55 protein-coding genes and 2 pseudogenes (1 of these 57 running past the window's edge) are annotated in these 54,947 nt (G+C 72.9%); 35 read left to right on the plus strand and 22 right to left on the minus strand.

The features are described 5' to 3' along the window. The 3 genes from R2S09_RS28625 to R2S09_RS28635 all read left to right on the plus strand — a co-directional run. The coding region (locus R2S09_RS28625; protein ID WP_316744172.1) for a tetratricopeptide repeat protein at positions 1–1,205 on the plus strand (1,205 nt) is incomplete at its 5' end. 92 nt (positions 1,206–1,297) lie between these two features. Continuing rightward, positions 1,298–2,875, plus strand: coding sequence for an NAD(P)/FAD-dependent oxidoreductase (locus R2S09_RS28630; protein WP_316744173.1), 1,578 nt, complete (start codon positions 1,298–1,300; stop codon positions 2,873–2,875). 99 nt (positions 2,876–2,974) lie between these two features. Then, entirely contained in the window at positions 2,975–3,166 is a 192-nt protein-coding gene (locus R2S09_RS28635) for a DUF2795 domain-containing protein (protein ID WP_306187630.1), read from the plus strand. Between the two features lie 110 nt (positions 3,167–3,276). On the opposite strand, the gene R2S09_RS28640 is transcribed toward R2S09_RS28635, so the two are convergent. Then, positions 3,277–5,073: a serine hydrolase gene (locus R2S09_RS28640; protein ID WP_316744174.1), complete on the minus strand. Its 1,797-nt coding sequence runs from the start codon at positions 5,071–5,073 to the stop codon at positions 3,277–3,279. Between the two features lie 207 nt (positions 5,074–5,280). Between R2S09_RS28640 and R2S09_RS28645 the strand changes: the two genes are divergently transcribed. After that, positions 5,281–6,795 carry an acyl-CoA synthetase gene (locus R2S09_RS28645; RefSeq protein WP_316744175.1) on the plus strand — a complete coding sequence of 505 codons (1,515 nt, stop codon included), beginning with the start codon at positions 5,281–5,283 and terminating at the stop codon, positions 6,793–6,795. Here R2S09_RS28645 and paaK read toward each other — a convergent pair. Further along, entirely contained in the window at positions 6,767–8,059 is a 1,293-nt protein-coding gene (paaK, locus tag R2S09_RS28650; RefSeq protein ID WP_316744177.1) for a phenylacetate--CoA ligase PaaK, read from the minus strand. The two genes, R2S09_RS28645 and paaK, sit on opposite strands and share 29 nt — an antisense overlap. Before the next feature lie 150 nt (positions 8,060–8,209). On the opposite strand from paaK, the gene R2S09_RS28655 reads away from it, so the two are divergent. The 4 genes from R2S09_RS28655 to R2S09_RS28670 all read left to right on the plus strand — a co-directional run bounded on the left by R2S09_RS28655 (position 8,210) and on the right by R2S09_RS28670 (position 11,161). Then, positions 8,210–9,067 (plus strand): alpha/beta hydrolase, encoded by an 858-nt coding sequence (locus tag R2S09_RS28655; RefSeq protein WP_316744178.1) that lies wholly within the window; start codon positions 8,210–8,212, stop codon positions 9,065–9,067. Positions 9,068–9,257: 190 nt separating this feature from the next. Next, positions 9,258–9,500 carry a DUF397 domain-containing protein gene (locus R2S09_RS28660; RefSeq protein ID WP_306187622.1) on the plus strand — a complete coding sequence of 81 codons (243 nt, stop codon included), beginning with the start codon at positions 9,258–9,260 and terminating at the stop codon, positions 9,498–9,500. 137 nt (positions 9,501–9,637) lie between these two features. Further along, entirely contained in the window at positions 9,638–10,549 is a 912-nt protein-coding gene (locus tag R2S09_RS28665; protein ID WP_306187620.1) for a universal stress protein, read from the plus strand. A 114-nt stretch (positions 10,550–10,663) separates the two neighbouring features. Next, a complete protein-coding gene (locus R2S09_RS28670; protein WP_306187618.1) occupies positions 10,664–11,161 on the plus strand; it encodes a hypothetical protein in 498 nt (165 codons plus the stop codon). 88 nt (positions 11,162–11,249) lie between these two features. Here R2S09_RS28670 and R2S09_RS28675 read toward each other — a convergent pair whose 3' ends face one another. Further along, the gene (locus R2S09_RS28675; RefSeq protein WP_399144881.1) at positions 11,250–13,250 is read right to left on the minus strand and encodes an N-acetylmuramoyl-L-alanine amidase; all 2,001 of its coding nucleotides are present in this window, start codon (positions 13,248–13,250) and stop codon (positions 11,250–11,252) included. Between the two features lie 352 nt (positions 13,251–13,602). Further along, positions 13,603–14,742 carry an aminoglycoside phosphotransferase family protein gene (locus R2S09_RS28680; protein ID WP_316744179.1) on the minus strand — a complete coding sequence of 380 codons (1,140 nt, stop codon included), beginning with the start codon at positions 14,740–14,742 and terminating at the stop codon, positions 13,603–13,605. A gap of 246 nt (positions 14,743–14,988) precedes the next feature. On the opposite strand from R2S09_RS28680, the gene R2S09_RS28685 reads away from it, so the two are divergent. Beyond that, on the plus strand, positions 14,989–16,482 hold the full coding sequence (locus R2S09_RS28685; protein ID WP_316744180.1) for a hypothetical protein: 1,494 nt from the start codon (positions 14,989–14,991) through the stop codon (positions 16,480–16,482). Positions 16,483–16,544: 62 nt separating this feature from the next. On the opposite strand, the gene R2S09_RS28690 is transcribed toward R2S09_RS28685, so the two are convergent. Beyond that, entirely contained in the window at positions 16,545–17,975 is a 1,431-nt protein-coding gene (locus R2S09_RS28690) for a SpoIIE family protein phosphatase (protein ID WP_316744182.1), read from the minus strand. Positions 17,976–18,411: 436 nt separating this feature from the next. Between R2S09_RS28690 and R2S09_RS28695 the strand changes: the two genes are divergently transcribed. Next, on the plus strand, positions 18,412–18,825 hold the full coding sequence (locus tag R2S09_RS28695; protein WP_316744183.1) for an SsgA family sporulation/cell division regulator: 414 nt from the start codon (positions 18,412–18,414) through the stop codon (positions 18,823–18,825). A gap of 71 nt (positions 18,826–18,896) precedes the next feature. Here the strand turns inward: R2S09_RS28695 and R2S09_RS28700 are convergent, their stop codons facing one another. Together R2S09_RS28700 and R2S09_RS28705 are read right to left on the minus strand one after the other, a co-directional pair. Next, positions 18,897–19,922, minus strand: coding sequence for a Gfo/Idh/MocA family protein (locus R2S09_RS28700; RefSeq protein ID WP_306187609.1), 1,026 nt, complete (start codon positions 19,920–19,922; stop codon positions 18,897–18,899). A 108-nt stretch (positions 19,923–20,030) separates the two neighbouring features. Then, positions 20,031–21,131 (minus strand): chemotaxis protein, encoded by a 1,101-nt coding sequence (locus R2S09_RS28705; protein WP_316744184.1) that lies wholly within the window; start codon positions 21,129–21,131, stop codon positions 20,031–20,033. 359 nt (positions 21,132–21,490) lie between these two features. Here R2S09_RS28705 and asnB point away from each other — a divergent pair, with 359 nt between their 5' ends. Further along, positions 21,491–23,332, plus strand: a complete 1,842-nt coding sequence (gene asnB, locus R2S09_RS28710; RefSeq protein WP_306187605.1) for an asparagine synthase (glutamine-hydrolyzing) — start codon at positions 21,491–21,493, stop codon at positions 23,330–23,332. 73 nt (positions 23,333–23,405) lie between these two features. Here asnB and R2S09_RS28715 read toward each other — a convergent pair whose 3' ends face one another. Continuing rightward, the gene (locus tag R2S09_RS28715) at positions 23,406–25,067 is read right to left on the minus strand and encodes an alpha/beta hydrolase (protein ID WP_316744185.1); all 1,662 of its coding nucleotides are present in this window, start codon (positions 25,065–25,067) and stop codon (positions 23,406–23,408) included. Between the two features lie 273 nt (positions 25,068–25,340). On the opposite strand from R2S09_RS28715, the gene R2S09_RS28720 reads away from it, so the two are divergent. Further along, positions 25,341–25,997, plus strand: coding sequence for a chaplin (locus R2S09_RS28720; RefSeq protein ID WP_306187602.1), 657 nt, complete (start codon positions 25,341–25,343; stop codon positions 25,995–25,997). Between the two features lie 235 nt (positions 25,998–26,232). Here R2S09_RS28720 and R2S09_RS28725 read toward each other — a convergent pair whose 3' ends face one another. Further along, a complete protein-coding gene (locus R2S09_RS28725; protein ID WP_306187600.1) occupies positions 26,233–26,751 on the minus strand; it encodes a GNAT family N-acetyltransferase in 519 nt (172 codons plus the stop codon). Positions 26,752–26,906: 155 nt separating this feature from the next. Between R2S09_RS28725 and R2S09_RS28730 the strand changes: the two genes are divergently transcribed. Next, positions 26,907–27,761 (plus strand): GNAT family N-acetyltransferase, encoded by an 855-nt coding sequence (locus R2S09_RS28730; RefSeq protein WP_316744187.1) that lies wholly within the window; start codon positions 26,907–26,909, stop codon positions 27,759–27,761. Between the two features lie 386 nt (positions 27,762–28,147). Beyond that, positions 28,148–28,498, plus strand: a pseudogene (locus R2S09_RS28735) (epimerase); the annotation flags it as partial. Between the two features lie 45 nt (positions 28,499–28,543). Here the strand turns inward: R2S09_RS28735 and R2S09_RS28740 are convergent. Beyond that, complete coding sequence (locus R2S09_RS28740) at positions 28,544–28,810, minus strand: GlsB/YeaQ/YmgE family stress response membrane protein (protein ID WP_306187597.1); 267 nt, start codon at positions 28,808–28,810, stop codon at positions 28,544–28,546. A gap of 260 nt (positions 28,811–29,070) precedes the next feature. Here R2S09_RS28740 and R2S09_RS28745 point away from each other — a divergent pair, with 260 nt between their 5' ends. From R2S09_RS28745 to R2S09_RS28770, 7 genes are all read left to right on the plus strand, one after another. Continuing rightward, on the plus strand, positions 29,071–30,522 hold the full coding sequence (locus R2S09_RS28745) for a hydrolase (RefSeq protein ID WP_316744188.1): 1,452 nt from the start codon (positions 29,071–29,073) through the stop codon (positions 30,520–30,522). Between the two features lie 138 nt (positions 30,523–30,660). Beyond that, entirely contained in the window at positions 30,661–31,449 is a 789-nt protein-coding gene (locus tag R2S09_RS28750) for a metalloregulator ArsR/SmtB family transcription factor (protein ID WP_316744190.1), read from the plus strand. A 150-nt stretch (positions 31,450–31,599) separates the two neighbouring features. Then, on the plus strand, positions 31,600–31,674 hold the full coding sequence (locus R2S09_RS40655) for a putative leader peptide (RefSeq protein WP_362040793.1): 75 nt from the start codon (positions 31,600–31,602) through the stop codon (positions 31,672–31,674). A 61-nt stretch (positions 31,675–31,735) separates the two neighbouring features. After that, positions 31,736–32,290 (plus strand): NADPH-dependent FMN reductase, encoded by a 555-nt coding sequence (ssuE, locus tag R2S09_RS28755; RefSeq protein ID WP_316744192.1) that lies wholly within the window; start codon positions 31,736–31,738, stop codon positions 32,288–32,290. A gap of 102 nt (positions 32,291–32,392) precedes the next feature. After that, entirely contained in the window at positions 32,393–32,752 is a 360-nt protein-coding gene (locus tag R2S09_RS28760) for a YciI family protein (protein ID WP_306187592.1), read from the plus strand. Positions 32,753–32,852: 100 nt separating this feature from the next. After that, positions 32,853–33,218: a helix-turn-helix transcriptional regulator gene (locus R2S09_RS28765; RefSeq protein WP_306187591.1), complete on the plus strand. Its 366-nt coding sequence runs from the start codon at positions 32,853–32,855 to the stop codon at positions 33,216–33,218. Next, on the plus strand, positions 33,215–33,877 hold the full coding sequence (locus tag R2S09_RS28770) for an SRPBCC family protein (RefSeq protein WP_306187590.1): 663 nt from the start codon (positions 33,215–33,217) through the stop codon (positions 33,875–33,877). The genes R2S09_RS28765 and R2S09_RS28770 overlap by 4 nt, the downstream gene beginning before the upstream one ends. A 117-nt stretch (positions 33,878–33,994) precedes the next feature. Here R2S09_RS28770 and R2S09_RS28775 read toward each other — a convergent pair whose 3' ends face one another. Continuing rightward, positions 33,995–34,702, minus strand: a complete 708-nt coding sequence (locus R2S09_RS28775) for a dienelactone hydrolase family protein (protein ID WP_306187588.1) — start codon at positions 34,700–34,702, stop codon at positions 33,995–33,997. Between the two features lie 232 nt (positions 34,703–34,934). On the opposite strand from R2S09_RS28775, the gene R2S09_RS28780 reads away from it, so the two are divergent. The 4 genes from R2S09_RS28780 (at position 34,935) to R2S09_RS28795 (ending at position 37,895) form a co-directional block, all read left to right on the plus strand. Then, a complete protein-coding gene (locus tag R2S09_RS28780) occupies positions 34,935–35,306 on the plus strand; it encodes a BlaI/MecI/CopY family transcriptional regulator (RefSeq protein WP_306187586.1) in 372 nt (123 codons plus the stop codon). Beyond that, entirely contained in the window at positions 35,303–36,232 is a 930-nt protein-coding gene (locus tag R2S09_RS28785) for a M48 family metalloprotease (RefSeq protein WP_306187584.1), read from the plus strand. The genes R2S09_RS28780 and R2S09_RS28785 overlap by 4 nt, the downstream gene beginning before the upstream one ends. A gap of 153 nt (positions 36,233–36,385) precedes the next feature. After that, on the plus strand, positions 36,386–36,778 hold the full coding sequence (locus R2S09_RS28790; protein WP_306187582.1) for a VOC family protein: 393 nt from the start codon (positions 36,386–36,388) through the stop codon (positions 36,776–36,778). 46 nt (positions 36,779–36,824) lie between these two features. Then, positions 36,825–37,895: an adenosine deaminase gene (locus R2S09_RS28795; protein ID WP_306187581.1), complete on the plus strand. Its 1,071-nt coding sequence runs from the start codon at positions 36,825–36,827 to the stop codon at positions 37,893–37,895. Here the strand turns inward: R2S09_RS28795 and R2S09_RS28800 are convergent. Together R2S09_RS28800 and R2S09_RS28805 are read right to left on the minus strand one after the other, a co-directional pair. Then, the gene (locus R2S09_RS28800; protein ID WP_306187580.1) at positions 37,877–38,392 is read right to left on the minus strand and encodes a mycothiol transferase; all 516 of its coding nucleotides are present in this window, start codon (positions 38,390–38,392) and stop codon (positions 37,877–37,879) included. The two genes, R2S09_RS28795 and R2S09_RS28800, sit on opposite strands and share 19 nt — an antisense overlap. Before the next feature lie 79 nt (positions 38,393–38,471). Next, positions 38,472–39,413, minus strand: coding sequence for a LysR substrate-binding domain-containing protein (locus tag R2S09_RS28805; protein WP_306187578.1), 942 nt, complete (start codon positions 39,411–39,413; stop codon positions 38,472–38,474). Between the two features lie 138 nt (positions 39,414–39,551). Between R2S09_RS28805 and mgrA the strand changes: the two genes are divergently transcribed. Next, the gene (gene mgrA, locus R2S09_RS28810; RefSeq protein ID WP_306187576.1) at positions 39,552–40,544 is read left to right on the plus strand and encodes an L-glyceraldehyde 3-phosphate reductase; all 993 of its coding nucleotides are present in this window, start codon (positions 39,552–39,554) and stop codon (positions 40,542–40,544) included. A 154-nt stretch (positions 40,545–40,698) separates the two neighbouring features. On the opposite strand, the gene R2S09_RS28815 is transcribed toward mgrA, so the two are convergent. Next, the gene (locus R2S09_RS28815) at positions 40,699–41,085 is read right to left on the minus strand and encodes a nuclear transport factor 2 family protein (RefSeq protein WP_306187574.1); all 387 of its coding nucleotides are present in this window, start codon (positions 41,083–41,085) and stop codon (positions 40,699–40,701) included. A 374-nt stretch (positions 41,086–41,459) separates the two neighbouring features. On the opposite strand from R2S09_RS28815, the gene R2S09_RS28820 reads away from it, so the two are divergent. Beyond that, positions 41,460–41,870 (plus strand): hypothetical protein, encoded by a 411-nt coding sequence (locus R2S09_RS28820; RefSeq protein ID WP_306187572.1) that lies wholly within the window; start codon positions 41,460–41,462, stop codon positions 41,868–41,870. Here R2S09_RS28820 and R2S09_RS28825 read toward each other — a convergent pair whose 3' ends face one another. Then, positions 41,871–43,253 (minus strand): streptophobe family protein, encoded by a 1,383-nt coding sequence (locus tag R2S09_RS28825; RefSeq protein WP_399144894.1) that lies wholly within the window; start codon positions 43,251–43,253, stop codon positions 41,871–41,873. It lies immediately after the preceding gene. Between the two features lie 167 nt (positions 43,254–43,420). Between R2S09_RS28825 and R2S09_RS28830 the strand changes: the two genes are divergently transcribed. Further along, complete coding sequence (locus R2S09_RS28830; protein ID WP_306187569.1) at positions 43,421–43,876, plus strand: ATP-binding protein; 456 nt, start codon at positions 43,421–43,423, stop codon at positions 43,874–43,876. A gap of 16 nt (positions 43,877–43,892) precedes the next feature. On the opposite strand, the gene R2S09_RS28835 is transcribed toward R2S09_RS28830, so the two are convergent. Then, positions 43,893–44,771 carry an RNA polymerase sigma factor SigF gene (locus tag R2S09_RS28835; protein WP_316744199.1) on the minus strand — a complete coding sequence of 293 codons (879 nt, stop codon included), beginning with the start codon at positions 44,769–44,771 and terminating at the stop codon, positions 43,893–43,895. 166 nt (positions 44,772–44,937) lie between these two features. Here R2S09_RS28835 and R2S09_RS28840 point away from each other — a divergent pair, with 166 nt between their 5' ends. Next, the gene (locus R2S09_RS28840; RefSeq protein WP_306187566.1) at positions 44,938–45,333 is read left to right on the plus strand and encodes a RodZ family helix-turn-helix domain-containing protein; all 396 of its coding nucleotides are present in this window, start codon (positions 44,938–44,940) and stop codon (positions 45,331–45,333) included. 201 nt (positions 45,334–45,534) lie between these two features. Continuing rightward, a complete protein-coding gene (locus R2S09_RS28845) occupies positions 45,535–45,885 on the plus strand; it encodes a hypothetical protein (protein ID WP_316744200.1) in 351 nt (116 codons plus the stop codon). A gap of 48 nt (positions 45,886–45,933) precedes the next feature. Here R2S09_RS28845 and R2S09_RS28850 read toward each other — a convergent pair whose 3' ends face one another. From R2S09_RS28850 to R2S09_RS28860, 3 genes are all read right to left on the minus strand, one after another. Next, the gene (locus R2S09_RS28850) at positions 45,934–46,539 is read right to left on the minus strand and encodes an ATP-dependent Clp protease proteolytic subunit (RefSeq protein ID WP_316744202.1); all 606 of its coding nucleotides are present in this window, start codon (positions 46,537–46,539) and stop codon (positions 45,934–45,936) included. Between the two features lies 1 nt (position 46,540). Beyond that, the gene (locus R2S09_RS28855; RefSeq protein WP_306187564.1) at positions 46,541–47,182 is read right to left on the minus strand and encodes a ClpP family protease; all 642 of its coding nucleotides are present in this window, start codon (positions 47,180–47,182) and stop codon (positions 46,541–46,543) included. A gap of 144 nt (positions 47,183–47,326) precedes the next feature. Continuing rightward, the gene (locus tag R2S09_RS28860; RefSeq protein ID WP_316744204.1) at positions 47,327–48,535 is read right to left on the minus strand and encodes an epoxide hydrolase; all 1,209 of its coding nucleotides are present in this window, start codon (positions 48,533–48,535) and stop codon (positions 47,327–47,329) included. A 143-nt stretch (positions 48,536–48,678) separates the two neighbouring features. On the opposite strand from R2S09_RS28860, the gene R2S09_RS28865 reads away from it, so the two are divergent. From R2S09_RS28865 to R2S09_RS28885, 5 genes and pseudogenes are all read left to right on the plus strand, one after another. Beyond that, positions 48,679–49,161 (plus strand): VOC family protein, encoded by a 483-nt coding sequence (locus R2S09_RS28865; RefSeq protein WP_316744205.1) that lies wholly within the window; start codon positions 48,679–48,681, stop codon positions 49,159–49,161. A 100-nt stretch (positions 49,162–49,261) separates the two neighbouring features. After that, positions 49,262–49,390, plus strand: a pseudogene (locus R2S09_RS28870) (VOC family protein); the annotation flags it as partial. A 78-nt stretch (positions 49,391–49,468) separates the two neighbouring features. Next, the gene (locus R2S09_RS28875) at positions 49,469–50,203 is read left to right on the plus strand and encodes a ribonuclease H (protein WP_316744206.1); all 735 of its coding nucleotides are present in this window, start codon (positions 49,469–49,471) and stop codon (positions 50,201–50,203) included. Positions 50,204–50,301: 98 nt separating this feature from the next. Further along, a complete protein-coding gene (locus R2S09_RS28880) occupies positions 50,302–51,285 on the plus strand; it encodes an aldo/keto reductase (protein ID WP_316744207.1) in 984 nt (327 codons plus the stop codon). Between the two features lie 106 nt (positions 51,286–51,391). Beyond that, a complete protein-coding gene (locus R2S09_RS28885) occupies positions 51,392–51,889 on the plus strand; it encodes a DUF6328 family protein (protein WP_372337697.1) in 498 nt (165 codons plus the stop codon). A 19-nt stretch (positions 51,890–51,908) separates the two neighbouring features. Here R2S09_RS28885 and R2S09_RS28890 read toward each other — a convergent pair whose 3' ends face one another. The 3 genes from R2S09_RS28890 to R2S09_RS28900 all read right to left on the minus strand — a co-directional run. Next, on the minus strand, positions 51,909–52,880 hold the full coding sequence (locus R2S09_RS28890) for an LLM class F420-dependent oxidoreductase (RefSeq protein ID WP_316744209.1): 972 nt from the start codon (positions 52,878–52,880) through the stop codon (positions 51,909–51,911). Positions 52,881–52,944: 64 nt separating this feature from the next. Beyond that, entirely contained in the window at positions 52,945–54,534 is a 1,590-nt protein-coding gene (locus R2S09_RS28895) for a serine/threonine-protein kinase (RefSeq protein ID WP_316744210.1), read from the minus strand. Positions 54,535–54,660: 126 nt separating this feature from the next. Beyond that, positions 54,661–54,947: the 3' end of a threonine/serine dehydratase gene (locus R2S09_RS28900; RefSeq protein ID WP_306187551.1), read on the minus strand. 673 nt of this gene lie beyond the right edge of the window; the window shows 287 of its 960 coding nt (coding positions 674–960); its start codon lies beyond the right edge, outside the window — the gene reads right to left on this strand; it ends in the stop codon at positions 54,661–54,663.

Consider the following 54,947-nt stretch of genomic DNA (forward strand, 5'->3'; position numbering starts at 1 on the left):
CGGCCTCCGGGCCGGGTGCCGGGCCCGCCGCCGTGCCCGACCGGCGGCGCACCCCGCCCCCGGCGGCCGTCGAGGCCCTCGACGGCCGCCACCACGAGGCCCTCGGCCTGGGGCGGCTCGGCCGCTGGACGGAGGCGGGCGAGATACACCGGGAGGTCGCCGCCGCGCGCGCCCGGCTCCTCGGTGCCGACCACCCCGACACCCTCGCCAGCCGCTACGAGGTCGCCTTCACCCTCAGCCGCACCGGCCGCGCCGCCGACGCGCTGAGCGAGTACAAGCACGTGGCCGAGGCCCGCATCCGTGCGCTCGGCCCCGACCACCCGGAGACGCTCGCCGCCCGGCAGGAGATGGCGTACGTCCTCGGGCAGCTGGGCCGCCACTTCGACGCCCACCAGGTGTACACGGCCGTGCTCGCCGCACGCGAGCGCACCATGGGCGCCGACCACCCCGACAGCCTGCGCTGCCGGCACAACCTGGCCTTCAACCTCAGCAGACTGGGCCGCCTCGAGGACTCGTACCGCATGGCCTGCCAGGTGGCCGCCGCCCGCGCCCGGGTGCTCGGCCCGCAGCACCCCGACACCCTGGTCACCCGGTACGAGGTGGCCTACGCGCTCGGGCAGCTGGGCCGCTGGGCCGAGGCGCTGGGGACCTACCGGGAGGTCGCCGAGGCCCGCGCCCGGGTGCTGGGCGCCGACCACTCCGACACCCTCGCCGCCCGCTACGAGATCGGCATCAGCCTGGGCCGCCTCGGCCGCAGCGCCGAGGCGCTCCGGCTCTACCGCGCCCTGATCGAGGACCGCAGCCGGGTGCACGGCCCCCACCACCCCGAGACCCTGCGGGCCCGCCATGGACTCGGGGTCAATCTCGGGCGTCTCGGCCGCTGGGAGGAGGCACTCGCCGAGTCCCGCGACGTGTGCGCCCTGCGCGAGCGGGTCCTGGGCACCGGCCACCCGGACACCCTCGTCAGCCGCCGCGAGGTCGCCGTCGGCCTGGGCTGGCTCGGCCGCTGGGCCGACGCGCTCACCGAGTACCGCCGGGTGGCCGCCGCCCGCGAGCAGGTCCTGGGCGCCGACCACCCCGACACCCTGGCCAGCCGCAACGACGAGGCGCACTGCCTGGAACAGCTGGGCCGCGCCGCCGAGGCCGGCGAGCTGTACCGCAGGGTGGCCGTGCTGCGCCAGCAGCGGGCGGCGGGCGGCCACTGAGAGGGCGGTCGCCTAGCGGGGCCCACCGAGCCGGGTGCGCAGCGCGCCGCGCACCCCTGGCCGAAGTGGATCACCGCGTGTTACCAAGAGCCATGAGCGCACATGAGGCACAGGGCACGTACGACGCCGTGATCGTCGGCGGCGGGCACAACGGGCTGGTCGCCGCCGCCTACCTGGCCCGGGCCGGCCGGTCGGTGCTGGTGCTGGAACGGCTGGACCACACGGGCGGAGCGGCCGTCTCCACCCGTCCGTTCGCCGGGGTCGACGCCCGGTTGTCCCGCTACTCCTACCTGGTCAGCCTGCTGCCCAGGAAGATCCTCGACGACCTGGGCCTGGACGTGCGGCTGCGCCCCCGCACCGTCTCCTCGTACACACCGGCCGAGCGGAACGGGCGGCCCACCGGGCTGTTCGTCGGCGGCGGCGAGGAGCGCACCCGGGCGGCCTTCGCCCGGCTCACCGGCTCCGACCGGGAGTACGAGTCCTGGCAGTCGTTCTACGGCATGACCGGCCGCGTCGCCCGGCGGGTCTTCCCCACGCTCACCGAGCCGCTGCCCACCCGCGAGGAGCTGCGCCGCCGCGTCGACGACGAGGACGCCTGGCGGATGCTGTTCGAGGAGCCGATCGGCGCCGCCGTGGAGGACCGCTTCGCCGACGACCTGGTGCGCGGCGTGGTCCTCACCGACGCCCTCATCGGCACCTTCGCCGACGCCCACGATCCGTCCCTCGCGCAGAACCGCTGCTTCCTGTACCACGTGATCGGCGGTGGCACCGGCGCCTGGGACGTCCCGGTCGGCGGCATGGGTGCGCTGACCGACGCCCTCGCCGACGCCGCCCGCGCGGCGGGCGCCCGCATCGCCACCGGTCACGAGGTGATCCGGGTGGCCTCCGACGGCCGCAGCGCCGAGGTCACCTACCGGACCCCGGACGGCGCGGGCACGGTCGGTGCCCGGCACGTCCTGGTGAACGCCTCCCCGCAGGCCCTGGCCGAGCTGACCGGGGACGAGCCGCCGCCGCCCGCCGAAGGAGCCCAGCTGAAGGTGAACATGCTGCTCAAGCGGCTGCCGAGGCTGCGCGACACCTCCGTGGATCCGCGCGAGGCCTTCGCCGGCACCTTCCACATCGCCGAGGGCTACGGCCAGCTGGCCACCGCGCACGCCCAGGCGGCCGCCGGCGAGCTGCCCGCGGCCCCGCCCTCCGAGATCTACTGCCACTCCCTGACCGACCCCACCATCCTGGGCCCCGGCCTTGTGGAACGGGGTTATCAGACGCTCACCCTGTTCGGCCTGCACACGCCCGCGCGGCTCTTCGCCCGGGACAACGACGCCGTGCGCGACGAACTGCTGAGGGCGACCCTCGGCCGGCTCGACGCCCACCTCGCCGAACCGCTCGCCGACTGCCTGGCCACGGACGCCGACGGCCGGCCCTGCATCGAGGCGAAGACCCCGCTGGACCTGGAGCGCGATCTGCGCCTGCCCGGCGGGAACATCTTCCACCGGGCGCTGAGCTGGCCGTACGCCCAGGAGGGGACCGGCCGCTGGGGCGTGGAGACGCGCCACGCCAACGTGCTGCTGTGCGGCGCGGGCGCGGTGCGCGGCGGCGGGGTCAGCGGGGTGCCGGGGCACAACGCGGCCATGGCGGTACTGGAGGGGCGGCCGGGACAGGGCGGCTGAATGCCTCCGCCGCCGTGGGGCACTCCGACAGTGCGAAGTTTTCGTCAGCAGGACCGGGCCGCCCCGCGGCGGCCGTACCACCCCCCACGGGAGGCTCCCATGGCCGACCTCAGCCCCATCGACCTGCAGAAGGCCCTCAGCGGCATGGACTACCCGACGGACAAGCAGCACCTGGTCGAGCGAGCCAAGAAGAACCAGGCGAACGAGAAGATCGTCAGTCGGCTCGGCGGTCTCAAGCAGGACCACTTCGACGGACCGAACGAGGTGCAGAAGGCCGTCTTCAACGAGTGAGGCCGTCCTCGGCAGTCCGTCCCAGGTGAGTGGGGCCGTCTCCCAGGGGTGACGGCCCCACTCCCGTCCGCGAAGCCGTTCGCCGGACAGACCCTGGTCCTTCGAGGCCGTCAGTCTTCCGAGGCCGTCCAGCCCGTGGCCGTCACCCGTGCCGCGTCCGCCGGGCGGGCCTCGTCGAACAGGACGCGGTCGCCCACGTCGACCCGCTGGGCGCCGACGTAGGCGCCGCGTCCCACGTACAGCCGGTCCGTCGCGTACCGCCAGCGCAGCGTCAGCTGCCGGGCCGCCGGGAGGCCGGCGGTGAGCCGGTGCCAGACGCGGCCGGAGAAGCCGGTGGCGGTGCCCGCCGGGTGCTGCTGTGGCGGCTCGCCCCGGCGCGTCGTCGTGAAGGGGACCGGCTGCCAGGTGGCGCCGCCGTCGGCCGTGGACTCCAGGAAGAGCAGGTCCCACCGCGGCTCGGTGTCCCACCACAGGGAGCAGCGCAGCCGCGCACCGCCGGCTGAGGTGTCCAGCGCGGGCAGGACCAGGGTCGCCGTGGTCGCGCTCGCCATGCCGGAGAACCAGGCCCTGCGCCCCCGGTCCGGGCGGACGGCCACGGCCCGCGCCAGGTTGTTGCCGGCCGCGACCCGGGGAGCCGAGCCGGACCGCCAGGTGCGCACCGGGTGCACGGAGTTGCCGAGGACGACCAGGAAGGAGTCGGTCGTCGGGTCCAGCACCAGACAGGTGCCGGTGAAGCCGGTGTGTCCGGCGGTGTGCGGGGTGGCCATCGCCCCCATGTACCAGTGCTGGTACAGCTCGAAGCCCAGGCCGTGGTTCTCACCGGGGAAGGCGGTGTTGAAGTCGGTGAGCATCAGCTCCACCGACTCCGGCTCCAGGATGCGCGCGCGCCCGTAGGCGCCGCCGTTGAGCAGTGTCCGGCCGAGCACCGCCAGGTCCCAGGCGCTGGAGAACACCCCCGCGTGCCCGGCCACGCCGCCGAGACTGAACGCGTTCTCGTCGTGCACCTCGCCCCACACCAGGCCCCGGTCGAGACCGGACCACGGCAGGCGGGCGTCCTCGGTGGCCGCGATGTCCGGCTTCCAGGACGCTGGCGGGTTGTACCGGGTGCGGTGCAGGCCGAGCGGGCCGGTGATCTCCTCGGCCAGCAGCACGTCCAGGGCGCGGCCCGTGATCTTCTCCAGGACCAGTTGGAGGGAGATCATGTTCAGGTCGGAGTACAGGTACGCCGTGCCGGGCGGGTTGAGCGGCGCCTCGTTCCAGATCAGCTCCAGCTTCTGCTCGTACGTCGGCGCGCCGTACAGCGGGATCCAGGCGCGGAAACCCGAGGTGTGCGTGAGGAGCTGGCGGAGCGTCACCTCCTGTTTGCCCGCACGACCGAAGTCCGGGAGGTAGGAGGCGACCTTGCCCTCCAGCTCCAGCGTGCCCCGCTCGATCTGCTGCACGGCCAGGACCGAGGTGAACAGCTTGGAGACGGAGGCCAGGTCGTAGACGGTGTCCCGGGTCGCCGGACGCTGCTGCTCGGGCGGGAACTCCACGCCGGTGTCGGTCTTCTCGTCGTACGACGCGTAGCGCACCGCCATGCCGATCGGCTCGTGCAGCGCCACGGTGCCGCCACGGCCCGCGAGCAGCACGGCGCCCGCGTACCAGGGGTGTTCGGGGGAGGGGCCGAGGAACGCCTCGGCGTCGGTGACGAGTTGGCGCAGCGGCGCGGGGAGCAGCCCGGCCCGCTCGGGCGAGCCGTACCGCAACGTGGGCCGGCCGGCCGGGGAGGCGGGCGGCCCGGCCGCCGCGGCCGGGCCCGCGGGCAGGGCGGCCAGGCCCAGCGCACCTCCCAGGAGCAGGGAGACCCGGCCCAGTTGACGGCGGGTCAGCCCGCGTCCGTCTCTGTCCGCCGCGCCGTCGGTCATGGTGAGGCCTCCCGTCGTACTGGCTGAAAGTATCTTTCGGGACTTGCCGTGCGGGGTGAAACTTTCCTGTCAGAAGTGGCCCTTGTCAACGGGGCATGCGGAGACCGGCGGGGACGCAACGGAGGAGGACGAGCTTCGGCCGCGGTCGCGCACCCACGTGCTCCCGGCGCTTGACCTCGCTCCGTGACGGGCCGAGGATCATCTGTCATGACGCCTGGACACGGGAGCACGGTCGACGGGGTCCTGCGGCGCAGTGCCCGGCGCACCCCGGCGCGGGTCGCGCTCGAGTACGGCGAGCGCTCCTGGACGTACGCCGAACTCGACGACGCCGTCTCCCGGGCGGCGAGCGTCCTGCTCGACCAGGGGCTCGCCCCCGGCGACCGGGTCGGCGCCTACGGCCACAACTCCGACGCCTATCTGATCGCCTTCCTCGCCTGTGCCCGCGCGGGCCTGGTGCACGTGCCGGTCAACCAGAACCTCACCGGGGACGAACTCGCCTACATCCTCGGCCAGTCCGGCAGCGCGCTCGTCCTCGCCGACCCGGACCTCGCCGGGCGGCTCCCGGCGTCCGTACGGTCGTTGCCGCTGCGCGACGCCGAGGACTCGCTGTTGGCCGCGCTGCCGTCGACGCCGCCCTACGACGGCCCCGAGCCGCGCGGCGAGGACCTGGTGCAGTTGCTCTACACCTCGGGCACCACCGCCCTGCCCAAGGGCGCGATGATGACGCACCGGGCGCTGGTCCACGAGTACCTGAGCGCGATCACCGCCCTCGACCTGAGCGCGGGCGACCGGCCGGTGCACGCGCTGCCGCTCTACCACTCGGCGCAGATGCACGTGTTCCTGCTGCCGTACCTCGCCGTCGGTGCGACGAGCATCGTCCTCGACGCGCCCGACGGCGACCGGATCCTCGACCTGGTGGAGGCCGGGCGCGCGGACAGCCTGTTCGCCCCGCCCACCGTCTGGATCGGCCTGACGGGCCGCCCCGACTTCGACGGCCGGAACCTCGACGGACTGCGCAAGGCGTACTACGGGGCCTCGATCATGCCGGTGCCGGTCCTGGAGCGTCTGCGGGAGCGCCTTCCCGGGCTGGCCTTCTACAACTGCTTCGGCCAGAGCGAGATCGGGCCCCTGGCCATGGTGCTGGGCCCCGACGAGCACCAGGGCCGGATGGAGTCCTGCGGGCGGCCGGTGCTGTTCGTGGACGCCCGGGTGGTCGATGAGGACGGCAAGGACGTGCCCGACGGCACGCCCGGCGAAGTCGTCTACCGCTCCCCGCAGCTGTGCGAGGGCTACTGGGGCAAGCCGGAGGAGACCGCCGAGGCGTTCCGTGACGGCTGGTTCCACTCCGGCGACCTCGCGGTGCGCGACGCGCACGGCTACTACACGGTCGTGGACCGGGTGAAGGACGTCATCAACTCCGGTGGTGTGCTGGTGGCCTCCCGCCAGGTCGAGGACGCCCTGTACACGCACCCGCGGGTCGCCGAGGTGGCCGTGGTCGGCCTCCCCGACGACCGGTGGATCGAGGCCGTCACGGCGTTCGTCGTGCCGCGCGGCGAGGTCACCGAGGCCGAGCTGATCGCGCACGCCCGCGAGCGGCTCGCCCACTTCAAGGCACCCAAGACGGTGGTCTTCGTGCCCGACCTGCCGCGCAACGCCAGCGGCAAGATCCTCAAGCGGCAACTGCGCACACGGATCACGGGCGCAGGTCCACGATCCTCCTGATCTTGCCCACCGAACGCTCCAGGGACTCCGGCTCCACGATCTCCACCGCGACCGACACCCCGATGCCGTCCTTGACCGCCGCCGTGATGGAGCGGGCGGCGGCCTCCCGGGCGGCCGGTCCGGTGCCGGGGCGGGCCTCGGCGCGGATCGTGAGCGCGTCGAGCCGGCCCTCACGGGTCAGGCGGAGCTGGAAGTGCGGGGCGACACCCGGGGTGCGCAGGACGATCTCCTCGATCTGGGTGGGGAAGAGGTTCACCCCGCGCAGGATCACCATGTCGTCGCTGCGGCCGGTGATCTTCTCCATGCGCCGGAAGACCCGCGCCGTGCCCGGCAGCAGCCGCGTCAGGTCCCGGGTCCGGTAGCGCACGACCGGCATCGCCTGCTTGGTGAGCGAGGTGAACACCAGTTCCCCCTCCTGGCCCTCCGGCAGCACCTCGCCGGTGATCGGGTCGACGACCTCCGGGTAGAAGTGGTCCTCCCAGATGTGCAGGCCGTCCTTGGTCTCCACGCACTCCTGCGCGACGCCCGGCCCGATCACCTCCGACAGCCCGTAGATGTCGACCGCGTCGATCCCGAACCGCTCCTCGATCTCCCCGCGCATCTCCTCGGTCCACGGCTCGGCCCCGAAGACCCCGACCCGCAGCGAGGTGGAGCGCGGATCGACGCCCTGGCGTTCGAACTCGTCGAGCAGCGTCAGCATGTAGGACGGGGTCACCATGATGATCCGAGGCTCGAGATCCTGGATCAGCTGCACCTGCCGGGCGGTCATGCCGCCCGAGGCCGGGACGACCGTGCAGCCGAGCCGCTCGGCGCCGTAGTGGGCGCCGAGGCCGCCGGTGAACAGTCCGTAGCCGTACGCCACGTGCACGGTGTCGCCGGGCCGGGCGCCCGCCGCGCGCAGCGACCGGGCCACCATGTCCGCCCACATCGACAGATCGTCGTCGGTGTAGCCGACCACCGTAGGACGCCCGGTGGTGCCGCTGGAGGCGTGGATACGGCGGATGCGCTCCCGGGGCACGGCGAACATTCCGTACGGGTAGTTCTCGCGCAGGTCCGCCTTGGCAGTGAAGGGGAAGAGGGCCAAGTCGGCGAGCGAACGGCAGTCCTCCGGACGCACACCTGCCTTGTCGAAGGACTCCCGGTAGAACGGCACGTTCTCGTACGCGTGCCGCAGCGAGGCCCGCAGCCGCTCCAGCTGCAGCGCCCGCAGCTCCGCCACGTCCAGCCGTTCCCCCGCGTCCAGCAGCTCCGTCGCCTGCGCCATCCGGAACTCTCCTCACCTACCACGACAATACGGTCGACCGATCATTCGGTCGAGATGCTGGGATCAGTAATCCAGGCCGTCCGGCCCCAGGCAAGACCCGAAGGGAAATTCCCTTGGCGGCCGGCGTTCCCGGCGGCCAGGATCGACGCCGTGCCGATCTTCACCGCGCCCGACGGAACCCGGCTCGCCCACCACCTGCGAGGGGACGGCGAGCCCCTCGTCGTCCTGCCCGGAGGGCCGATGCGCGCCTCGGCGTACCTGGGGGACCTCGGCGGGCTCGCCGCCCACCGGCGCCTGGTCCTGCTCGATCTGCGGGACACCGGCGACTCAGCGGTGCCCGCCGACCCGGCGACCTACCGCTGCGACCGGCAGGTGGACGACGTGGAGGCGCTGCGCGCGCACCTGGGCCTGGAGCGGATCGACGTGCTCGGGCACTCGGCCGGCGGCAGCCTGGCCGCGCCGTACGCGGCCCGCCACCCCGGGCGGGTGGCACGGCTCGCGCTCATCACCACCGCCCTGCGCCCGCTCGGCCTGCGCGCGACGGCCGAGGACCGCCTGGCCGCCGCCCGGCTGCGGCGCGAGGAGCCGTGGTTCGACACGGCGTACCCGGCGCTGGAGGCCTGGCTGGCGGGGGAGGGCGAATACGACCCGGCGTGCACACCGTTCTTCTACGGCCGCTGGAACGAGACCGTCCGCGCCCATGCCGACGCCGACGACGAACAGACGAACGACGAGGCCGCGGACCGGTACTTCACCGAGTCCGCGTACGACCCGGACGCCACCCGCACCGCACTGAGCGAGCTCACCGCCCCGGTCCTCGTCCTCGCCGGCGGACTCGACGGGGGACCCCGCCCCGACCTGGCCCGCCGGGCCGCCGCGGCGTTCGGGCCCGCCGAGTTCGCCGTGCAGCCCGGCGCCGGACACTATCCGTGGGTGGACGACCCTCAGTGGTTCGTGCGCCGCGTCGCGGCCCTCTTCGCGGACGCCGCGCCGCCCTCGGCGAGGTGACCGCCCGGCCGGCGCAGATCCGGTTACGGTGCCCGGCAGGAGGCAGCGCACCACGGGCCGTCCGTCCTCTCCGCGCGCCTCGCGGCAGCGCAGCAACCGGCTCCTCAAAGGTTCCCCTCACGTGGCCTGTCGGCACCCGGGTGCGATCGCTAGGCTGGCCCGCGGACGACGAATCGGGAGGAGCACGGACGTGGCCGAGAGTACTGTCCAGCAGCACCCGCTCGCGGGATGGGACAAGCCGGAGCTGGACCTCAGCAGCGCCGAGTGGCAGTCCAGCAGTCGCGGCCTGGGAGATGTCCAGATCGCCTTTGTCGAGGGATTCATCGCTATGCGCAACAGCGGCCGCGCGGGCAGTCCGTCCCTGATCTTCACCCCGGCGGAATGGGGCGCGTTCGTGTCCGGGGCCCGGGAGGGAGAGTTCGACCTCACCTGACGGGCGCGCATCCGGGGTGTGCCCGGCGCTTTCGGGGACACGCGATCTGTGAGGGCCTGCCGGGCCGGCACCGTCGCCGGGCCGGACCCGGCACGAGCCCGGCAGCGGGCAGGGTCGCCACCCGGAGGTGAGGAACCATGAGCAGCCCGCCGGTCGTCGCGGCCGTCGACGGCTCGGACGACAGCCTGCGCGCCCTGGACTGGGCGCTGGACGCCGCCCGACGGCGAGGGGCGCCCTTGCGGGCGGTGCATGTGCGGCAGTACGCCGCCTGGGTCCCCGACGTCCTGGTCGCCGGTCCGCCGAACGGCGAGGACGACCCGGTGCTCGACCACGCCCGCATCCACCTGGCCGGGCGCACCGACGACGGCACGCCGGTCGAGTACGTGGCCCTGGACGGACTGCCGGGCGCGCTGCTGCCGGAACTGGGCGCCGACGCACAGCTGTTGGTGCTCGGCTCACGGGGCCGCGGCGGCTTCGCCAGTCTGCTGCTCGGCTCCAACGGCCTGGCCGCCGCCCGTGACGCCGAGTGCCCGGTCGTCGTGGTGCCCCGGCCCGGCCGAGGGGTCCACGACGAGGCGGGCGAGGCACCGCCCGCGCCGGGACCCCGGGTGGTCGTCGGCCTGAACGTCGACAGCCCCGACGAGGCGGTGGCGGAGTTCGCCTTCAGCGAGGCCGCGCGGCGCGGGGCCCGGGTCCGGGTGGTGGTCGCCTACGCCTGGCCGGCCCGGACCTGGCTCGCTCCCAACGAGTACATCTCGCCGCTGATCGACCAGGGCGAGGTGGAGAACGAGGTCCGGACCCTGGCCGAGGGCTTCCTCGACCCGCACCGCGCCCGGCACACCGACGTCCCCGCCGACCTGCACGTGGCGCCCGGCGACGCGGCCGGCCACCTGGTCGCCGCCTCCCGGGACGCCGAACTCGTCGTGGTGGGCCGCCACCGCCGCCGGTTGCTCGCCCCGGCCCGCATGATCGGCTCCGTCACCCACGCCGTCCTGCTGCACGCGGCAAGCCCGATCGCGGTGGTCCCCCCGTCACCCCCCGAGGAGTGAACACGCCACACGCACGGCACACGGTGCCTGCGCCGAACGGGTTCGGGTGATTTCGGGAGGGGGCGGCGGCTGCCCGGAGGACGCGGAGGGGGCAGGGGCACGTACCATGGCGGCATGTCGTTCCTCCGTCGCCGTAGCGCCACCCCCGCCGGGCCCGACTTCGACGTGCTGGCCATGGACCCGGGCGACTGGCCCGGCAACCTCGGCGCCGGGCTGCTGCCCGCGCCCGACGGCACCTGCCAGGGTGTGTTCCTGCGCTACGACCTGTTCGGCGGCCGCGGCACCGCGATGATCATCGGCAATCTCCCCGAGGGCTCCCCGGCCCGGGACGTCGCCGAGGGCGAGGTGCCCTTCGAGGTGGCCCAGTTGCTGCTCGCCCTGGAGAACGACGAGGAGATCGCCGTCGTCGGCACCGAGGACATGCCGGTGCTGCAGGGCGACAACCTCCTGATCGTGCGCCGGCTGAAGCTCTCCGAGAGCCGGATCTCCTGCGTGCAGTTCGACCGCAGCGACGGCGTCCTGGTCACCATCGCCGCCTGGGACCGCCCGATCACCGACGATCTGTACGCCCTCCTCAAGCCGCTGCCCGCCGAACTGTTCCAGCAGGGCTGACCGACCGGCTCAGACGGCGGACGAAGGGCCGGCGCCTCGTCGAGCGAGAGGCCGGCCCCTTTCCCCCGGGTCCCCCGACCCGCGGTCCCTACCGGAGCGAGGACTGCAGCCGCACGTCCGCGGCCCGTACGAACGCCACCCGATGGCCGAACTGGATCTCGTAGTAGAGGTCCTTGCCGGTCACCACCCGGTGCGAGTCCGTGGTGAAGGTGACCGCGTACAGGTACTGGCCCGGCACCAGGTCACCCACCACGTACTTCTGGCCCGCGAGCAGCTTGTACGGCAGCGGCGACACCGACTGGGCCGGGACGCCCGCCGGATAGGCCTCCTTCTCCGGATACGCCCGCCCGTACACCGGCACACTGTCCAGCCCGGCCTTCGGCGTCACCACCAGCCCGGCCGCGTTCACCGCGGTGGGCTGCTGCGCCGGGTTCTGGAACCAGGCCTTCTGTCCCAGGTACCAGATCGCCGTCCAGTCGCCCTGCCGGTCGGCGACCGCGTACTGCTGACCGGTCTCCACCCGCGAGGCCACGTCGTTCACGTCGATCGTCGAGTCACCGCCGCCCGGCCTCAGCCCGATGTCCTTGATCAGGGGTGAGGAGGTGTCCGGCTGCGAGTACAGCCGTACCTCGCTGGAGCCGTGTGCCGCGCACAGCTCGCCGGCCGTCGCGCAGCCCGTGTACTCCGGCTGGTTGGCGGCGTAGTCGGGGCGGATGGTCACCAGCCCGCCGTTCTTGCCCGCGGTGGGCTCGAACGGGTGGCCGAGCAGCTGGAAGTAGTGCCGCCAGTCCCAGTACGGCCCCGGGTCGGTGTGCATGCCGGGGATGGTCCCGGTGGTGGGGCCCGGCACCGTGTCGTGGCCGAGGATGTGCTGCCGGTCCAGCGGGATGCCGTACTTCCCGGCGAGGTACTTCACCAGCCGCGCCGAGGAACGGTACATCGCCTCCGTGTACCAGGCGTCCGGGTCGGCGAGGAACCCCTCGTGCTCCAGGCCGATCGAGGCCGCGTTGACGTACCAGTTCCCCGCGTGCCAGGCCACGTCCTTGGCCTTCACATGCTGGGCGATGTGCCCGTCGGTGGAGCGCAGCGTGTAGTTCCACGACACATAGGTGGGGTCCTTGATCAGGTTCAGGACCCCGTCCCAGGTGCCCTCGGTGTCGTGGATGACGATGTAGCGGATGCGCTGCGACGCCGGCCGGTCGGCCACGTCGTGGTTGCCGTAGTCGTCGGTACCGAACTGCTCGTACGGCGCCGGGATCCACTCGCAGGACACCGAGGCCGGGCACTCGGTGCCGTCCGCCGAGACGTTCCGCAGCCCGGTCAGCGCCAGCTGCGCCAGGTCCGGCGCGAGCTGCGGCCGGGCGGCCAGGACGACCTGCTGCCCGGCGTCGGTGGTGCGCCGCTCGCCGGAGCGGATCACGTCGTAGACGTCGTTGGCGTACGCCGCCGCCGTCGCGCTGTCGTCCGCCCCGGAGAACTCGGCCACCGCCCCGTACCAGTCGGCCGGGTTCTCGCTCAGCGGCTCGCCGAGCTTCTTCTGGGCGGCGGCCAGCAGCGCCGCACCGCCCTCGATGTTCGCCGCCGCGTCACTGCGCAGCCGCTCGGCGGGGATACCGGTCAGCCCGGCAGCCTTGGTCAGGGTCTTCAGCCGGGCGGGCAGTGCGGAGTCCGTCGGCACCTTCGTGTCCGGGTGCAGGGCCGGGCGGGCGCTGTCGCCGCGTGCGTCCTCGGTGCCCTCGCTGTGGTGCGGGGCGCGGGCGAGAGCGGTGCGCGCGTCGGTGAGGTGCATCGGGCCGTAGCCGCCGGTCACACTCGGCGCTCCGCCGTGCCCGTCCCAGCGGGACTGCAGATAGGACACGCCCAGCAGGACGCTGAGCGGCACGTGGTACTCGGCGGAGGCGGAGGTGAACGCGCGCTGCAGCCGGCCGGTGTCGTCCGCGGCGGCGCCCGCGGAGGGGGCGGCGCCCAGCAGCGGCAGCAGCAGCGCGGCGGCGGCGACCGCGCCGGCCGCCGTGCGTGCGCCTCCCCCCGCTCTCGGCGCGCCTCCGCGGACCGGCGCGGGTCTGGGGTGGGTGGCGGGTCCTCGCAATGCAGCCTCCTGGGGCGCTCGAGCGTGGCGGGGCGTGCGGGGCTGGTACCACTGAGACCCAGGGGCTGCGAAAGCTCCCGCGGGTTCAGGCGTGATCAGTGGTACCGGCTGTCCGACGATCCGTCAATCATGCGCACACCGACGTGATTTCCCACGTCAATCGCGGTTCCGGCGAGTTTCGCGACGGAGGGACCGGGGCCTGCGGGGCGTCAGTGGCGTACACCAATGGCCTCTCCACGGGCCCTTCGAAAGCGGGACACGCACGGGAGGCGAAGCGGCTCGCGAATCGGCACACGACAAAGGCCCGCGGTGCGCCGCCCTGCGGCGGACGCGCCACGGACCGTCGTCGCCGTCAGCGAGTGCCGACCGCCGCCCGCACGGCCCGGCGGGCCAGCTGGCAGTCGTCGTGCAGCCGCCGCAGCAGCAGCCGCTGTTCCTCGCCGGACGGCACGGCACCCGGATGGGCCGAGCCCGGTGCGACCGGGGCCGCGTCGTGCATCGAGCGCTGCACGGCCGTCTCGTACGTACGGATCTCCCGGGTCAGCACGAGCATCAGGTTCACCAGGAAGGCGTCCCGCGCCGCCGGGCCCGCCGCCTGGGCGAGCTGGCTGATCTGCCGCCGCGCCACGGGGGCGTCCCCGAGGACCGACCACAGCGTCGCCAGGTCGTAGCCCGGCAGGTACCAGCCCGCGTGCTCCCAGTCCACCAGCACTGGACCGGCCGGCGAGAGCAGGATGTTCGCGAGCAGCGCGTCGCCGTGGCAGAACTGGCCCATGCCCTGCCGGCCCGCGGCGTGCGCGATGCCGTGCAGCAGCTTCTGCAGGTCGCCCATGTCGCGGTCGGTGAGCAACCCCAGGTCGTGGTAGCGGGAGATACGGGCGGCGTAGTCCAGCGGGGCGTCGAACGTGCCCGCCGGCGGACGCCAGGAGTTCAGTCGGCAGATCGCTCCGAGGGCCGCCCTGATGTCCGCCCGCGGCGGGGTCTCCACCGGGTGCCGCTGGAGCGCGGCCACCCGGCCCGGCATGCGCTCGATCACCAGTGTGCAGTTGTCCGGGTCCGCCGCGATCAGCCGGGGCACACGGACCGGCGGCCGGTGCCGGACGAACGAGCGGTATGCGGCTATCTCGTGCCGGTACCGCTCGGCCCACGCGGGCGAGTGGTCCAGTAAACACTTGGCGACGGCCGTGCTGCGCCCGGTCGTGCCGACCAGGAGCACGGACCGGCCGCTGCGGCGCAGCACCTGCACCGGAGCGAACTCCGGACAGATCCGGTGCACCGAGGCCAGCGCCGTGCGCAGCTGGGCGCCCTGGGGGCCGGACAAGTCGATTCTCCCGCTGAGCGGTTGTGTGCCGGTCCCCGCGGCGCGCCGCGGCCGGCCCGCACCGAGCGCGGGGACCGGCGGACGCGCGGGGTCGAGGTAGGGGCCGCCGGCGCCCGGACGGGGGCGCAGCGACCGGGGCGGGGCGGACACGGAGGACGATGCTGCGTACATGGCCGAGACAGATCCCTTCGTGTGCCTGCTGCTTGACGCGCCCTGCCCGGCCCGGTCGCCCTGACGCACCCTGGGGAATGCGCCTGTCATATCGACGGGCCACCGGGTCGGGGTGGCGCGTTCCTACCTGACACCCGTCGTCCCGTGGCACACCATCTGGCGCACCCTGGCGAACCCTGGCGAATAGTCGCCCGGCAAGTCTCGGCGGGTCTACTGTCAACTCAGCCGAGTACCTGGGGGCTTGACGTGACAGGACAACCCAACACCCGTCTCGCGGACCTGTTCGGCCTGGCCGGCTGGTCCAAAGGGGAACTCGCGAGGCTGGTCAACCGGCAGGCGGGGGCCATGGGCCACCCCCAGTTGGCGACCGACACCTCCCGGGTGCGGCGGTGGATCGACACGGGAGAGATCCCGCGCGATCCCGTACCGCGGGTGCTGGCGGCCCTGTTCACCGAGCGTCTCGGCCGTGTCGTGACCATCGAGGACCTCGGTCTGGTACGGCACGGGCGCACGGGGAAACGGCAGGGCGACGGGAGTGTGGACCTTCCCGACGGAGTGCCGTGGGCGCCCGAGCAGACCGCCGCGGTCCTCACCGAATTCACGGGAATGGACCTCATGCTCAACCGACGCGGCTTGGTGGGCGCGGGTGCCGCGCTCACCGCGGGATCCGCACTCAGCGGCGCCATGCACGACTGGCTGCACACCGACCCCACACTCAAGGCCGACGCCCCCCGACTCGACCAGCCCCTGCACGCCGACCCCGCCGGGTACGACCGTTACGACGCGGCTCCCGTCGGGTCGCAGGAGGTCGAGGAACTGGAACGCTCGGTGGAGGTGTTCCGGGCCTGGGACGCGGCCCGCGGTGGCGGGCTTCAGCGCAAGGCGGTGGTCGGCCAGCTCAACGAGGTGGGCGGCATGCTCGCCTACCGCCACCCACCCCACCTCCAGCGGCGCCTGTGGGGCGTCGCCGCCAACCTCGCCGTCCTGGCGGGCTGGATGTCGCACGACGTCGGCCTGGAGCCGACCGCGCAGAAGTACTTCGTCATCGCCGCGCACGCCGCACGCGAGGGCGGCGACCGCCCCCGCGCCGGCGAGGCGCTGTCCCGCGCGGCACGCCAGATGGTGCATCTGGGCCGGCCCGACGAGGCGCTGGACCTGATGAAACTCGCCCAGTCCGGCTCGGGCGAGCGCCTGCAGCCGCGCACCAAGGCGATGTTCCACACCATCGAGGCCTGGGCGCAGGCGTCGATGGGCAAGGGCCAGGCGATGCGCCGCACCCTCGGGCAGGCGGAGGACCTGTTCGTCTCCGAGAAGGGCGACGCGAAGCCGCTCGACTGGATGCAGACCTTCAAGGACGAGGACCTGTACGGCATGCACGCGCTGGCGTACCGCACGCTGGCCGAGTTCGACCCGGGCGCTGCCGTGCACGCCCAGCACTACGCGGAGAAGGCCCTGGCCCTGCGCGTCGACGGGCGCGAGCGGTCGAAGATCTTCGACCATCTCTCCATGGCCTCCGCCTGCTTCATCGCGGACGATCCCGAACAGGCGGCGCGGTACGCCCGGCTGGCCCTGATGGCGATGGGGTCGAACTCCTCCCGCCGTACCTGGGACCGGCTGCGCCAGATGTACCGGCTCACCGCCCAGTACGCCGGCTATCCGAAGATCCACGAGCTGCGGGAGGAGATCCGGCTGGCCATGCCCAAGGGGAAGGGGAAGAGCCCCGGCAGCGCGCTGGCGTAGTGGGGCGGCCGGGGTCCCTGCGGCCGGCTACGTCGCCCCTTCCGTCTACGTTGTTCCTTCGGCTACGTCGTCACTCTGGCGACGAGCACACAGGCGTCGTCCGCGCGCCCGCTCGCGGTGAACTCCTCCACGAGCGTTCGCACGCAGTCCCGCGCGCTGTGCGCCGCGCCGAACCGCGGGGCGAGGGCGAGCAGGCGGTCCACGGCGGCCGTTAGGTCGTGCCCGGGCACCAGTGTGCCGGTGTGCAGCACCAGCAGGTCGCCCACGTCGAGGGTCTCCTCGGCCTGCCCGTAGTCGGCGCCGGGGGTGGCGCCGAGCGGGACGCCCTCCGGCGCGTCCAGGGTCCGTGCCGTCCCGTCGCGGAACAGCAGCGGGGCGGGGTGGCCCGCCCGTGCCCACACCAGGGTGCGGGTGGCGGGCCGGTAGCGGCAGCACACGGCGCTGCCCAGGGCCGGCTCGGTGGTGGCGTGCAGTAACCGGTTCAGTCCCGTCAACAGCCGGCCGGGCGCGGTGCCCGCCATCGCCAGGCCGCGCAGGGCGCCCAGCAGCATCGCCATGCCGGAGGCCGCGCCGGGCCCGTGGCCGGCGAGGCCGCCCACGCCGAGCAGCAGTTCGCCGTCGGACAGCTCCTGCGCGTCGTACCAGTCGCCTCCCACGGGCGCGCCGGCGGAGGCGGGCAGGTGGGAGGCGGCCAGGTCGAGGGCAGGGCGGCCCCGGCGAGGCAGCCGCAGGGTGCCCTGCCACGACGGCAGCACGGCCTCCTTGAGTTCGGCCGCGAGCCGGCGCTCGGTCTGCGCCAGGCGCCGGTGGTGCTGGAGGACGTCACGGGTCTCGCGCACCGCCGACTGGCTGCGGCGCAGCTCGCTGACGTCGCGCAGCACGGCCCACATCGAGGCCGTGCCGCCGTCGGTGTCCACCACGGGCTCGCCCATCATGTGGACGGTACGGACCGTGCCGTCCGGTCGCACGATGCGGAACTCCCCGTCGATGAGCCGGGCGTCGACCAGGCAGTCGGTGATCATCGCGGTGAGCCGGGGCCGGTCCTCGTCGAGCGCCAGGGAGGGCAGTTCGTCGAGGGTGAGCGCGGGGCCGGCGGGGTCGTGGCCGAGGATCTGGTAGAACTCGGCGGACCAGCCGGCCTCGTCCGTCAGCAGGTTCCACTCCGCGCTGCCGACCCGGCTGAGCAGGGAGCCTCGGCGCGCGCCGCCCGGTTCGGCGGGCGCCTCGGTCGCCGAACCGGGTACGGCCGGGACCGGGGGCGGGCCGTCCCGCAGCTGGGCCAGGTGCTCGCCCAGATCACGGAGTTGGTGCAGGGCCAGGTCGCACAGCGCGCGCTCCCACCGGTCCCGCGGGTCCGCGGTGTCGTCCCGCGTCTCCTGCCGTACGGCGTCCACCTCGCCCCGAAGCCTGCGTGCCTGCGATATCAGGGCGTCGACGGTGCCGCGTCCCGGCGGCTGGGCGGCCGAGCGGTCCGCGGAGAGAGGGGACGGCATGACGCACTCCGGAAGGGGGGGACGACGAGCGGTGCGGCCAGGGTGCTGTGGGGGACCGCTACGACTGTCGCACAGCGGGCCAGGGCCCGTAAGGGATTCGGCAACACACGATACGGTGGTGCACCTGGCATATGCCACAGTCTCCCCCGGACGACTCGACCGCTGCCGCGGCGTACGCGATCGAGCGGGCAAATCGTAGGTGAGCTACGTGACTTGGCGGACCGTCATGAGCCCGAGTCGTCATTCAAGAAGACGTTCGACGAGTGTCTGTTCCATTCCTCCGGGCCTGGGGTGCCGCCCCCGACGTGACAGTGACGCAGGTCACATCAATTAGGGTCGGTCGGGCGTAATGCAAATCGACCCTGCGGACTCCTAACAACACACGCCAGACCGACACGGCGCCGGCCGACCTCCGACCCGCAGGGGAGACCGATCCATGGACATCACCCTCGAGCAGCCCGTCCGCACCCGCCTGATCACGGCGGACGAGCAGGAACTCGCCGTGCCCGCCACCCTCCGCTATGCCTCCGGAGACCCGCTGGCCGTGCACATGGACTTCCCGCCCGAGGCCTCCCTCGACGGCAAGGAGGTCTCCTGGACCTTCTCCCGCTCCCTGCTGGAGGAGGGCCTCGGACAGCCCGCCGGGGCGGGGGACGTGCACCTGTGGCCCTGCGGTGAGACCCGCACGGCGCTCGAACTGCACTCGCGGTCCGGCATGGCGCTCCTCCAGCTCGACACCCCCGCCCTGCGCCGCTTCCTGCTGCGCACCTACGCCGTCGTCGCGGCCGGCCAGGAGGACGTGTCCGCGGCCGTCGACCGAGGCCTGAACGCCCTGTTCGGCACGGTCTGAGTGCAACGGCCGCCACGCGCGGCCGCTCCCGGGCCGACGCGGACCGGCAACACCCGTCACGCGCGTGCGGTTCAGCGGTCGGCCGGCGCGTACAGGTCCGGGCGCGGGGCGAGCGTGATCTCTACGCGCCCGCCCTTGTCGAGCGAGCGGACCCCGGCCTCGGCGACGGCGGAGGCGGCGTAGCCGTCCCAGGTGCCGGGGCCGGTGACGCGTCCGCGCCGGGTGGCGTCCACCCAGGCCTGGACCTCACGGTCGTAGGCGTCGGCGAAACGTACGAGGTAGTCCTGGGGCACCTCCTGGCGGGCGCCGCCCCCCGAGGTGACGGCCATCCCGTGTTCCTCGCCGATGCGGGCGCTGCCCGTCTCGCCGACGGCCTCGCAGCGCACCTGGTAGCCGAAGCCGCAGTTGACGAACACCTCCACGTCCACCAGCGCCCCCCGATCCGTCTCGAAGAGCACGAACTGCGGGTCCAGCAGGCCCTGCGGCGCCCCCGAGGACGGCGCCGGACGCAGCGCGGTCACCGCGGTCAGCTCCTGGCCGAGCAGCCAGCGGGCCGCGTCGATCTCGTGCGACACCGAGCTGTTGATCAGCATGGCGCTGGTGAAGTGCGGCGGCGAGGAGACGTTGCGGTGGGTGCAGTGCAGCATCAGCGGCCGTCCCAGAGCCCCGCCGTCCAGCAGCGACTTCAGCCGCCGGTACTCGGCGTCGTAGCGCCGCATGAAGCCGATCTGTGCCAGCCGCCGCCCGAGCCGCGCCTCCGCCTCCACCACCCGCAGCGCCCCGTCCGAGTCGGGGACCATCGGCTTCTCGCACAGCACCGGCAGCCCCCGCGCGAAGGCCGCGAGCAGCGCCTCCTCGTGCGCGGGCCCGGGCGAGGCGATCAGGACGGCCTCGACGCCAGGGGCGTCGAGCGCGGCCACCGCGTCCTCGTGCACCGAGACACCCGCGATCCCGCCCACCGCCTCCTTCGCCCGTGCCGTGTCCGGGTCGGCCACCGCGGCCACCCTGGCTCCGCTCACCACCTGGTCGAGTCGTCGTATGTGATCGGCCCCCATGTGCCCGGCACCCAGCACCGCCACGCCCAGCAGCTCACCCACGTACGCGCTCCCTCCTCGCCGACGAGTCCCGCCGTAGCGTAGACGCCGGTCAGGAGGGAGCGTGAGGGGGCTGGGAGCGCTCTCGGTCCGATCGGTGCGCTCTCGCTCTCAGTACCGCAGGACCCCGGCCATGCCCTGCTCCTCGCCCAGGGTGCCGTCCGGGACGAAGCGGACCTCGGCCCCGGTCTCCAGACACAGCTCGACGATCTCGTCCACGATGTCCTCGCGGGCGTCGAGGTCGCCGATCTCGGCCGGGATCAGATGGTCACCGAAGGCGTCGCGCACCGTCACCCGGTAGTTCTCCTCGACGGCCAGCAGCCGCACCCGGCCCTCCCGGGCGGTACGCCACAGCTCGTCGACGCCGGCCGCGAACTCCTTGCGCCCGCGGGCCGCCGTGAGCTCGCGGACCACGGCCTCGGTCTTCTCGAGCGCCTGGGCCTCCTGCACCGGCCGTATCGCGCGCCACACGGCCTCGGCGGTGCCGTGGGCCAGCCCGCCGCGCGGCACCTGGACGGCGCCCTTGGCGACCGAGCCGAACTCGTCGAGGACGGACAGCGCGGCCGGCACGCCCGTGAGGTACAGCGGGCGCGGGTGCTCGCGCAGGACCGCGCTCATCGCGGTGTCGGCCTCCCGCAGGAAGTGGCGGGTGCGCTCGTCGCGGAACATGCTCGGCGCGTCACCGATCTGCTCCTGGCGCTCGGCGTCGAAGTTCTCGCCGAGGTCCCGGGCCAGCGGGAAACCGCCGGTGCGTTCTTCGGTGATCCGCCCGCCCCCGCCGTTCCACAGGGTGATGCGGTCCGCGGAGACCGACAGGACCCAGAAGGGGCGCTCGGCGGCGTGCGCGGAGACCAGGTTGCGGGTGAGGAACGTGTCCGAGAGGACCACGCGCTCCGGAACGGCACGGCCGAGCGACCAGACCTGGTGCTCGCCGGGCGCCGCGAGGATCAGCAGCCCGTCCTCGGCATGCGCCAGGTCCACCTCGGCGAGGGCCTGGTCCAGTTGCCGCACGACGTCGGTGCGCCGCTCCCGGGTGACCGCCGGGTCGGTCTCCAGCTGCTTCTTGGCCTCGGCCACGGCATTGCGCAGCCGGACCGGATCCTGGAAGTTGTCGGGTTCACGGCGGTGCGTCGGCGTCAGCACGGACACCGCGGGATAGCTGCGGGGGCGCCGCAGCTCGGCAAGGGTCGCGGGACTCAGATCGTGCTCCATGACAGCACCATAGGGCGATTTCCCATACCGGGCATTTGGAGTAATCGGTGTCCTGGTGCGCGGTGGCCGCCCCCGCGGTGCCGGCCGCCACCACGTTCCGCCGGGCCCGTCGCCGGAGCCGGGATGGGATGCGGCGCGGGATGCGTTTGCCCATGTTGGGACAGTCTTTGCCCGTGGCCGAATTTCGGCGGGTCGCTCCTGGTGGGCGGCTGATCCGTAGGTGTCGCGTAAGCAAAGTGCGGCCGAAAGTGCGAGGACGGCACGGTCGTTCGGGTTACGGCCGCGTTGACCGGCCCGGGCGGGTGACACAGGCTCGTCATATAGGTGCTTGATGCAACTGGTGCGCCAGGAGGTACGACATGTGCGGCATCACCGGCTGGGTCTCCTACGACCGCGACCTGCGCGCCGAGGCCGCGACCCTGGACGCGATGACGGAGACGATGGCCTGCCGCGGCCCGGACGCGCGCGGCACGTGGACCGACGGGCCCGCCGCCCTCGGCCACCGCCGGCTCGCGATCATCGACCTGCCCGGCGGCCGCCAGCCCATGACCGCCGACACCCCGGACGGCACGGTCGCACTCGTCTACTCGGGCGAGGCGTACAACTTCACCGAACTGCGCGCCGACCTCGTCGCGCGCGGCCACCGCTTCACCACCGACTCCGACACCGAGGTCGTCCTGCGCGGCTATCTCCAATGGGGCGACGCCGTGGCGGAGCGGCTCAACGGCATGTACGCCTTCGCCGTGTGGGACGGCCGCCACGACAAGCTCGTCATGATCCGCGACCGCATGGGCATCAAGCCGTTCTACTACCACCCCACCCCCGACGGCGTCCTCTTCGGCTCCGAGCCCAAGGCGATCCTCGCCAACCCGCTCATCCGCCGCCGTGTCACCCTCGACGGGCTGCGCGAGCTGTTCACCTTCGTCAAGACCCCGGGACACGCCGTGTGGGACGGCATGCGCGAGGTCGAACCCGGCACCGTCGTCACCGTCGACCGCACCGGCCCGCACACCCGCGTCTACTGGCGGCTGGACACCCGGCCCCACCTGGACGACCGGGACACCACCATCGCCACCGTCCGCACCCTCCTGGACGACATCGTGCGCCGCCAGCTCGTCGCCGACGTGCCCCGCTGCACCCTGCTCTCCGGCGGCCTGGACTCCTCCGCCATGACCGCGCTGGCCGCCCGTCAACTCGCCGAGCACGGCGAGAGGGTACGCAGCTTCGCCGTCGACTTCGTCGGCCAGACCGACAACTTCGTCGCCGACGAACTCCGTGCCACCCCCGACACGCCGTTCGTGCACGACCTGGCCCGCGCCGCGGACACCGACCACCAGGACATCGTGCTCGACGCCCACACGCTCGCCGACCCCGACGTGCGGGCGAAGGTGCTCAGGGCCCGCGACCTGCCCATGGGCTTCGGCGACATGGACGCCTCGCTGTACCTGCTGTTCCGCAGCATCCGCGACCACTCCACCGTCGCCCTGTCCGGCGAGTCCGCCGACGAGGTCTTCGGCGGCTACCAGCAGTTCTTCGACGAGGAGGCCCGCCGCGCCGACACCTTCCCCTGGCTGGTGCGCTTCGCCCGCGACTTCGGCGACGACGGCGACGTCATGCGGTCCGACGTCGCCCGGACGCTGGACCTGCCGTCGTACGTCGCCGAGAGCTACCGCACCGCCGTCTCCGGCATCCACCGCCTCGACGGCGAGAGCGACTTCGAGTACCGGATGCGGCAGATCTGCCATCTGCACCTGACCCGCTTCGTGCGCGTCCTGCTCGACCGCAAAGACCGGATGAGCATGGCCGTCGGCCTGGAGGTCCGGGTGCCCTTCTGCGACCACCGGCTCGTGGAGTACGTCTACAACACGCCCTGGTCCCTGAAGTCCTTCGACGGACGGGAGAAGAGCCTGCTCAGGGAGGCCACCGCGGACCTGCTGCCCAGGTCCGTGTACGACAGGGTCAAGAGCCCCTACCCCTCCACCCAGGACCCCAAGTACGCGCTCGCCCTCCAGGACCACACCAAGGACCTGCTCGCCCGGCCCGGCCACCCGGTGTTCGACCTCGTCGACCGCGAGCGGGTGCGCGAGGCCGCGCACCGCGACACGCCCGTCATCACCCAGGCGGCCCGGCGCGGCCTGGAGAAGACCCTGGACCTGGCCCTGTGGCTGGACCTCTACCAGCCGGAGATCGTCACCGGCTGAGCCGGACCGGAGCTGTCACCCGCTGATTCCGCACGGGCTGATCCCGCAGCCGCTGACGTCACCCGCCGGCTTCTCACCCGCTGATGCCGGGCTGCGTGTCCGGCGGGCAGGAGCTGCCGCTCGGCGGCAGGGAGCCGTAGAGCAGGAAGTCGTTCACCTTGCGGTGCACGCACCGGGAGGACGCGTACCCCGTGTGACCCTCACCCCGGTTGTCGAGCACCACGGCCGACCGGCCCAGCCGCCGCGCGGTCTCCACGGTCCAGCGGTACGGGGTCGCCGGGTCACCGCGGGTGCCCACCAGCAGCATCCTGGCGCTGTCGAGGTCCTTGACCTTCTCGCGGATGAAGTCGCTGCCCTTGGGGCGGCCGTAGCACATCAGCAGCTCGGTGAGCCGGTACCGGCCGAAGACCGGTGAGGCCGCCGCGTAGTCGGCGCTGAGCCGGCCGAGGTCCTTGGTGAGCTGCGCGGCGCTGGGCCGGTCCGGGTCGTCCGCGCAGTTGATCGCCATCATCGCGGCCGGCGCGTTGTCCGGCGGCACGTCCGCCGCGCCCACCAGTCCGCCGCCGCTGCCCGGCGGCTTCGCCGCACCGGCCCGCTCCGGCGCGTCCCGCCGGGCCTGCCGGCCGCCCGGGGGCGGGGCCAGACCGCCGGTCGCGAAGGCCTCGACACCGCGGGTGTCACCGTCCTGGACCAGAGAGGCTATCGCACGCTCCAGGGAGGGCCACATGGCCTTGCTGTACAGCGCCTGCCCGATCGCGCCCACCAGGTCCTGGCCCGAGAGCCTGCCGCCGAAACCGTTCGGCACCGGGCTCTCGTCCAGCGAGCTGATGAGCTGCAGCACCTGGTCGCCGGCCGCGCGCCGGTCCTGCCCGAACGGGCAGGCGATGTCCTGCACGCACCAGTCGAGGAAGTCCTCCAGTGCCGTCTGCTGACCCTCGGCGGCCACCCGGCCCTGCTCCGAGAGGGGCTCGGTCAGCGTGTCCACCCCGTCGAGGGCCATCCGCCCCACCTTGTGCGGGAACTCGGCCGCGTACACCGCGCCGAGCCGGGTGCCGTAGGAGAAGCCCAGGTAGTTGAGCTTGCGGTCGCCGAGGGCCTGACGGATCACGTCGAGGTCCCGGGCCGTGTCGACGGTCCCTATGTGCGGCAGTACCGGGCCGGAGTGCCGGGCGCACTCGGCCGCGACCTTCTTCCACTCCTCCAGCGCCTTGCGTGCCGCCGTCGCGTTGCCGAGGTCCGGGTTCGCGCCGACCGAGTCGCCGCCCGAGCCCGAGGAGTCCGCGTCGGTGCCGATCCCGCAGCTGACCGGGGAGGACCTGCCGACGCCCCGGGGGTCGAAGGTGACCACGTCGTAGCCGTTGGTCAGGTCCATGAACTCCTTGCCGCCGTCCGAGGCGAGTACCGGGACGCCCGCGCCGCCGGGACCGCCGAAGTTGAGCACCACCGAACCCCGCGACGGGCCGGTGGCCCGGTAGCGGGACAGCGCCAGGTCGAGGGTGCCCCCGCCCGGACGGGCGTAGTCGAGGGGGACGGTGACCTTGCCGCACTGCATGTCCTTGGGGGCGCCCGCCTCGCACGCCGCCCACTTCACCTTCTGATGGTAGAACCGGCTCAGACCGGGCGGCGCGTCGCCCGCGACCGCCGCCGGCAGCCCCGCGCCGAGCAGGGCCAGCGTCACGGCCCCGACGCCCGCACAGCGCCGGGCCGCGGACCGCGTCGACAGCTTGGCCAGCATCGATGCCTCCAGGGGCGCTCCGCCGCGGACCGGGACAACGCCCTCGAACACCATAAGCGGCCCCCCTGGGCCTCGCCTCCCGGCGCCGCGGCGGGCGTGATCCGGCACGGTCCCCCGGCTGCCGTGGCCGCCTGTGCGAGGCTCCGGGTGCCGTTCGATAAGCGGGCCGCTCGAAGGGGTGAAAGGCCGATGAGCCATAACTCGGATCGTTCACCGGCGTTTTACCGCGTGCGGGCGAGTGCCCGCGATCCATGTCTGGAAGGCACAGGACCTATGAAACGGGTTACCCGAAACGGTGTGATCGCCGTCGCCGCCTCCGGCGCGATGGCGATGACAGTGCCGGTGTCCGCCGCGTTCGCGGCGGACGGCGGCGCCACGGCGGACGGCGCCGCGGTCGGCTCGCCCGGGTTGATCTCAGGCAACACCATTCAGCTCCCGGTGCACATCCCGGTGAACGTGTGCGGCAACACGGTGAGCGTGGTGGGACTCCTCAACCCCGCGGTGGGCAACCGCTGCGCCAACGCGTCCGCCGGGAGGGATCGGACGCCCTCCGGCGGCGGAGCCGAGGCACAGGCCGGCGGAAAGGATTCGCCGGGCGTGATCTCCGGCAACAGCATCCAGCTTCCCGTGCACGTCCCGGCCAACGTCAGCGGCAACACCGTGAACGTGGCCGGCGTCGGCAATCCGTCGGCCGGCAACACGTCCATGAACGGCGACCGCCCCGACAATCCCGCACCCCAGCCGGTCACACCGCCCGCGCGCTCCACGCCGCCGAAGCCGCTGCCGCAGCCCGTGACCACCCCTCCGACGCAGGCGTCGCTCGCCCACACCGGCACCGACCAGACCCTGCCCGCCGTCGCCGCGAGCGCGGCGCTGCTGCTCGGCGGAGCCGTCCTCTACCGGCGCCACCGCCCCCGGACGCTCCGCTGAGGCGTCCTCGCCCGCGCTACGACACGGGGAGGGCCCCGCCCGCGGAACGCACCGGTGGGGCCCTCCCCCCCGGCGGAACGCCGGTGCCTCGCCGTCCACGGGGAGGGGGCGGGGGCGGGGGCAGCGGCCGTCCCGCGTCATCCTCGCGGCGGTGTGCCGCCGTCACCCTCCACGCGGCGCCCGCGGGCCGCTCGGTGAGCGGCGGGGCCTCGGTCCGGTTCGCCGTGCGCGCCTCTCAGTCCACGTCGCCGCGCAGGATGCTGTACCGCACCCCGTCGCGCCAGCGGCCGTCCCGGAAGGAGACGCTGCGCAGGACGCCCTCCCTGGTGAACCCCGCCTTCTCCAGGGCGCGCTGCTCCGCGAGGTTCTCGGCCTCGGTGTCCGCCTCGATCCGCATCACGGTGCTGTGCGCGAAGAGGTACCGCACCAACTGCCGCTGCGCCTCGGTCCCGGCACCCTTCCCGCGGGCCTGGGGCAGCAGCACGATGCCCATGTTCCAGTAGTACGAGGCCGGCGCCGGGACGATCCTGCGCCAGGCGACGACCCCCAGCCGCTCCGGTCCGCGCACCACCATCAGGTGCCCCGTGTCCTCGGCGAGCAGACCGTTCTCCGCCCATTGCCGGCGCCAGCGGCCCGGATCCCGCCACCCGTACCACTGGAAGGGCGACGCGGCCTCGGGATCGTGGAGGAAGCGCTCCAGGACGGGCAGGTCCGCCTCGTCCACCGGGCGGAGGCTGATGTCGGCCGAGTTCATGACCGGCCACCCTAAAGGGCCCCACCGCCATGCGGAAGCGGCCGGTCGGCCGTCACCGTACGGCTTGATCCCGCCGTGGCGCGCCCACCCGCGATCCGGAAGGATGCTGCGCGCACGCCCCACGGAAGCACTCACGGACATGCGGGAGCACATCCATGGCCTTTGCCGCCCACCAGGACCTCGTCGTCACCCGGGCCACCCTCGAGGACTGGCCGGTGATCAGAGGGTGGGCGGCGGACGAGGGCTGGAACCCGGGGCTGTCCGACGGGCCGGCCTTCTTCGCCCAGGACCCGGACGGCTTCTTCCTGGGCCGGATCGACGGCGAGCCCGTCTCCGCGATCTCGGTGGTGAACCACGGCCCCGACTACGCCTTCCTGGGCTGCTATCTGGTCCGCCCCGACCTGCGCGGCCGCGGCCACGGCCTGACCACATGGAAGACCGCCCTCGCCCACGCGGGAGACCGTACGATCGGCCTGGACGGCGTCGTCGCCCAGCAGGACAACTACCGGCAGTCGGGCTTCCAGGCCGCTCACCGCACCATCCGGTTCACCGGCCCGGCACCCGCCGCCCGGCCTCCGGCCGACGTCCGGCCGGTGGGCCCCGCCGATCTGGCGGAGGTCACCGCCTACGACGCCGCCTGCCATCCGGCGGAGCGGCCGCGTTTCGTCGCCCACTGGCTGACGACGCCGGGACACCGCGCCCTGGTCCGCCGCGCAGGCGACCGCGTCACCGGCTACGGCGTGCTCCGCCCGGCCCACGACAGCCTGCGCATCGGCCCGCTGTTCGCCGACACCCCCGAGGGCGCACGGGCCCTGTTCGCCGCGCTGACCGCCGACGCCGAGGGCCGCGAGGTGGCCGTGGACGTGCCCGAGACCAACGCGGCGGGCATCGCCCTGGCCGAGGAGGCCGGTCTCGCGCCGTCCTTCGAGACCGCGCGCATGTACACGGGACCGGTACGGCCGTACGCACGCGCGCGGGTCTACGGGGTCACCACCCTGGAACTGGGCTGATCGCACAGCCCACCGACCAGGCACCCCTAGGTCCTGTCGTCACATTCCCGTCGTCCGCCCGCAGGGCGGCCTCGCGGCGTCAGGTGCGTGCTCTGGGGGTCCCCCCGGCCGAAGGTCGGGGGAGTGCCGGGCCCTGACCCTCGTACTGGATGTACTCGCGTCTGGGCCCGGTGCGGCGAGTGGGGGCACCTCCCACGCCGTCAAGGCAGTGGCGGAGCGTGCATGGCGTCGCGAGGCAGGCGGGAATTTGACGACAGGGCCCAGGGCGCGCACCCGCCCGCCCCGGATCGGACAGGCTCGCGCTCAGCCGCGAGCCGTCGCCGCGCCCAGGGCGAACGCGTCCGCCGGCATGTCGACCTGCGCGGCGAGCAGCGTGGTCGCCCTCTATCGGTGATGTGGCCGCCGGCCTCGCCACGCTCGGCGAACGCCCGGACGGCGACGGGCGCGTGTGGCACCTGCCGACCGCGCCCGCCGTGAGCACGCGCGAGATCCACGCGTTGATCGAGCGGCGGGTCGGGCGGCCGCGGAACGTCGTGGTCCTGCCCGAGGCCCGCCCCTTCGGTCCGTTCGACGAGCGGTACATGGGCGAGTACGCCCAGATGTTCTACCAGCACACGGAGCCCCAGATCATGGACTCCTCCGCGTTCGCGCGGGCCTTCGGCGCGGCCCCGACCCCGCTCACCGGCACGATCGGCACCACCCTGGCCTGGTACGGCCGGTGGCTCGCGAACCGCTGACGGTCGCGGTGAGCGGTGGGCGTGGCCGCGGGCCGGCGGCCCGCGTCAGCGGTGCGTCGTCTTCGCCCGGTCCAGCGCGGCGACGCCCACCGCGGCGAGCGCGATCTGGATGAGCCACTCGATCCAGTCGACCCCCTTGGTGTCGGCCACCCCGAGCGCGCCCGCGATCGCGGCACCGGCCAGTGCGGCCACGATGCCGATGAGGATCGTCCAGAGAATCCCGATGTGCTGACGGCCGGGGACGACGAGCCGTCCCAGGACGCCGATGACGATGCCGATGACGATGGCACTGATGATGCCGCTGATCTCCATCTTCGCCCCTCTGTTCCGTTCCCCTGTCGTCCCCCGTCGTCGTCGCCCCGTTGTCGCCCCCGTCGTTGTCCTCGCGCCCATCGAATGCCCCCGGTGACCGGATGCACTCCTTACGGTTGTCGCCCGCGACCTTCTGTTCACCGTCCGGTCATGCCATGTACCTTTCAAGCGTAGTGACGCGTATAGAACGCTCGGATCCGCTCTACGCGCGCAGACTCGGCGCCCGCACCGCCCCTTCACCCCACTCGGAGGTTCGCCGGATGCCCGGATCCAGAAGATTCCGCAGACTCCGCCGCAGGCTCACCACCGGACTGGCCGGCCTCGGACTGCTCGTCGCCCCGGCGGCCCTGCAGCTCTCCACCAGCGCCACTCCCGCCCACGCGGCCACCACCCACCGCGTGCTGTTCGACAACGCCCACGCCGAGACGGCCGGCAACGCCGACTGGATCATCTCCACCAGCCAGCCCGACCCGCTCGGCCAGGACTCCTCCCCGTCCGCCGAGACGGACTGGACCGGCGCCCTGTCCTCCTGGGGCGTGGCCCTGCAGAAGACCGGCGGTTACAGCCTCAAGACGCTCCCGTCCGGTTCGAGCCTCTCCTACGGCGGCTCGTCGTCGACGGACCTGTCCAACTTCGACACGCTGGTGCTGCCCGAACCGAACACGCTGTTCACCAGCGCCGAGAAGACGGCGATCATGAACTTCGTCAAGAACGGCGGCGGCCTGTTCGTGATCTCCGACCACACCGGCTCCGACCGCAACAGCGACGGCAAGGACTCGGTGCAGATCCTGAACGACCTGATGAGCAACAACGGCGTCGACTCCACCGACCCGTTCGGCTTCTCCATCGACTCGCTCAACATCACCTCCGGCAACCCGGCCGCGATCAGCGACTCCACCGACCCCGTGCTGCACGGGCCGTTCGGCACCGTCACCAAGAGCCTGATCGCCAACGGCACCACCGCCACCCTCAAGCCGTCCGACAACTCCTCCGTCAAGGGCCTGCTCTACCGCACCGGCTACTCCGGCAACACCGGAGCCTTCTTTGTCACCAGCACCTTCGGCAGCGGCCGCGTCGCGTACTGGGGCGACAGCTCGCCCATCGACGACGGCACCGGCCAGTCCGGCAACACCCTCTACGACGGCTGGAACGACTCCAGCGCCACCAACGCGGCCCTCGCCCTCAACGCCACCGCCTGGCTGGCCGGTTCGGGCACCGGCGGCGGTGGGACCGGCTCCTGCACCGCCGCCCAACTGCTCGGCAACAGCGGCTTCGAGTCCGGCAACACCGTCTGGAGCGCGAGCAGCGGCGTCATCACCAGCGACTCCGGTGAGGCGGCGCGCACCGGCTCGTACAAGGCCTGGCTGAACGGTTACGGTTCCGCCCACACCGACACCCTCGCGCAGACCGTCACCATCCCCTCCGGGTGCACGACGGCCGCGCTGGGCTTCTACCTCCATGTGGACACGGCCGAGACGACCACCACCACGGCCTACGACACGCTCAAGGTGCAGGTGGTCGACAGCGGCGGCACCGTGCTCGCGACCCTCGCCACGTACTCCAACCTCAACGCCCAGAGCGGCTACATCCGGCACGGCTTCAGCCTGGCCGGCTACGCGGGCCAGACCGTGACGATCAAGTTCACCGGCACCGAGGGCTCCGTCCTCCAGACGTCCTTCGTCGTCGACGACACGTCGCTCGACGTCTCCTGACGGCCGGGGTGGTGGGCGCGGATCGTGCCCACCACCCCATGCTCCACCCACCCACCGGCCCACCCCGGAGACGTCTCGCTTGACATGCAGGCAAGTGCCTGCATAACTGTGTGTATGCAAGGAAGCGGCGACCCGGGGATGGACAGGGTCTTCAAGGCACTCGCCGACGAGACCCGCAGACGGCTGCTGGACCGGCTGCGCGAGGACAACGGGCAGACGCTGGCCGAGCTGTGCGCGCGCATCGAGATGACGCGCCAGTCGGTGACCCAGCACCTGGCCGTCCTGGAGGCCGCCAACCTGGTGAGCACGGTGCGGCGGGGGCGGGAGAAGCTGCACTACCTGAACCCGGTCCCGCTGAACGACATGCAGGAGCGGTGGATCGGGAGATTCGAACGCCCGCGCCTGAACGCGCTCGGCGCCGTGAAGCGACGAGCCGAGGAAGCAGCCGAGGAAACCATGACCGACAAGCCGACCTACGTCTACGTCACCTACATCGAGAGCACGCCCGAGGCGGTGTGGGACGCCCTCACGGACGCCGACCTGACCGCCGCCTACTGGGGCCACAGCAACGTCTCGGACTGGAAGCAGGGCTCCCGCTGGGAGCACGTGCGCACCGACGGCTCCGGCATCGCCGACGTGGTCGGCACCGTCGTGGAGGCAGACCGTCCGATCCGCCTGGTGACCACCTGGGCCGCACCCGAGAACGCGGACCGTGAGGAGAGCCACTCGCGGGTCACCTTCGACATCCGGCCCCACGGCGACATCGTCCGGCTCACCGTCACCCACGAGAACCTCAGGGACGAGCAGGAGCTGGCCGACGCGTCCGGCGGCTGGCCGGCGGTCCTGTCCAACCTCAAGTCGCTGATGGAGACCGGCACCCCGCTCCCGCAGGAACCCTGGCTGATGTCCCGTCAGGACCGTGGCTGACGCCGGCCCTCCGGCCCGTCCGCCGCCGAGGTGCTCGTGTCCTCCCCGTGCCGCTCATGCCTGCGTGCACCGCACCGGTCCGCGACACGAGAACGGCCGGCTCTTCCTTGACGGCCGTCCTCGGCGGCTGACACGACCGGCGCCATGGCGATGCGACTGGACCTCACGCGGCGACGCCATGTCGACCTCGCCCGTGTCTCCAGCGCCTCCTGTTGCGCGGCTTGATCCTTCCTCCCGGTCCGCCGCCCGCTTGTGCCCGTCCCGCATTTCGCAGCAGAAGTCCCGCATGGCCGTCGTCCTGTCCGTCTCCGGCAGCCCGTCCGTCCCGTCGCGCACCAACCGCCTGCTGCGCCACCTCGACCGGCGCCTCCTCGCGCAGGGCCACGAGGTGATACCGCCCGACGTCCGGACGATCCCCGCCGAGGCGCTGCTCGGCACGGAGTTCCCGCATCCGGCGATCGTCGAGGCCGCCGAGCTGTTCGCCCGTGCCGACGGCGTCGTCGTCGGCACCCCCGTTTACAAGGCGTCGTACTCCGGTGTCCTCAGGGCGCTGCTCGACCTGCTGCCGCAGCACGCGCTCACCGGCAAGACGGTGCCGCCGCTCGCCACCGGCGGCTCCGCCGCCAACATCCCCGCCATCGACTGCGCCCTGCGTCCCGTGCTCAACGCCATGGGTGCGGCGCACATCGTGCAGGGCTGGTTCACCCTCGACAAGGACATCACCGTGCACGAGGACGGCTCGCTGTCGGTCGCGCCCGCCGCCACCGAGGCGCCGGCCGAGGCCGTCGACCGGTTCTGGGCGGTCCTGGGCGGCACGCCGCTGCCGGCCGCGGCGAGCTGAGCCGGGAAGAGGTTCTTCAGGCGTCCTCGGGCGAGGTGCCGATCCGGGCGTGTGCCGTTCGTGTAGGAGGGGGGACAACGGCACGACGCCAAGGAGGACGTCATGAAGTACTACCTGCTCAGCGTGATCCAGCCGAGCGAGGGCACGCCGCCCTCCGCCGAGGCGCTGGCGGACATCGTGGGCAGTCTGGAGCTCTTCCACCAGGAGCTGCGCGAGGCCGGGGCCTGGGTGTTCGCGGGCGGGCTGCACGGCCCGGAGTCCGCCACCGTGCTGCGTCCGAAGGGCGACGAGGTGCTGGCCGCCGACGGGCCCTTCACCGACGGCAAGGAGTACCTGGGCGGCGTGTGTGTGATCAAGGCGCCCGACCTGGACGCCGCCCTGGACTGGGGGCGGAAGGCGAGCCGGGCCACCGCCCTGCCGATCGAGGTGCGCCCCTTCCTGCACCCGGCCGACGAGCGATGACCGGCGCCAGGGCCTCGAGACCGCCGTCCGTGCCGAGCGCGACGTGGACGGCTGAGCGTCACCCGTGGCTTATATAAGTGCCCAGTGATACATTGCCCGTATGCACGCCTTCGATGTGCTCGGAGACCCCGTGCGCCGCCGGATCCTGGAGCTGCTGGCCGAGGGAGAGATGGCCTCCGGCGCCGTCAGCGAGGTCATAAGGGAGGAGTTCGGGATCTCGCAGCCCGGGGTGTCGCAGCATCTGAAGGTGCTGCGGGAGAACGGGTTCGCGACCGTGCGCCCGGAAGGCACCCGGCGGCTGTACGCGGTGAACTCCGAGCCGTTGCGGGACATCGACGCCTGGCTCGACCGGTTCCGACGCTTCTGGGCGCCGCACCTGGACGCCCTGGCCACCGAACTGGCGCGCGGCAGGCGAGAGCGTCGCCTGAGCGGCGGCGCCGACGGACCTCCGAGGAGCACCTCATGACGGATGTGACGCACGAGATCAACGGTGTACGGCGGCAAGTGGGCCGGCGGAACCTCAAGGCCGGTGAGGCGCGAGTGGTGACGATCTCGCGGTCCTACGACGCCCCGCTCGAGGACGTGTGGAACGCCTGTACCGATCCCGAGCGCATCCCCCGCTGGTTCCTCCCGGTCTCGGGCGAGCTGCGGCTGGGCGGCCGCTACCAGTTGGAGGGCAATGCCGGTGGTGTGATCGAGCGCTGCGACCCGCCCAAGGGCTTCGCCGCGACCTGGGAGTTCGGTGGCGAGGTCAGCTGGATCGAGCTCCGCCTGACATCCGAGGAGCGCGGCACGCGCTTCGAGCTGGACCACATCTCCCACGTGGACGACACGAAGTGGGCGCAGTTCGGCCCCGGCGCCGTCGGTGTCGGCTGGGACATGACGCTCCGCGGACTCTCCCTGCACCTGGCGACCGGCGCTCCCCTGGACGCCCAGGAGTTCATGGCCTGGGCCGGCTCGGAGGAGGGCCGGCGCTTCATGACGGCGAGCAGTGAGGCCTGGCGTGCCGCGAACGTGGCGGGCGGCGAGGACGAGACGGCGGCGCGGGAAGCCGCGGACCGGACGACGGCGGCCTACACCGGAACGGGTGGGAACGCGGACCCGGGTGAGGACGACGCCGAGTAGGGGCCGACACGGAACTCGCAGCCCCGCCCGGCGTCGGCCTGCTGTCCTCGCGGCCGTCGGGCCTGCTGTGCCGCACCGGCAAGGACGCGACCCGTGGGGACGCGCCGCTGCCCGGGGTCAGCCCAGCTGCTCATGCAGGAACGCGACCGTGCTCCGCCAGGCGCGGTCGGCCGCGTCGGGGTCGTGGCTGGGACGGCGGTCGTTGAGGAAGGCGTGGCCCGCCGGGTACAGGCGCAGGTCCGGAGTGGTGCCGGACTGCCGCCGCAGTGTCTCGCGCAGCTCGTCGACCTGCTCCGGCGGGATGCTCCGGTCCCGTTCCCCGTAGTGGCCGAGGACGCGGGCCCGCAGCCCGGAGAAGTCGGGCAGCTCGCCCCGGATCACGCCGTAGAACGGCACTGCGGCGCTCACCCGCGGTTCGACCGCCGCCAGGTACAGCACGAAGCCGCCGCCCATGCAGAAGCCGACCGCGCCGACCGTGTCCGAGGTGACCTCGGGCAGCGACAGCAGATGGCCGACGGCGCCGGAGAGCAGTTCGACGCCGCGGGAGACCGGCAGGGCCTTCATCAGCCGCCGCGCCTCCTCGGAGTCGTGGGCCACGCTCCCGCCGTACAGGTCGGGGGCGAGGGCGACGAAGCCCTCGGCGGCGAGCCGGTCGGTGACCTCGGCGATGTGGTCGGTCAGCCCCCACCACTCCTGGATGACGAGGATCCCCGGCCCCCGGCCGGACGGGGGCAGTGAGAGATAGCCGCGGGCGGTGGCTCCCGCACTGGGGAAACTGACGTTCTGGCGGGCGGGGACCTCGGCGGGCTCGGGCTGCTCGGACACGGTGCTCAACTCCTGCGCGTTCGCTTCGGGTGCCGGGCCGGGCGGCACGGCGTCACGTGACGGAAGGCCGGAGGCCTTCCTTCCGGATCTCTACCGCGTCACCGAGCCCCCGCATAATGGGCATGCGGGCGCAGCCGAGAGCGGGTGACCGGCACCGTGCTGACCGCAGCTGACTACAATGGTGTAGACGGCTCACCGGACTGCGCGACGAAGACGGGGTGAGGAACGTCCCATGACCGACGCGAAGGACGAACGCAGGCCGGCCGGCGAGCTCGAATCGAGTGTCATGGCCGTCCTGTGGGCCGGCGACGCCCCCCTGACCCCGGGGCAGGTCCAGCTGAGCCTCGGGAGCGACCTGGCTCGCACCACGGTGACCACGATCCTGACCCGGCTGCACGACAAGGGCGTGGTCGGACGCCGCCGACAGGGCCGCGGCTACGCCTACTACCCCGTCCAGGACGCGCACGGACTGACCGCCCGCCGCATGCACTTCGAACTCGACCGCGACACCGACCGCGAGACCGTACTCGCCCGCTTCGTCGCCCAGCTCAGCCCCGACGACGAGCGCATCCTGCGCGATCTGCTCGAATCCGGTGAGCGATGACCGCCCTGCTGCTAGTGCCGCTGCTGCTGCCCCTCGCCGCACCCGTGCTGGCCCGGCGCACGCTCGACCGGCTGGCGCCCGTGGCCGCGCTGTGGGTGATCACCGTCTGCGCGCTGGTGCTCGCCTGCTGCTCGCTGGCCGCGCTGGGTGTCTTCGCCCTCACCGGTCTGCTCAAGCTGCCCGTCTTCGCCGCCCTGGGCGAGCTGGTGCACCCGCTGCCCACCGCTCCCGACCTGGTGGTCCTGCCGGCCGCCGCGGTCTCGGCGGCGGCGCTCGCCGTGTGCGCGTGCACGTTCGGGCGCGCCGCGCTCCGGGAGATCCGGGCCTTCCGTGGCGCCCGCACCGAGGCCGGCCGCAGGCCCGCAGCGGGCGATCTGTGCGTCGTCGACTCCCCGCACCCCGACGCGTACGCCCTGCCCGGCCGCCCGCACCGCATCGTCGTCACCACGGCGATGCTGCGCAGCCTCGACGCCGCCGAACGCGAAGCGCTGTTCGCCCACGAACGCGCCCACAACCGGGGCGGCCACCACTACTTCCTGGCCGCCGCCGGACTGGCCGCGCACTGCCATCCCGCGCTGCGTCCGGTGTGCGCCACCATCCGCCTCGCGGTCGAACGCGCGGCCGACGAGGCCGCCGCCGCGGCCGTCGGCGACCGCCGGCTGACCGCCCGTGCCATCGCCCGCGCCGCCCTGGCCGGCCAGCACGCCCGCTCGGCGCGCCCGGAGTTCGCCCCCGCCGTCACCTCCGGTCCGGTGCCGCACCGCGTGAAGGCCCTTCTCGCGGCCCCGCGGACCCCGCGCCGGGCCACGGCCTGGATCGCCGCGCTGCTGCTGGCCTGCACCACGGCCTCCTTCGCCGCCTCGGCGACCGGCATGCTCGACGTCCACCACCGGGTGGAGATCGCCCAGGGCGAAGAGGCCCGCTAGCTAGTTCTAGGCCCTGGGCCCAGGACCGACGGAGGTCCGCCCCCAGGACCGCGTCTCGCGCACCCCCGCCGCCGCGCGCCGCGGAGCGGACTGGCGCGCGCGGGGTTTTACGTATAACCTCACCCGTCAATCGCACGTCCCCGAAAGGCCCCGATGAGACGCATCGCCCTGGTCACCCTCGTCGTCGACGACTACGACGAGGCGGTCCGCTTCTACACCGAGGCCCTCGGCTTCCGCCTCGTGGAGGACACCCCGCGGCCGGACGGCTCCCGCTGGGTCGTCGTGGAGCCCGGGAGCGAAGCCGCCGGCACCGGTCTGCTGCTGGCCCGTGCCAAGGGCGAGGCCCAGCAGGCCCGCGTCGGCGAGCAGACCGGCGGGCGCGTCGGGTTCTTCCTGCACACCGACGACTTCGCCCGCGACCACGCCCGGATGACCGCCGCCGGCGTGACCTTCCTGGAGGAGCCGCGGCACGAGCCGTACGGGACCGTCGCCGTCTTCCAGGATCTGTACGGCAACCGCTGGGACCTGCTCCAGCCCGCCGGCTGACCCTTCTGCCGTTTCCTCGAACCGCCTGCCCAAGGAAAGACCCGCCATGACTGCTACGCGCGTAGATGCCGAAGCGATCCGCCGCCTCCCCAAGGCCGTGCTGCACGACCACCTCGACGGCGGGCTGCGCCCCGCCACCGTCGTCGAACTCGCGGACGCGGTCGGCCACATCCTGCCCACCACCGACCCCGACGAGCTCGCCGCCTGGTACTACGAGGCCGCCAACTCCGGTGACCTGGTCCGCTACATAGCGACCTTCGAGCACACCCTGGCCGTCATGCAGTCCCGCGAAGGCCTGCTGCGCACCGCCGAGGAGTACGTCCTCGACCTCGCCGCCGACGGTGTCGTCTACGCCGAGGTGCGCTACGCCCCCGAGTTGAACACGGCCGGCGGGCTGACCATGCGCGAGGTCGTGGAGACCGTGCAGGAGGGGCTCGCCGCCGGCATGGCCAAGGCGGCCGCCGCCGGGACCCCCGTGCGCGTGGGCACGCTGCTGTGCGGCATGCGCATGTTCGACCGGGTCCGCGAGGCCGCCGGCCTCGCCGTCGCCTACCGCGACGCCGGCGTCGTCGGCTTCGACATCGCCGGCGCCGAGGACGGCTTCCCGCCCGCCGACCACCTGGCCGCCTTCGAGCACCTGCGCCGCGAGAGCGTGCCGTTCACCATCCACGCCGGCGAGGCGTACGGCCTGCCCAGCATCCACCAGGCGCTCCAGGTGTGCGGTGCCCAGCGCATCGGCCACGGTGTGCGCATCACCGAGGACATCGTGGACGGCAAGCTCGGCCGCCTCGCGGGCTGGGTGCGCGACCGCCGTGTCGCCCTGGAGATGTGCCCGACCTCCAACCTCCAGACCGGGTGCGCCACCTCGATCGCGGAACACCCGATCACGGCCCTGAAGGACCTCGGCTTCCGTGTCACCCTCAACACCGACAACCGTCTGGTCTCCGGCACCACCATGACCCGCGAGATGTCGCTGCTGGTCGAGGAGGCGGGCTGGACGGTCGAGGACCTGCGCACCGTCACGGTCAACGCGGTCAAGAGCGCGTTCATCCCGTTCGACGAGCGCAGGGCCCTCATCGAGGACGTCGTCCTGCCCGGCTACGCGGCCGCGCTCTGAAGCAGTCCGCGCGCATAGGCGGCCTGTCCGACGTGCTGAAGATCGTCGGACAGGACGCTGACCAGGCGCACGCCGAGGGTGACCGGGGGGTCCCAGCCCTCGTCCACGACGCGTTCGAGGTCCTTGGCGGTCAGGCCGCGCAGGGCCTGGAGGGTCTGCTCGTGGACGGCGTCGTAGTACCCGGTCAGCAGGTCGGCGGACTCGACGCGCACCTTCGCGGCCTTCGCCGCCGTGTGCCCGTAACCGGTGTCGTGGCGCGGCAGGTCCAGGCCGCAACGCTTCTCCCAGCCCTGGGACAGCCACACCTGGTCGAGGCCGAAGGCGTCGGCGACATGGTCGTCCTGGACCCGGGTGAGATGCCAGACGAGCCAGGCGGGGGAGTTGGCGTCGGGAGCCGGACGGGCGTGCAGCTCGTCCGGCCCGAGACCGTCGAGAACGGCATGGACTTCTTCCTGGATACGGCCGAAGCCGTCGATGAGGATGTCCTTCGCATGCATGCGTCCACCATCGCGCATCGCACGCCGTGGCGCGCCCGGAATCCCGCCGGTCGCTCGGGGTGCCGGACCTCTCGATCCGTCAGGATCCGGCCCTGTCGGCCTCGGCTCCGTCAGCCCCGACGCTCTCGGCCTCGGCCCCGTCGGCCCGCGACTCCAGGAGTGTGACCAGGGCGCGGGCCGCCGGGCTGGTGGCCTGCGCGGGCGGCAGCAGGACGACGGTCTCGTACGGCCGTTCACCCGTGCCCTTGAACGGCAGCGCGGTGAGCGACGGACGCTTGTGCCGGAAATGCCGGGGAACAACCGCGATGCCCAGGTTCTCGTCGACCAGATCGAGCAGACCGTGCACGTCGTTGACCTCCAGCGCCACCGTGCGGTCCACGCCCGCCGCCGAGAAGGCCGCGTCGGTGACGCGGCGCGGACCCCAGTCCGGGTGGAAGTCGACGAAGACCTCACCGCTCACCTGTTCCGGGGTGAGCGGCGCGCCCGCCGTCGCGAACCGGTGGCCGGGATGGCACAGCACCGTCATCGGCTCACCGGTCAGAGCCACCGAACGCAGCTGGTCGGTGTCCGCCTGGGTCCGGTAGGTGAACGCCAGGTCGAGCCGGCCCGCCGCGACCCCCTCCGCGAGCGCTCCCGAGCCCGCCTGCCGCAGCCGGATCTCCACATCCGGATGCCGCCGCCGGAACGCGGCGAGCAGCCCCGCCACGTCCACCCCCGCGATGCACTGCTCGGTGCCCAGTGTCAGCGTGCCGCGCAGCACGCCCTGCACCGCGGCCACCGCCTCGTGCGCCGCCCGGACCTGCGCCAGGATCCGCTCCGCCTCGCCGAGCAGCGCCCGCCCGGCCTCGGTGAGCGTCACCCGGCGCGTGGTGCGCACGAACAGCGGGGCCCGCAACTCCCGCTCCAGCGCCCGGATCGACGCCGACAGACCGGACTGCGACACCATCAGCCGCTCCGCCGCCCGGGTGAAGTGCTGGTCCTCGGCGACCGCGACGAAGTGCTGGAGATGGCGCAGTTCCATGATTGAGAAGACTAGTCGCTCAATCCCATCGGATTCTCCTGTTGGACCGCTGCCCGCGGGCGGAGTGAGAGTAGGAGACCGAAAACACCTGAGCAGGACACCGGAAGCCTCGCCGTACCAACCCCTCATGGAGTCGCGTTGTACACCGCCCACCCCGACCGCTACGCCGACATGCCCTACCGGCGCACCGGACGCAGCGGCCTGAAGCTGCCCGCGCTGTCGCTCGGCCTGTGGCACAACTTCGGCCCGGACCGCCCGGTGGAGACCCAGCGGGCCATCCTGCGCCGCGCCTTCGACCTCGGCGTCACCCACTTCGACCTGGCCAACAACTACGGACCGCCGCCCGGCGCCGCCGAGTCCGCCCTCGGCGAGGCACTGCGGGCGGACTTCGCGCCGTACCGCGACGAGCTGGTGATCTCCACCAAGGCCGGCTATCTCATGTGGCCCGGCCCGTACGGCGAATGGGGCTCGCGCAAGTACCTGATGTCGTCGCTGGACCAGAGCCTGAAGCGCATGGGCCTGGAGTACGTCGACATCTTCTACTCGCACCGCCCCGACCCGGAGACTCCGCTGGAGGAGACGATGGGCGCGCTGCACTCGGCGGTCCAGCAGGGCAAGGCCCTGTACGTCGGCGTCTCCAACTACTCCGCGGAGCAGACCCGTGAGGCCGCCCGGATCCTCGGCGAACTGGGCACCCCGCTGCTGATCCACCAGCCGCGCTACTCGATGCTCGACCGCCGCCCCGAGGAGGAGGGCCTTCTCGCCGCGCTCGACGAGCTCCGGGTCGGGTCCATCGCCTACTCCCCGCTGGAGCAGGGCCTGCTCACCGCCCGCTACCTCGACGGCATCCCCGAGGACTCCCGGGCGGCGAGCGACAGCCCCTTCCTCACCTCCGAGGCGGTGACCGGGGAGCTGGTGGGCCGGCTGCGCGCCCTGGACGAGATCGCCAAGTCCCGGGGGCAGTCGCTGGCACAGCTGGCTCTGGCCTGGGTGCTGCGCGGCGGACGGGTGACCTCCGCCCTCGTCGGCGCGAGCAGCCCGCAGCAGCTGGAGGACAGCGTCGCCGCGATCCGCAACCTGGACTTCGACGCGGAGGAACTGGCCCGCATCGACGCGGTCGTCAGGCCGTGAGGTCGTGAGCTCGTCAGGCCGTGAGTACGTGAGCTCGTGAGGCCGTGAGCTCGTCAGGCCGTAGGCGCCGCATCCGTGAGGCGGCCGCCCACCGTTGCACCGGTGGGCGGCCGCCTCGCCGTTTCGCCCGTCCCCTCGTGCGGGCGGCACGTCCTCAGGCGCCGGCCGGCACCCGGTCCAGGAAGCCGAGCACGGTACGGATGCGGTCCTCGCCGTCCAGGGTGATCACGTCGAAACCGGCGACCGGGGCGGAGCCTCCCCCGGCCTCGCTCACCAGCTCCCAGGCGAAGCGGGCGGTGTCGTGGTGGCCGTCCACCGTGCCGGTGAGCCGGAAGACGAAACCGGGGAACTGCTGCTGTGCCGCGGTGATCAGGCCCGTGATCTGCTCGTGGCCGCTGACGTCGGCGAGCGGGTCGGTGTAGCTGCCGTCGGGGGCCCAGGCGGCCGCCACCGCCTTGCCGAGGGCCTCCGCACCCCTCGCGTTCCAGGCCTCCAGGTAGCGGGCGGCGGCGCTCTCGTAACGGTCGGTCTGCGCGGACATGGGGAATCAGCCTCCATCGAGGGCGTCGGTACGGGGTACTGGTCGGGACCCGGATCTCCGTGGTCGGCGACCCGATGCGACAACCATGCCCGGGGCGCGGGGAGGGCGCGATTACCGCCGGGGTAATGGTCCGCGTACCGCCGCGTGACGGTCCGCGTACCGGCCGGGTGGCGGCCCGCCCGCCGCCGGGCGTGACGGTCCGCGCCGTTTCGGCCACAGCGCGCGATGAATATGCCAGGAGACTGGCCGGAAAGTCATGGTGACTGTGTTTCAGGAGTGAACATACTCGAAGGCCAGGGACGCATCACCGCACAGGAGCCGCATCGGGGAACGAGGCACGACCAGCAGGCGGACGCCGCCACGGGGGAGGAGCTGTGCACGACGAATTCCTGTGCCATGTCACCGCGTACGGCGTGTGCGACGGCCGTCGTATCGGCGTACCGCTCGGCACCTACCGGGCACCCACCCTGGCCCTGGCCCTGTGGTGGCTGCGCGACCGCGCCTCCTGGATCGCCGACCGGCTCGACCCCGGCCCCGAGACCCCGTACGTGCCTTCGGGCGCGCTCGTCCCGGTGCCGGAGGACGTGCCCGACGTGCCCGGCGTTCTACGGGCCTGGTGCGCCGACCCGGTCCGCCAGGAACTGGTGGCCGAGGAGCTGGCCGGCGGACGGCTGGTGCGGATCGCGGCGGGTGACGACACCACCGAGTACGAACTCCTCGCGGAGTCCGTGGACGCCCTCCGCATGCAGCGAACCATCCCGGCACTGGTCCTGCCGATGGCCTGACTACACGTGGGGTGCGCCGCTGTGGTCGGCGGGGCCCGGAGGCGGTGGGGCGGGCAGGCCCTCGGCGGGGCGGGGCACGGGGCGGGTCGGGAGGGCGCCCAGAAAGCCGGTGACCAGCCCCCACAGCGCGGCGAGGCCGAGGGCGTCCCACAGCCGGGGCCGCAGCAGCAGCTCCCCGCTCAGGCCGCCGCCCACGTCCCCGAGGCCGAGCAGCGACAGCCCGTAGTGGGCGGAGATCCGGCCCGCGAGGCAGACCGTCAGCACCGTCAGCACCAGGCCGGCCGCCATCCGCAGCGCGTGCTGCCACGGACGCACCGGGGCAGGGGTACGGGCCGCCGCGAGACAGGCGGCGCCGAACACCAGCACCGCGTCGACGACGACCAGCCACCACACCCGGCCGTCGTGTTCGGCCAGCGAAGCCAGGTCGAGTGTGGACACGTCCGGGGTGCGCAGCACCTCGTCGAGCAGATGCGGTACCGGCAGTCCGAAGGGGCCGTCCACCCGGCCGTTCCAGGCGGCACCCAGGCCGATCGTGAAGGCGAGCCAGGTCAGGTTCGGCAGCCCGAGCAGGATCAGCGCGAAGGTCTGCGCCGGGTGCCCGCGCGTCCCCGCCGTCACCAGCGCGACGACCAGCCCCACGGCCACGCACGCGAGCAGCAGGGCGACCATGGCGTACGCCACCGGACGGGCCGACGCGCGAAGCCGCGCCGCCCGCGCCGGCAGCGGGACCTCGCGGGCCACGAGCAGCGCGAGCGCCAACACGCCCAGCAGCCACAGCAACCCGAAGCCGACGGTCAGCGGCACGTGGGTGGTGAAGCCGACCTCGGGCTCCGCACCGAAGAGTTCGCCGATGGCGCCGAGCACTCCGTTGCCGAGGTCGATGGCGAAGGTCTGGCGGGCGGCGAACGCCAGGCCGACCAGTGCCGCCGGCCAGAGAACGGCGATCCTGGCGGCCCACCAGGCCACCTCCCGCACCCGCACCGGGCCCCGCGAGCCTGCCGTGTCCCGCTCCCCTGACGCCTCCAGCGCCCCCCTCCTGCGTGGCTGCCGCAGCGGGCGGAGGAAGCCGGCGCCGACGACCAGCGCGCCGACGAGGGTGACCGACAGCGGCATCACCGTGACCCCGGCGTGCGTCTCGGCCAGTGTGCCCGCGTTGCCCGAGAGCTCCATGCTGCCCCCGACCGCCGTCACCACGGTCGCCGCGACGACCCGTGGGAAGGCGTTGTCGGGCAGGTCCGCGGCCCCGGCCGCCCACAGTCCCAGAGCGGCGACCACGCACATGGCGAGCAGCCCGGCGAGCACCGTGGCGAGGGCCTGCGCCCAGCCGTGGCGGGAGCGGCCGTGACGGGCGGCCGGTGGAGCGGAGGGGCTCGGTGGGCTCACGCTGTCACGCTAAGCAGTACGGGGGCGGTACGCCCGTCGGGAGGTCCGTCCGCGACCCGCCTGCCCGCCCCGCACGGCGCCGCCCGGCGGGGACTGGCGGGCGGCGCCGTGGGTATCAGGACAGGTGCGGCAGCGTCCGGCCGGACGGGCCTCCGAGAGAGAAACGCATGATCGAGCAGTCGGACGGGGCAGTGACACCCACTGGATTCGACGTACCCGTGGAACCGCTTCGGCGGGCCACGCACTACACCGGTGAGCCCGGATGCATCGCCGACGCGCGTTCCTTCGCCGCGCACTTCCTCGACCAGCTCAGGACCGATTGGTGCGCCGTGATCGGCCGCCGCTCCGGAGAGGTCCTGCTCCTGGTGGTGAGCGAGCTGGTCACCAACGCCGACCGGCACAGCGACGGGCCGTACATCCTGGAGCTGGAGGGGACGGACGCCGCCGTGAGCGTGTGCGTCTACGACAGCAGCGCCGCTCTGCCGCTGCGCTTCCCCCGCGACCCCCGGCGGGTCGGCCGGCACGGCCTGGAGATCGTGCACGCGCTGGCGGCCGAGGTGAGCGCGGAACGCGTCCCGGTGGGCAAGCGGGTACGGGCCCTGGTCCGCCTCGGACCCGACTGAGCCCGCGCCGGACAGCTCAGCCGGGCTCGCCCAGCATGCCCTCCCGCAGTTGCGTGAGGATCCGCTTGATCAGCCGGGAGACGTGCATCTGCGAGCAGCCGAGCCGTTCGCCGATCTCCGCCTGGGTGGCCTCCTCGACGAACCGCAGATGGATGATCTGCCGGTCCCTCTCGCCGAGTTCGGCCACCAGCGGCGCCAGCGAGTGGAAGTCCTCGACGAGCCTGATCCCGTCCTCCTCCACGCCGAGGAAGTCGGCGAGCACCGCTTCGCCGTCCTCGGAACCGTCACCGGTGAGCGCCGCGTCCAGCGAGGCGGAGTGGTAGCCGTTGGACGCGATCTGGCCCTCGACCACCTCCTTCTCGGTGAGGTTCATCAGCGTCGCGAGCTCGGCGACGGTCGGCTCGCGGTCCAGGCGGCTGCACAGCTCCTCGCGCGCCTTGGCCAGCTCCACGCGCAGCTCCTGAAGCCGCCGCGGCACATGCACCGACCAGGTCGTGTCCCGGAAGAACCGCTTGATCTCGCCGACGATGTAGGGCAGCGCGAACGACGTGAACTCCACCTCGCGCGACAGCTCGAACCGGTCGATGGCCTTGATCAGGCCGATCATCCCGGTCTGGACGACGTCCTCCATGTCGTCGCCGCGGCCCCGGAACCGGCCGGCCGCGAAACGCACCAGCGACATGTTCATCTCGATGAGGGCGTTACGTGCGTACTGGTGTTCGTGCGTGCCCTCTTCGAGCTCGGCCAGGCGGCGGAAGAAGAGGCGGGACAGCTCGCGTGCGTCGCGGGGTGCGACGGACCGTGGATCCGGGACCGCCGGGAGGGGTGTGCCGTCCGTCCGGTTCTCCGGGGTCTCCTCGACCGCTGTCTCGGACCGGATCACGGCGGTGTCCATTGCCCCTCCCACGAAAAGTCACGGTTCGGTGAAGGCCGGGTACCCAGAGCGGCGCAACCCATGCCTCCCGCCCTTTCGCCCCTTTCCTTGCCTTCCGTGCCGGTGATTCACCCAGGGCGGAATGCCGTCCCCTTCCACCGACGTCCCTGACTCATAGTCTGAGGAGGTGAGCAACCAAGCGCCGAACCCAGCCCGCGTCATCCCGCTGCGCCCGCCGGCCGCGCGCCCGGCGAACACCCGCCGGACGGCGGCTCCTCGCGAGCCCCTGTGGCGCGACCTCGTCGGCGACGTGCTGCGCCGTGAGCGACTCGCCCAGGAGCGCACGCTCAAGGACGTCGCCGACGCGGCCCGCATCTCCATGCCGTACCTCTCGGAGATCGAGCGCGGCCGCAAGGAGGCCTCCTCGGAGGTGCTGGCGGCCGCGGCCCAGGCCCTCGGCCTCGGCCTGGCCGACCTGCTGTCACTGGCCCAGGGCGAACTGCTGCGCCTCGCCAGCCGCACCGCCACGCACAGCCGTCGAACGTCCACCTCCCGCATCGACGGCCTGTGCCTGGCCGCCTGACGACCTGGTGACCGGCGCCTGCCGGCCGTCCGTCAGCTGACGTATCGTCAGCTGACGGACGCGACAGCGCGTCCGCCGCGGGTGCGCGCCAGGAAGACCGTGCCCGTCCCGCCTTCGCCGAGCCTGCGCTCGACGGCGTGCCGGCTCCATCGAACCCGCCGTGGTCCGGCGCTGCCGCCGGAACGCGCACGTCTCCGCCTCGTGCACCGCCTCCTCGCCGCCGCGGCCACGCTCGGCACGGTCTGGGGAGCCGCCTCCGACCTCGCCCTCGGAGCGCGGTACTGCACACTCCGCCCCGCGGTCGCAGGATGCGACGTGATAGTCCGGGAGACGTCCTGGCTGACGATCGGCGGAGGCGAGGCCTACACCGTGGGCCGTACAGGTATCGCCTGGCGAACGTCGGGATCATGGACGGTCGACGACGGTTACCGGCCCGTCGCCGAAGGGAACTACCTGCTGGAGTGGGGCCACGCCGACGGCAGCCTCACCGTCGGCGGCACCGCCACCGACCCCGTCCTCGACGGCGGGGTCATCGGCATCGACTGCTCCTGAGCGTCAGCCGGCGAGGGCGGGGCGGGATGTGGCCGGCGGGGCCGTGTCTCAGGGCACCGGGGCCATGCGCCGGCTCAGCACCTCGTCGGCCAGGCCGTAGGCCACCGCCTCGTGGGCGGTGAAGACCTTGTCGCGGTCCATGTCGGCGCGCAGGGCCTCGGGGGCGTGTCCGGTGTGCCGGGACAGCACCTCCTCGACCTGGGAGCGGATCCGGACCATCTCCTTGGCCTGGAGCGTGAGATCGGAGACCGTGCCCTGCCGGCCACCGCTGGCCGGCTGCCCCAGCAGCACCCGCGCGTGCTCCAGCACGAACCTCCGCCCGGGGTCCCCGCCGGCCAGCAGCACCGCCGCCGTGGAGGCCGCCTGCCCCACGCAGAACGTGGAGATCGGCGACTGCACGAACGTCATCGCGTCGTAGATGGCCATGAGCGAAGTGAACGAGCCGCCCGGTGAGTTGAGGTAGAGCGAGATCTCGTGCTCCGGGTTCGCGGACTCCAGATGGAGGAGTTGCGCGATGACGACGTTGGCGACGCCGTCGTCGATCTCGGTGCCGAGAAAGATGATCCGCTCGTTCAGCAGCCGGCTGAACACGTCGTAGGACCGCTCGCCCTGCGCGGTCCGCTCGATCACGTACGGAACCGTGTACGACCCCATGTCACAGCCCCATCCGTCGGCGCGACGAGGCCGGGCGGACGTCGGCCAGCGACTCCACCACCCGGTCCACCATCCCGTACTCCCTGGCCTGCTCGGCGGTGAACCAGCGGTCCCGGTCGCCGTCCCGGGCGATCGTCTCCTCGCTCTGACCGGTGTGCTCGGCGGTGAGCCGCTCGATGGTCCGCTTGGTGTGCTCCAGGTTCTCCGCCTGGATCTCGATGTCGGCGGTGGTCCCGCCGATCCCGGCCGACGGCTGGTGCATCATGATCCGCGCGTGCGGCAGCGCGAACCGCTTGCCGCGGGCCCCCACGGTCAGCAGGAACTGGCCCATGCTCGCCGCGAATCCCATCGCCAGCGTCGAGACGTCGTTCGGGATGAGCCGCATGGTGTCGTAGATGGCCAGGCCCGCGGTGACGGAACCGCCGGGGCTGTTGATGTACAGGCTGATGTCGGTGCGCGGGTCCTCGGCCGACAGCAGCAGCAACTGCGCGCACACCCGGTTCGCCGACACCTCGTCGACCTGGGTGCCCAGGAACACGATCCGCTGGGCGAGCAGTTGGGCCGCCAGATGGTCGTCGAAGCGGCTGGGCGGTGTGTCGCCCTCCTCCGCGCGTGGCCGCGACGCGGTGGTCAGTGGAGTCATCGGGTCTCCTCGTCGTTGGCGTGAATGCCGTCGACTCCACTGTCGGCCGCGGAGAGGCGGCCGATGCCGTTTCTCTGCCCGTGGCAGATTCGCCACGGGCAGAGAACCCCGAGGAGCCCCCCGAGGCGACCCCGGGCCGCGGGCTCAGCCCTTCGCGCGCAGCTGGCGGAAGAACGCCCGTACGTCCGCGACCAGCAGGTCGGGCTCCTCCATCGCCGCGAAGTGCCCGCCCCGGTCGAACTCGGTCCACCGCACCAGGTTCTCGGTGCGCTCCGCCTTGTGCCGCAGCGGCACCTGGATCTCGGCCGGGAAGACGGCGAGCGCGGTCGGCGCGGTCGACGACTCCGCCGGCGCGGCGGCCCGGCCCGAGCCGGCATGCGCCCGCTCGTAGTAGATCCGGGCGGCGGAACCGGCGGTCCCGGTCAGCCAGTACAGCATCACGTCGGTGAGCAGCAGGTCCCGGTCGACGGCCTCCTCGGGCAGCTCCTCGCAGTCGGTCCACTCGCGGAACTTCTCGACGATCCAGGCGAGTTGACCGACGGGGGAGTCGGTGAGCGCGTAGGCCAGGGTCTGCGGGCGGGTCGCGTTCAGGATCGCGTACCCCGCGCCCTCCCGCTGCCACGCCTCCCAGCGGTGCCACGAGGCCAGCGTGCGCGCCCGCTCCTCGGGGCCGAGCGCGGCCAGGTCCGCGTCGGTCGGCTCGGTGGTCTGCTGCGCCCCCGGCAGCAGGTTGAGGTGGACGCCGATCACCCGGTCGGGGTGGGCACGGCCCAGCTCCCGGGAGATCGCCGCGCCCCAGTCGCCGCCCTGGGCACCGAACCGCTCGTAGCCGAGCCGCCGCATCAGCTCCGCCCACGCGTCCGCGACCCGGCCCGCCTCCCAGCCCCGGTCGGCGGTCGGTCCGGACAGTCCGAAGCCCGGGATGCTCGGTACCACGACGTGGAACGCGTCGGCGGGATCACCGCCGTGTGCGGCCGGGTCGGTCAGTGGCCCCACAATGTCGAGGAACTCCACGATCGACCCCGGCCAGCCGTGGGTGATGATCAGCGGGGCGGCGTCGGGCTCGGGGGAGCGGATGTGCGCGAAGTGGACGTTCGCGCCGTCGACGGTGGTCGTGAACTGGGGCCACTCGTTCAGCCGCGCCTCGGCCGCCCGCCAGTCGTAGCCGTGCCGCCAGTGCCGTACGAGGTCGCGCAGGTAGTCGACGGGCACGCCGTGATCCCATCCGGGGCCGGGGGGCTGCTCCGGGAGGCGGGCGCGGTCGAGGCGGTCGTACAGGTCGTCGAGGTCGCTCTGCGGGATTTCGAGCCGGAAGGGACGGATGCCGTCGGTGGGCGGCGGTGGCGTCGTCATGGCCGGGATGCTAGTTCCCGCCGGCCGGGGGGCCATCCGGATTTCTTCGCGTCTTCTTCGGCGTCGATTTCCGTGCGAGCGATGAGTTCCGCCGCCCGGAGCGGTCGATACAGATGACCGTGCCCCACACCCAGGAGGAACCCGTGGCCACCGAAGGATTCACCACCTGTCTCTGGTTCGACGGCCAGGCCGAGGAGGCCGCCGAGTACTACGTCTCGGTCTTCAAGAACTCCAGCATCGGCCGGATCGCCCGCTACACCGAGGCGGGGCCGGGGCCGGCCGGCTCCGTGATCACCGTCGAGTTCACGGCCAACGGCCAGAAGTTCGTCGCGCTGAACGGCGGCCCGGAGTTCAGGTTCAGCGAGGCGATCTCCTTCCAGATCTTCTGCGCCGACCAGGAGGAGGTCGACCACTACTGGGCCCGGCTCACGGAGAACGGCGGAGAACCCGGCCCCTGCGGCTGGGTCAAGGACAAGTACGGCGTGTCCTGGCAGGTCATCCCGGACGGGCTCATCGACATGGTCTCGGACCCCGACCCGCAGAAGGCGGCCCGCGCCACCCGGGCGATGCTCGCGATGGGCAAGCTCGACATCGCCGCCCTGAAGAGGGCCCACGCGGGCGGGTAGCGGGCGGCCGTGCGGCCGGCCCACCCGACCGGGGGAGTGGGCCGGCCACCCGGCCGGCGGACACCCGTGACGCCGGCGGCGGCGCCGGTCTCGGCGCGCCCGCTTCGGCCCGATGGGCAGCCCCTTCGGCCGGTTCGCGTCCCTCACCGACCCCCAGGGCGCGCACTTCACCGTGATCGACGCCACCACGACCCACGGAGAGAAGCCCGGCTCCGAGGAGATCCCGTAGCGGCATGCCCCGGCCCAGGACCGCTCGTGCCGCAGGGGCGGCGCTCGGGCGTTGCGTGGGGCTGTGGGTGGGCGTGGCATGATCTGGGGCATGCGTGAACGAGTGGTGGCCGCGTGCGACGGGGCCTCGAAGGGCAATCCGGGACCCGCGGGCTGGGCATGGGTGATCTCCGAGGACGCCGAGACCGCGGCCCGCTGGGAGGCGGGCCCCCTCGGCACCGCGACCAACAACGTCGCCGAGCTCACCGCGCTGGAGCGGCTGCTCACGGCGACCGACCCGGCCGTGCCGCTCGAGGTCCGGATGGACTCGCAGTACGCGATGAAGGCCGTCACCACCTGGCTGCCCGGCTGGAAGCGCAACGGCTGGAAGACCGCCGCCGGAAAGCCGGTCGCCAACCAGGAGCTGGTCGTGCGGATCGACGAGCTGCTCGACGGCCGTGCCGTCGACTTCCGTTACGTACCCGCCCACCAGGTCGACGGCGATCCCCTGAACGACTTCGCCGACCGTGCCGCGAGCCAGGCCGCGACCGCCCAGCAGCCCGCGGGCAGCGCGCTCGGCTCCCCCGAGCCGCCGGCCACGCCCGCCGCCCCGGCGTCCGCCGGGCCGCGTCGCCGCACGAACGGGACCAGGAGCGGAACCGGGACGGCGCGAGCGCGCGGCGGAGCGGGGTCCTCCTCCCGCACGATCAAGGCGAAGTTCCCCGGCCGGTGCGTGTGCGGCAGGTCCTACGCGGCCGGCGAGTCCATCGTCAGGAACGATCAGGGCTGGGGTCACCCGGAGTGCCGCACGGCGGCCTCCGGGCAAGGGGCCTGACACCGCCCTGACCGCCCTTGCCCCTGCCCGGGTGAGGGGGCCGGGGCGGCAGGGTGGCCGGTGCCGCGGGCGCCCGCCACGGGTGCCAGACTGACCACATGGACGAACGTGAATTCGGCAGGTCGCAGCAGCACGCCTCGGTCATCGGACTCGGGACCTGGCAACTGGGCGCCGACTGGGGCGACGTCGACGACAAGGAAGCGCTCGCCGTGCTGGAGGCCGCCGCCGAGTCGGGCGTGACCTTCTTCGACACGGCCGACGTCTACGGCGACGGGCGCAGCGAGTCGACCATCGCCACCTTCCTCGGCTCCCGGCCGGACCAGCACGTGCTGGTCGCCACCAAGATGGGCCGGCGCGTCGAGCAGATCCCGGAGAACTACGTCCTGGACAACTTCCGCGCCTGGAACGACCGTTCCCGCCGCAACCTCGGCGTCGACCGCATCGATCTGGTGCAACTGCACTGCCCACCGACCCCCGTGTACTCCACCGACGCCGTGTTCGACGCGCTGGACACCCTCGTCGAGGAGGAGCGGATCGCGGCGTACGGCGTCAGCGTCGAGACCTGCGCCGAGGCCCTCACCGCGATCGCCCGGCCGAACGTGGCGAGCGTGCAGATCATCCTCAACCCGTTCCGGATGAAGCCCCTGCGCGAGGTGCTCCCGGCCGCGCGCGAGGCAGGCGTCGGCATCATCGCCCGCGTGCCGCTCGCCTCCGGGCTGCTGTCGGGCAAGTACACCAAGGACACGGTGTTCCCCGCCAACGACCACCGCACCTACAACCGGCACGGCGAGGCCTTCGACCAGGGCGAGACCTTCTCCGGCGTCGACTACGCGACGGGTGTCCAGGCCGCCGCCGAGTTCGCCGCCCTCGCCCCCGAGGGATACACCCCGGCGCAGCTGGCGCTGCGCTGGATCGTCCAGCAGCCCGGCGTCACCACCGTGATCCCCGGCGCCCGTTCCCCGGAGCAGGCCCGCGCCAACGCGGCCGCGGGCAAGCTGCCCCCGCTGACCGACGAGACGCTGGCGGCGATCCGGGACCTGTACGAGCGCCGGATCAAGGACCAGGTGGAGGCTCGCTGGTGAGCCCCGCCCACGCGTAGGGGGCAGGATTCCCGCTTCCCGGGGCACCCGTGAGGACAGGGAGTCCGGGGATCGTCCAGGAAGCAGGCCACGGGAGGCGGGAGGCGACGTGACGGGGACGGAAGGCGGCGCGGCGAAACGCCGGGGGCGTGACGAGACCGAGGACGAGCGGGCCGACCGCATGTGGGTGGAGCTCATCCAGGAGGTGCGGGTGGCCCAGACGGGTGTGCAGATCCTCTTCGGCTTCCTGCTCACCGTGGTGTTCCAGCCCAAGTACGACTCGCTGACCCACACCAACCAGGTCATCTACATCGTCACGGTCTTCCTCGGCGCCTCCGCGACCGGCGCGCTCATCGGGCCGGTGTCCCTGCACCGCCTCGTCTCCGGACGCCGGGTGAAACCCCAGGCGGTGCGGTGGGCGTCCCGGATGACGTTCGTCGGACTGGTCCTGCTGCTCGCCACGACGACCGCCGCGCTGCTGCTGATCCTCAGAGTGGCGACGCACGGCGGTCTCGTGTCCTGGCTGGTCGTTCTCGTCGTCGCCTGGTACCTGCTGTGCTGGTTCGTGCTGCCCCTGTGGGCCCGGCGCCGGTACACCTCCCGGTGAAGGGGGGCTCGCGGTGTGCTCAGCCGAAGGCGTCGCGCAGCGCGGGCAGCAGGGTCTTCGCCGACCAGTCCAGGAAGGCCTCCTGCTCCTCCCCGCCGATCTGCACCAGCGCCACCTCCGTGAACCCGGCGTCGACGTACGGTCGTACGGCCGCGACGAACGCCTCCGGGTCCTCGCCGCACGGGATCGACTCGGCGACGTCGTCCGGGGTGACGAACTGGGTGGCCGACTCGAACGAGTCCGGGTGCGGCAGTTCGGAGTTGACCTTCCAGCCGCTGCCGAACCAGCGGAACTGCGCGTGTGCGCGCTTGACCGCCGCGTCCCGGTCGGTGTCGTAGCACACCGGAAGCTGGCCCACCCGCGGCTTGCCCTCGCCGCCGTGCCGGTCGAAGGCCTGGAGCAGGCCGGCCTTCGGCTCGGTGGCGATGAGCAGGTCGGCGAGGTGGCCGGCGATCCTGCAGGACTGCTCGCCGGAGACGGCGACGCCGATGGGCGGCGGGGTGTCCGGCACGTCCCACAGCCGGGCCGACTCCACGTCGAAGTGCGCGCCGTGACGGGTGACATGGCCGCCCGCGAACAGCGCGCGGATGATCTCGACGGCCTCCTGGAGCCGTTCGTGACGTATGTCGACGGACGGCCAGCCGCCCCCCACCACATGCTCGTTGAGGTTCTCGCCCGAGCCCAGGCCCAGCCGGAACCTGCCCTGCGACAGCAGCTGCACCGTCGCCGCCTTCTGCGCGACGATCGCCGGGTGGTAGCGGAAGGCCGGACACGTCACGTACGTCATCAGCGGGATGCGCGAGGTGGCCTGCGCGGCCGCCCCGAGGACGCTCCACGCGTACGGCGAGTGACCCTGCGCACGCAGCCACGGGAAGTAGTGGTCCGAGGTCACGGAGAAGTCGAAGCCCACCTCCTCGGCACGCACCACATGGTCGACCAGCTCCCGCGGACCGGCCTGCTCGGTCATCATCGTGTATCCGATTTGCACCATGACGGCCGAGTCCCCGGGTCACCTGCGCGAAAACCGGAGACCGGCCGGGGCGGGCGGGGAGTCGTCAGCCGGTGGCGGGCCGGAAACTGCTGAGGAACACCTCCAGTGCCCGCCGGTTCGCGGCCGTGCCGTAGGCGTCGGCGGGAGTCGTCCAGCGCAACGAGAAGCCGCGCCGGCCGCCCAGGAGGACACCGCGGCCGAAGGTGTGCACGCGCCGGTCCGGTGCCCCGGACAACCACTCCATGTCGGCGGACCGGCGCCCCTGGTAGGTCGTCGCGCGGATGCCGCCGATCCGCCGGTAGCCCTGCTGCCGCTCCAGGCCGGGCTCGACGTCGTCCCGCCACACCAGGACCGGATCCGGGCCCACGTCCTCACTGTGCGTGACCGCGAGGGTCCGGGTGTCGCCGGCCGTCCCGAAGACGACACGGTACGCCCGGTCGGGCGCGCGGGTGGTGCTGAGCCGCTGCCACCCGGTGGGCAGGGCGACCGAGAAGCCCTCGGGGGCGCGGTAGACGCGGAAGCCGGACGGCGGGACGGCCGCCGTGGCCGACGGTGACGGGGTGGCGGGTGGCGGGGTGGCGCCCTCGACCGGGCCGCCGGACGCGGTGGCGGTGGCGGGCGGCGGCCCGGAGGTCCCCGACGCGGCCGTGGAGCCTCCGCCCCCGGTGCCGGGGAGGTGGTGGGTGACGGCCAGCACGGCGACGGCGACGGTGACGACGGCGAGAGCGGTGCCGGTGACCGTGGCCCGGCTGCCCCAGGCCCGGCCCGCCCGCCGGGCCACCGAGTACGCACCGCGCAGCCGTGGCCGGGGGACCTCCGCCGCGACGGTGTCGGGGTCCTCGTTCAGGACCCGGGTGAGCGCCTCGCGGACCACGGGACGGGTCAGCCGCTCCCGGGAGTCCTTGCGCAGCAGCCCCTGCACGGCCCGGGTGAGCGGCCCGGCCCGCAGCGGGGTGCGCAGCGGCAACCGGTCCACGCCCCTCAGCGTGGCCTCGGGCCGGCCCCGGTCGCGGTACGGCGGACGTCCCTCGACCATGCTGTACAGCAGCGCGCCGAGCGCCCACAGGTCGGCGGCCGGCCCGATGCGCTCGTCACGGGCCTGCTCCGGGGAGGCGTAGGACGGTGCGGTGATCCGCGGGGCCAGGGTGGCGCCCGCGAGACCGAAACCCGTCACCACGACCCCGCCCCGGTCCCGCACGAACACCTGCCCGGGGCCGAGTTCCCCGTGGGTGAAGCCCTCCGTATGGGCGGCCTCCAGCACGTCGAGGACCTCCAGGCCGATCCGGGCCGCCCGCACGTAGGTGAACGGGCCCTGTTCCGCGAGGAGTTCGTCCAGGGGCGCGCCGTCGATCCACTCGGTGACCGTCCACAGCGCGCCGGACTGCACGACGGCGTCGACGACCGAGGGGACCCGGCCCGGCCGAAGCAGCACCATCCTCTCGGAGGTGCGCATCACGCGCGCGGTGATGCGGCGGGCGGTCTCCGCGTCGGTGCCCTCCGGCAGCCCGATCCGCGTCAGCAGCCGGGGGCGTTCCGCGGTGACGTCCTCGCCGTACCAGCAGACGTGGTTGGTTCCGCGGTGGACGACCTGAAGCAGCCGGTACCGTCCGGCGACCAAGTCGTGTGCGGACGGCTGTGCCTCGGCCATGGTCATCCCTCGTCGAACCCCCGGCTCTCACCTTTCCCAGTGGTACGGGGGACGGGACGGGGTCCGTTCAAAGGGACCGCGACCTCGCACGATTCCTGTCTTTCGGTCAAATTCCCCCGGGCGGGCGGGAGTTCACCGCAGTCCGAACCGGTCCGCCCAGGACACGATGTCGGCGGTGGTCGCGTTGCCCCCGCAGACCACCAGACCGAACCGGGCGCCGTCGCCGACCCGCTCCCGAACCAGCCGGGCCGCCGGCAGCAGACAGCCCGCGGCGGGCTCGGTCCACACCTTGGCGTGCTCGGCGAGGTCGAGACACCCCTGGACGGCGTCCCGGTCGGGGACCACGAGCACCTCCTCCACCAGGGCCGAGACATGGTCGTACGTCAGCTGCGACACCGCCGGGGCACTCAGCGTGGTGC

Source organism: Streptomyces sp. MK7 (genome assembly GCF_032658145.1).
Taxonomy (GTDB): Bacteria; Actinomycetota; Actinomycetes; order Streptomycetales; family Streptomycetaceae; genus Streptomyces; species Streptomyces spiralis.

What these genes read in the sequence shown, in the direction of transcription:
- R2S09_RS28630 (WP_316744173.1), top strand. Translation starts at nt 1,298, where the DNA reads ATGAGCGCACATGAGGCACAGGGCACGTACGACGCCGTGATCGTCGGC.
- R2S09_RS28635 (WP_306187630.1), top strand. Translation starts at nt 2,975, where the DNA reads ATGGCCGACCTCAGCCCCATCGACCTGCAGAAGGCCCTCAGCGGCATG.
- R2S09_RS28640 (WP_316744174.1), bottom strand. Translation starts at nt 5,073, where the DNA reads ATGACCGACGGCGCGGCGGACAGAGACGGACGCGGGCTGACCCGCCGT.
- R2S09_RS28645 (WP_316744175.1), top strand. Translation starts at nt 5,281, where the DNA reads ATGACGCCTGGACACGGGAGCACGGTCGACGGGGTCCTGCGGCGCAGT.
- paaK (WP_316744177.1), bottom strand. Translation starts at nt 8,059, where the DNA reads ATGGCGCAGGCGACGGAGCTGCTGGACGCGGGGGAACGGCTGGACGTG.
- R2S09_RS28665 (WP_306187620.1), top strand. Translation starts at nt 9,638, where the DNA reads ATGAGCAGCCCGCCGGTCGTCGCGGCCGTCGACGGCTCGGACGACAGC.
- R2S09_RS28670 (WP_306187618.1), top strand. Translation starts at nt 10,664, where the DNA reads ATGTCGTTCCTCCGTCGCCGTAGCGCCACCCCCGCCGGGCCCGACTTC.
- R2S09_RS28680 (WP_316744179.1), bottom strand. Translation starts at nt 14,742, where the DNA reads ATGTACGCAGCATCGTCCTCCGTGTCCGCCCCGCCCCGGTCGCTGCGC.
- R2S09_RS28690 (WP_316744182.1), bottom strand. Translation starts at nt 17,975, where the DNA reads ATGCCGTCCCCTCTCTCCGCGGACCGCTCGGCCGCCCAGCCGCCGGGA.
- R2S09_RS28695 (WP_316744183.1), top strand. Translation starts at nt 18,412, where the DNA reads ATGGACATCACCCTCGAGCAGCCCGTCCGCACCCGCCTGATCACGGCG.
- R2S09_RS28705 (WP_316744184.1), bottom strand. Translation starts at nt 21,131, where the DNA reads ATGGAGCACGATCTGAGTCCCGCGACCCTTGCCGAGCTGCGGCGCCCC.
- asnB (WP_306187605.1), top strand. Translation starts at nt 21,491, where the DNA reads ATGTGCGGCATCACCGGCTGGGTCTCCTACGACCGCGACCTGCGCGCC.
- R2S09_RS28715 (WP_316744185.1), bottom strand. Translation starts at nt 25,067, where the DNA reads ATGCTGGCCAAGCTGTCGACGCGGTCCGCGGCCCGGCGCTGTGCGGGC.
- R2S09_RS28720 (WP_306187602.1), top strand. Translation starts at nt 25,341, where the DNA reads ATGAAACGGGTTACCCGAAACGGTGTGATCGCCGTCGCCGCCTCCGGC.
- R2S09_RS28725 (WP_306187600.1), bottom strand. Translation starts at nt 26,751, where the DNA reads ATGAACTCGGCCGACATCAGCCTCCGCCCGGTGGACGAGGCGGACCTG.
- R2S09_RS28730 (WP_316744187.1), top strand. Translation starts at nt 26,907, where the DNA reads ATGGCCTTTGCCGCCCACCAGGACCTCGTCGTCACCCGGGCCACCCTC.
- R2S09_RS28740 (WP_306187597.1), bottom strand. Translation starts at nt 28,810, where the DNA reads ATGGAGATCAGCGGCATCATCAGTGCCATCGTCATCGGCATCGTCATC.
- R2S09_RS28745 (WP_316744188.1), top strand. Translation starts at nt 29,071, where the DNA reads ATGCCCGGATCCAGAAGATTCCGCAGACTCCGCCGCAGGCTCACCACC.
- R2S09_RS28750 (WP_316744190.1), top strand. Translation starts at nt 30,661, where the DNA reads ATGGACAGGGTCTTCAAGGCACTCGCCGACGAGACCCGCAGACGGCTG.
- ssuE (WP_316744192.1), top strand. Translation starts at nt 31,736, where the DNA reads ATGGCCGTCGTCCTGTCCGTCTCCGGCAGCCCGTCCGTCCCGTCGCGC.
- R2S09_RS28760 (WP_306187592.1), top strand. Translation starts at nt 32,393, where the DNA reads ATGAAGTACTACCTGCTCAGCGTGATCCAGCCGAGCGAGGGCACGCCG.
- R2S09_RS28765 (WP_306187591.1), top strand. Translation starts at nt 32,853, where the DNA reads ATGCACGCCTTCGATGTGCTCGGAGACCCCGTGCGCCGCCGGATCCTG.
- R2S09_RS28770 (WP_306187590.1), top strand. Translation starts at nt 33,215, where the DNA reads ATGACGGATGTGACGCACGAGATCAACGGTGTACGGCGGCAAGTGGGC.
- R2S09_RS28780 (WP_306187586.1), top strand. Translation starts at nt 34,935, where the DNA reads ATGACCGACGCGAAGGACGAACGCAGGCCGGCCGGCGAGCTCGAATCG.
- R2S09_RS28785 (WP_306187584.1), top strand. Translation starts at nt 35,303, where the DNA reads ATGACCGCCCTGCTGCTAGTGCCGCTGCTGCTGCCCCTCGCCGCACCC.
- R2S09_RS28790 (WP_306187582.1), top strand. Translation starts at nt 36,386, where the DNA reads ATGAGACGCATCGCCCTGGTCACCCTCGTCGTCGACGACTACGACGAG.
- R2S09_RS28795 (WP_306187581.1), top strand. Translation starts at nt 36,825, where the DNA reads ATGACTGCTACGCGCGTAGATGCCGAAGCGATCCGCCGCCTCCCCAAG.
- R2S09_RS28800 (WP_306187580.1), bottom strand. Translation starts at nt 38,392, where the DNA reads ATGCATGCGAAGGACATCCTCATCGACGGCTTCGGCCGTATCCAGGAA.
- R2S09_RS28805 (WP_306187578.1), bottom strand. Translation starts at nt 39,413, where the DNA reads ATGGAACTGCGCCATCTCCAGCACTTCGTCGCGGTCGCCGAGGACCAG.
- R2S09_RS28815 (WP_306187574.1), bottom strand. Translation starts at nt 41,085, where the DNA reads ATGTCCGCGCAGACCGACCGTTACGAGAGCGCCGCCGCCCGCTACCTG.
- R2S09_RS28830 (WP_306187569.1), top strand. Translation starts at nt 43,421, where the DNA reads ATGATCGAGCAGTCGGACGGGGCAGTGACACCCACTGGATTCGACGTA.
- R2S09_RS28835 (WP_316744199.1), bottom strand. Translation starts at nt 44,771, where the DNA reads ATGGACACCGCCGTGATCCGGTCCGAGACAGCGGTCGAGGAGACCCCG.
- R2S09_RS28850 (WP_316744202.1), bottom strand. Translation starts at nt 46,539, where the DNA reads ATGGGGTCGTACACGGTTCCGTACGTGATCGAGCGGACCGCGCAGGGC.
- R2S09_RS28855 (WP_306187564.1), bottom strand. Translation starts at nt 47,182, where the DNA reads ATGACTCCACTGACCACCGCGTCGCGGCCACGCGCGGAGGAGGGCGAC.
- R2S09_RS28860 (WP_316744204.1), bottom strand. Translation starts at nt 48,535, where the DNA reads ATGACGACGCCACCGCCGCCCACCGACGGCATCCGTCCCTTCCGGCTC.
- R2S09_RS28875 (WP_316744206.1), top strand. Translation starts at nt 49,469, where the DNA reads ATGATCTGGGGCATGCGTGAACGAGTGGTGGCCGCGTGCGACGGGGCC.
- R2S09_RS28880 (WP_316744207.1), top strand. Translation starts at nt 50,302, where the DNA reads ATGGACGAACGTGAATTCGGCAGGTCGCAGCAGCACGCCTCGGTCATC.
- R2S09_RS28890 (WP_316744209.1), bottom strand. Translation starts at nt 52,880, where the DNA reads ATGGTGCAAATCGGATACACGATGATGACCGAGCAGGCCGGTCCGCGG.
- R2S09_RS28895 (WP_316744210.1), bottom strand. Translation starts at nt 54,534, where the DNA reads ATGACCATGGCCGAGGCACAGCCGTCCGCACACGACTTGGTCGCCGGA.